The sequence below is a fragment of the Zoogloea dura genome, from assembly GCF_012927165.1.
In the GTDB taxonomy this organism is placed as follows: Bacteria; Pseudomonadota; Gammaproteobacteria; order Burkholderiales; family Rhodocyclaceae; genus Zoogloea; species Zoogloea dura.
On sequence record NZ_JABBGA010000012.1, the window covers coordinates 1 to 57,671 of the forward strand.

Below are 57,671 nucleotides of genomic sequence, written 5' to 3' on the forward strand. Positions count from 1 at the left end.
TTTTTAAAGAACTGCTGCATCAGCAGCGAAGAGGTGCGCATTATACAGAGCTTTTTGTCTCCGTCAAGAACTTTGTTTTTCCAGGCATTTCGCCGAACAACAAAGCCTTGATCCGCAGGACCCGGAAACTTCTTCCAGAACCCCTCTCCACCACTCCAGCGCTACGTTTCCGTTTGCACTGCAGCGAAGAGGTGCGCATTCTACAGAGCTTTAAAACCCTGTCAAGCATTTGTTTCCAGCAGAAAACCGCTCAAAAACAAAACCGCTCAACGCAGATTCCAGATCACATCCGGAACCCCCTCACCGCCTCAGCACTACGTTGCCGTTTGTGCTGCAGCGAAGAGGGCGAATTATACAGATCTATCGACCCCCTGCAACAGGGGCGATCATTTTATTCATTTGAAAAAAGTGATGAGCCCATAAAGAAAGAGATTGGCCCCGGCAAGTCGTCACATCTCCACGCGCCCTCCCCACCGATCCGCACCGGTTTGCGTCACAGAACAGCCTGCACGCTTCGCAGCGGCGTCTACATGCTTCGCAGAACCGTCAACATGCTTCACAGCGCAGTCAACATGCTTCACAGCGACGTCAACATTCTTCGCAGAGCAGTCAACATGCTTCACAGCGCGGTCAACATGCCTCACAGCGCAGTCAACATTCTTCACAGAACCGTCAACATGCTTCGCAGCGCTACCTGATTGCTTCATTGAGGGATCGATGTGTGATGCAGACGCACCCAGACTCAACGGAGACGGGGCAGCATGGGGGATACGGACGCATGACAATCCAAGGCGACGCCCCGCCCCTCACGGCAAGAGCCACGCCAAACGCACAAAACAAAAGGCCCAGTCCGAAGACTGGGCCTTTTGTTTGTTTCTTTGGTCGGGGCGGCGGGATTCGAACTCGCGACCCCTTGCACCCCATGCAAGTGCGCTACCAGGCTGCGCTACGCCCCGACAAGCTGCGCATTATAGACATGTCTTTTTGCTTTGCCAAGTCTTTTTTGCGCCTTCCTTTAATTTGCTTCAGGCAGAAGCAGGAATCAGGAAATCGTCGGAGATTCTGCAGCCCAGATCGAAGATACGATCACGGAAATCTTCCAGGTATTTCCGGAAGCCGCCTTCGAAGATCCGCTCGATCCGGCCAAAGCGCAGATGGGATTCCAATTCACCCGCCAGGCGTTCGGTTTCAGCCGAGCGCGCATTGGAGACACGGGTCAGGTTGGAATAGACCTCCTTCATGCTGCGGGCCAGGGAGCGCGGCATGTCGGCCCGCAGCACGAGCAGCTCGGCCACGCGCAGAGGGGTAATCTGGTCGCGGTAAACCTTGCGATACACCTCGAAGGCGGACACGGACTGCAGCAGCGCGCTCCACTGATAGTAATCGGCAGCATGCGCCGAGTCTTCGTCTGCGCCGGGCAGCAGGTTGAGGTATTTCACCTCGAGGATGCGTGCGGTGTTGTCGGCCCGCTCCAGGAAGGTGCCGAGACGGATGAAACGCAGCGCTTCGTCCTGCAGCATCGTCCCGATGGTGACGCCGCGTGACAGATGGGAGCGGTACTTGACCCATTCGAAGAATGCTCCCGGCCCGCTCTCCAGCAGCTTGCTGACAGAGAAGTCGCGCATCTTGAGCCAGGTTTCGTTGGAGGTTTCCCAGAGCTCCGAGGTGAGGGTTCCGCGTACTGCATGGGCGTTCTCACGGGTGGCGCGCAGGCAGCGGTAGATGCTGCCGGGGTTGTCCCGGTCGAAGATCATGAATTCAAGCACCGACTCGGTGGTGTAGGCCGGATGCTTGGCCAGGAAGGTGTCCTGCAGCTCCATGATCTTGAGCATGCCGGCCCACATGGCCTCTACCTCCTCGCCGTTCTGCGGCAGCAGGGAAAGCCGGTAGGTGACGTCGAGGATGCGCGCGGTGTTTTCGGCCCGTTCCATGTAACGGGCCATCCAGAAGAGGTGGTCAGCGGTTCTGCTCAGCATTTTTCAGGCCTCCAATACCCAGGTGTCCTTGGTGCCACCGCCCTGGGACGAGTTCACCACCAGCGATCCTTCGCGCAGGGCGACGCGGGTCAGCCCGCCCGGCACCATCTGCACCTCGGTGCCGGAGAGCACGAAGGGCCGCAGGTCCAGGTGGCGCGGCGCAACGCCGTTTTCCACGAAGGTCGGACAATTAGAAAGCGCCAGCGTCGGCTGGGCGATGTACTTCTCGGGATTGGCGATCAGGTACTTGCGGAAAGTCTCGATCTGCTCCTTGGTCGAGGCAGGCCCCACCAGCATGCCGTAGCCACCCGCGCCATGTACCTCCTTGACCACCAGTTCGGGCAGGTGGGCCAGGGTGTAGGCCAGGTCTTCGGGCTTGCGGCACATGAAGGTCGGCACGTTGTTGAGGGTCGGCTCTTCACCAAGATAGAAGCGGATCATCTCCGGCACATAGGGGTAGATGGACTTATCGTCCGCCACGCCGGTGCCGATGGCATTCGAAACGGTGACCCGGCCGGCACGGTATGCGTCGAGCAGGCCCGGGACGCCGAGCATCGAGTCCTTGCGGAAATACTTGGGGTCGAGGAAGTCGTCGTCCACCCGGCGGTAGATCACGTCCACCCGGCGCGGCCCCTGGGTGGTGCGCATATAGACCTGGTCTTCGCGCACGAAGAGGTCCTGCCCTTCCACCAGTTCAACGCCCATCTGCTGCGCCAGGAAGGCATGCTCGAAGTAGGCGCTGTTGTGGGCGCCCGGCGTGAGCACCACCACGGTCGGGTCGGTCACGCCCTGGGGGGCCAGGCTGCGCAGGGTGTGCAGCAGCATGTCCGGGTAGTGCTCGACCGGCGCCACCCTGTGGCGGGCGAACAGTTCGGGGAAGAGACGCATCATCATGCGGCGGTCTTCGAGCATGTAAGACACCCCGGACGGCACCCGCAAGTTGTCTTCCAACACGTAGAACTCGCCCTCCCCGGCACGCACCACGTCCACCCCGGCGATGGCGGCGTAGATGTCGCAGGGCACGTTCACGCCCTGCATCTCCGGCCGGTACTGGGCGTTGTTCAGGACCTGCTCGGCGGGGATGTGGCCGGCCTTGAGGATTTCCTGGTCGTGGTAGATGTCGTGGATGAAGCAGTTGAGGGCCTTGACCCGCTGGCGCAGGCCGGCTTCCAGACTCTTCCACTCCTTGGCAGGAATGATGCGGGGAATGATGTCGAAGGGAATGAGCCTCTCGGTGCCCGACTCCTCGCCATACACGGCAAACGTGATGCCATAGCGATGGAACAGGGCGTCGGCTTCGGCCCGTTTGCGCTCGATGCGGTCTGCGGGCGTTTCACGCAACCACGCGGCGTAGCCCGCGTAATGGGCACGGACACTCCCATCGTCCGCGGTCATTTCGTTGAAGAATTTTGTGATGGCCATTAGCGCTCGCCTGTTATGTTGTAAAGCGGAGATACCACCTTTGATATAGCTAAAAGCATGCCAATCAAAAAACCTTAGTAAACAAATGACTTTAGGCTCAGGCACCCCATGCGCGCACCATATCAGTGCGAACGCACCGAACCCGGGAAAGCTGTCTGCCTTAAGTCGGTGCATTCAACCCCGGCAGCGGCAACACAGCGTCGATCGGGCGAGCCTTGAAGGACTGCTTACCATGCTGACATGAAGCTTGATCGAAGCCCAGGATGCGAATTGAGGCAAAGGTAAAATCTCCAGTCACGCTGATGCACGCACCCGATTGCCCACAGCTTGTCCACAGGGTTGCCCACCGGTTCTGTGGACAAGATCCGGCCGTGCAACAATCCCGCTCCGTTTGCCTGCTGCCGCCATGACATTGCCCCTGCCCGCCTCTCCGCCGCCTCCCCTGCGCTACTCACCCCCCGCAGGCCCGCCGGTGATCATCTACGAGGACGACAGTCTGCTGGTGTTCGACAAGCCGACGGGCTTGCTGTCGGTGCCGGGACGCGGGCCGGAGCATGCGGACAGCCTCGCAAGCCGCGTGCAGGCTTGCTTCCCCGATGCCCTGATCGTCCATCGGCTGGACATGGCCACCTCCGGGCTGATCGTGATGGCCCGCGGCAAGGAGATGGAACGGCGCCTGAGCATCGCCTTCCAGCAGCGCCAGGTCGTCAAGCGCTATGTCGCCGTGGTGGCGGGCCGCCCCCGGCCGGAGCGGGGCGAGATTGCCCTGCCCTTGATCACCGACTGGCCGAACCGGCCGCGCCAGAAGGTCGATCACGAAGCAGGGAAGCCATCGCTGACGCACTATGAAGTTGTATGGACCCTACCCGAAGGCGACACCAGCCGTGTCTGGCTGTACCCCCATACGGGGCGCTCACACCAGCTGCGTGTACATATGCAGGCCATCGGCCATCCGATCGTGGGCGATGAGCTGTATGCGCCGAGCCCCTGGCGGGAAGCCTCGCCCCGCCTGCTGCTGCATGCGGAGAGCCTCTCCCTGCCCCACCCGGCCAGCGGCGCACGGCTCGAACTGCACAGCCCCGCGCCATTCTGAACCGGCGGATCAGCCCGTGTGGCGGAAGGCGATGACGTGATCGGCTTCGAGCCGCACGCCGATCTGTTCGCCCAGCGCATGATTGTGATGCGAGGGAACCAGGGAGAGCACCTCCACCCCGCTGTCCAGGCGCAGGGTGTAGAGGATGTCCGCACCACGGAAGGCCTTGTAGCGCACCTCGGCCCGGGTCGGGCTGGTGTCGTCGTGCACCACGTCGTCGGGGCGCAGCAGGACCTCCACGGCACAGCCCCGGCCGCAGGCCTGGCAGCCGCGGCTGCACTCCATCGGCACGCCTGAACTGAGCACGCCCAGTTCGATGCGCACCTGCCGCTCATCGAGCACCTCGCCCGGCACGAACACGCCCTTGCCAACGAAGTCGGCAACGAAGCGGTTCACCGGGCGGTGGTACAGGTTGTACGGGCTGTCCCACTGCTGGATCCGCCCATCGGACATGACACCGATCTCGTCGGCCATCGCGAAGGCTTCGTGCTGGTCATGGGTCACCAGCACCGCGGTCATCCCTTCCTTCTTGAGGATCTCGCGCACCTCCACCGACAGGCGCTCGCGCAGATCCACATCGAGGTTCGAGAAGGGTTCGTCCAGCAATACCAGTTCGGGCCGCGGGGCGAGCGCGCGTGCAAGTGCGACACGCTGCTGCTGGCCGCCGGAAAGCTCGTGGGGGAACTTGTGCCCCTGCCCGCCCAGCCCCACCGTCACCAGCAGGTCGTCGACCCGCCGATCCCGCTCGGCCGCACCCAGCCCGCCCAGGCCGAAACCGACATTGCGGGCCACTGTCAGGTGCGGAAACAAAGCGTAGTCCTGGAACACCATGCCGACCTGGCGCTTCTCGGGAGGAACCCGCCGCCCCGGCGAACTCACCGGTGCACCGTTGATGAGGATCTCTCCTCCCGCCACATCCTCAAACCCGGCAATGCAACGCAGCAAGGTAGTCTTGCCACAGCCGGACGGCCCGAGCAGACAGGCGATGCTGCCCTGCTCCAACCGGAAGTCGACGCCATTGACGATGGTGTGGCTGCCGTAGCGCTGGACGACAGACTTGAGTTCTAGTTTGGACATGGCATCGATTATAACGATTACAATTCGCAATAAGCTAAAGCCTACCATGACCACCAGCCCCTTTCGCCTCCACACCGGATCGCTCTCCCCCCTCGTCCTGACCGCCTTCCTGATCGCCCTGCTGGCCGGTCTGCCGGTGGCCAGCGTGGGCTTCAACCTTTTCCAGGGCGGCACCAACCAGACCTGGGCGCACCTCACCGCCACCGTTCTGCCCGAATACATCGGCAACTCCCTCACCCTGTGCCTGGGCGTTGGTTTCGGCGTGGCGCTCATCGGCGTCACCACCGCCTGGCTGACCGCCATGCACGACTTCCCCGGCCGCAAGGTCTTTGAATGGGCACTGGTGCTACCCCTCGCCATGCCGGCCTACGTCATGGCCTATGTGTATACCGACTTCCTGCAGTTTGTCGGCCCGGTACAGACCAGCCTGCGTGAGTTCTTTGAATGGAGGCGGGGCGACTACTACTTTCCGGACATCCGCACGCTGCCGGGCGCCATGCTGATGTTCGTCTTCGTGCTCTATCCCTATGTTTACCTGCTGGCCCGCACCGCCTTCCTCGAGCGGGCCGGCGGCGTGCTGGAGGCTGCCCGCACCCTGGGCATCGGCCCATGGCGGGCCTTCTTCACCATCTCCCTGCCGCTGGCCCGGCCGGCCGTTGCCGCAGGCGTCGCCCTGGCCCTGATGGAAACCCTGGCCGACTACGGCACCGTCGCCTACTTCGCCGTCAATACCTTCACCACCGGCATCTACCGGGCCTGGTTCTCCCTCGGCGACCGGATCGCGTCGGCACAGCTGGCAGCCATACTGCTCGGCTTTGTACTGCTGCTGGTGGTGGTCGAGCGCCTCACCCGTGGCCGGGCCCGCTACCACAACACCTCCCAGCGGCACCGCCCGCCGGCCGCGCGCCTGCAGCGCGGTGCCGGGCTGCTGGCCATGCTGGCCTGCGCGCTGCCGCTTGCCCTCGGCTTCCTGCTGCCTGCCACCCTGCTCCTGCGCATGGCCTTTGGTGAGGGAGACAGCCAGTTCGGCGAGCGCTTCATCACCCTGGCCCGCAACAGCCTCACCCTCGCCGGCCTCACCGCGCTGGTCGCGGTAGTGCTGGCCGTCTTGCTGGCCTACAGTGCCCGCCTCACCAGGACCATGCTGTCACGCGGCCTCAACCGCCTGGTCGGGCTGGGTTACGCCGTGCCCGGCACCGTCATCGCCGTAGGAGTGCTGATCCCGGTGACCCGCCTCGACAACTGGCTGGTGGCCCAATGGCAGGCCTGGTTTGGTGTCAATCCGGGCCTGCTCCTCACCGGCGGCATCGCGGCGCTGATCTACGCCTACCTGGTGCGCTTCCTGGCCGTCGCCCTGCAGACCGTCGAAGCCAGCCTGTCCAAGATCACCCCGAGCATGGACGACGCGGCCCGCAGCCTGGGCCTGGGCCAGGGCAGCACCCTGCGCCGGGTGCACGTGCCGATCCTGCGGGGCAGCCTGTTCACAGCCGGCCTGCTGGTCTTTGTGGATGTGATGAAGGAACTGCCCGCCACCCTGGTGATGCGCCCCTTTAACTTCGACACGCTGGCCACCCAGACCTATGTGCTAGCCTCCGACGAGCGCCTCACCGAGGCCTCCACGGCGGCGCTGGCCATCGTGGCGGTCGGCCTGCTGCCCTTGATCGCGCTATCCCGGCAAATCTCCCGCCACGGCAAATAGCCCGTACGGCACGTGCCGGCATGCCCTTGCCGGCTACAGCAGTTGCCCCTGGATGTAGCGGAACTCCTGGCTCAGCCCGCCATAGCCCCAGGCATCGGCGGCAGGCTCATGCAGCGCCACATAGCTTGCCGGCACCAGGCCGGGAAGGCGCGTCGCCAGCGCATCGAAGACAGCCCGGATGAAGGCAGCCTTCTCCGCCTTGGTATTGGTTCCGGCGGTGATGCGGATCTCGAGCAGTGCGCCGGACTGGCCCTCCCCCAGCACGGCACCCCCCAGGAACCAGTCGGCCAGCGCTACCCGCTGCAGTGTCACCACGGTCAATTCACGCTTCTTGCCGAGCAGCCTGACGGTCAGGTCGGTGAGCACGGCCGCCAGCTCTGCAGCTGCTGGGGCCTCCGCAGAGGCATAGGACAGATTCAGGTAAGGCATCACGAACTCCTTCGATTGAAAAACTCCGATTGAAAAACTGTCCCTCTCGTGGGCTCTTCAGACCAGGCCCTCGCGCCGCCGCGACACCTCAAGCAGAACGGCGCTGAGCAGCAAGGCAGCCGCCGCGGCCAGCACCGGCAAGCGAAGGCCGCCGTCCCGGCCCCACCACGCCACCACCAGCGGCCCGGCGATCTGCCCGACTCCGTAGCAGGCGGTGATCAGGCCGATCCGGCGCGCTGTCGCATGGGGGTCGGGCACCCTGGCCAGCCACTGGGCCAAGCCAGCAATACCCATGAAGGTCCCGCCGAGCAGCGCGGCCCCGACGAGGGCCGCCCCGTGCCCCTCCGCCAGCACCGGCAAGGCCACACCCACAGCCTGCACCAGGGTCGCAGTGATCAGGGCCGGGTACACGCCCCAGCGGAAGGACAGCCGCACCCACAGCAGCGTCGCCGGCAAGGCCGCCAGGCCCACCAGCAGCCAGCCCTGCAGGCCGGCCTGTGACGTGCCCGACTGGCTGCGCAGGATCACCGGCAGAAAGGTGGCATTGACGATGTAGCCAAAGCCCGCCAGCCCATAGGCCGCCGCCAGCCAGCCCAAGGGCGGCGCCACAGGTACCGGCGCGCGACCCGAAGCCGAAACGGGCGGATGCGGTATCTCCAGGCGCAGCAGGCCCGCAGCGGCGAAGAGGGCCGCAAGCGTGGCCAGCGCACCGAGAATCCACCACCCCTGCAACGCACTCCCGTGCTCCTGGACGCCCATGGCCACCACCGCCGACAGGGCGATCCCCGTCCCCACGCCCATGTAATGCAGTGCCGTCCAGCCTGCCGCATCGCACGCTGCAAGGCGGCGCAGCACCAGGCCGGTTGCGTACACATAGACCGCCGCGCTCGCCCAGCCCGCCACGAAGCGCACGCCACACCAGGCGCCGAGGCCGAGATCCAGCCCCATTGCAAAGGTGCTGGCGACGCTGGTCAGCAGCCCCCAGGCCAGGCGCCTGCGCCCGTCAGCCGCGCGGCTGAAGGCAGCCCATAAGGCCCCCACCAGGTAACCCAGGTAATTGGCCGCCGCCAGCACACCACCACCACTCAGATCGACCCAGCCTTCATCCCGCATCTGCGGCAGCAGCGCCGTGTAGCCGAAACGCCCCACCCCCATGGCGAGGGCCAAGGCCAGCAGGCCGCACAACGCAACACCCGCCGCCGCCGGCACGGGGCCGGCCTGCAGACGTACTGCAATTCTGGATAAGGGCACGATGCGATCTCCCGTTGAACACGGGAGTCACACTATCAAGCGCAAACCAACAAGAAAAATGATTTAATTTGATCTATGTCATCACCAATAGAGATGAAAATGGAACTGACCGACCTGCGCATGTTCCGCGCCATCGTCGAGGAAGGCAGCGTCACCCGGGCGGCCGAGCGGCTGCACACGGTGCAGTCCAACGTCACCACGCGCCTGAGGCTACTGGAAGAAAACCTGGGCACCCCCCTCTTCGACCGCATCAACCGGCGCCTGGTGATCACCCCTGCCGGCCATCTGCTGGCGGGCTACGCCGAACGCCTGCTGGCCCTCGCCCAAGAAGCCCGGGAGGCTGTGCGCCTGGGCGAATCGCCCCAGGGCCGGCTCCGTCTCGGCTCCATGGAGACTACCGCGGCTTCCCGACTGCCCAAGGTCATCGCCGATTTCCGGCGCCTGTACCCGTCCGTCGAGCTGCGCCTGCGCACCGCCAACGCGGCAGTGCTAACCGAGGAGATCCTCAGCCACCAGCTTGATGCGGCCCTGCTGACCGGGCCGATCAGCCATCCCGACCTGGACAGCACGCCCGTGGTGATCGAGGAACTGGTGCTGATCAGCGCTGCCGACTGGGCGCCCATCAAGAGTGCAGCCGACCTGGCCCGTCGCGGGCCGGTGGAGGTGTACACCTTCAAGGAAGGCTGCAGTTACCGCCAGCGCCTGCTTGACTGGCTGCGCCGCGACGGCGTGCCGGTGACCCGCAGCAGCGAGTTCGGCACCTTCGAAGCCATCCTCGGTTGCGTCGCCGCCGGCATGGGCGTCAGCCTGGTGCCGCGGGTCATCATCGGCGAGCATCTCACCGGTCCGGACCCAGCGCATGCCACCCTGCGCCTTCATCCCGTACCCGACGACATCGCCCAGGTCCCGACCATCATGGTGTGGCACCGGGCCCGCAGCCGCCAGCCGGCGCGGGAAGCCCTGGCCCGCTGCCTCGCCGAACGACTTGGCCCTGTCGACAACACCACCGCGACCATCACCCCATGAACATCTTCGACAAGCCCTATTCCCCCGCCTGCGACCGCAACAAGGCGCCCATCCTGGCGGTTCTGGCGGCGCATCTCCAGGAGGCAGGCCTGGTGCTGGAGATCGGCTCGGGCAGCGGACAGCACGCCGTGCATTTCGCCGGGGCCCTGCCGCACCTGAACTGGCAATGCAGCGACCGTCCCGAATACCTGCCCGGAATCCGCCTGTGGCTTGCCGATGCAGCCCTGCCCAACACCCCGCCGCCCCTCACCCTGGACGTGGCGGGCAACTGGCCGGACGGCCGCTTCGATGCGGTGTTCACCGCCAACACCCTGCACATCATGGGCTGGCCACAGGTCGGGCAGCTGTTTGCCCATCTGCCGCAGATCCTGGCGCCGGCCGGGTTGCTCGTGGTGTACGGTCCCTTCAACTACGGCGGACACTTCACCAGCGCCAGCAATGCCGAATTCGATGCAGCCCTGCGCCGCGACGACCCGGCCCGGGGCATCCGCGACTTCGAAGCCGTGGATGCCCTGGCCAGGCAGGCCGGGCTGCACTTGCTGGAGGACCGCAGCCTGCCCGCCAACAACCGCTGCATTGTCTGGCGTCGTGCAGCGGCGGCTCCGCTCAGCCCTGCTTGATCGCCTTCTGCAAGGCCTTGAGGGCAACGGCCAGTTCGTGGCCCTTGCCCTTGGTGGGGAGCTGGCGCTGCAGCCACGCCAACTGGCTGAGCGTCGAGTCATGCTCCTGAGCTGAGCCGAGGCGGAGGAACAGGCTGCGGTAGCGCTCAACCACGGCCTCCAGCACCTTGGTCAACGTCAGCGCGCTTTCCGGCATGTCGGCCAGCAGCGCAACCATCGCCTCGATCCGCGCCGCCTCGATCTCAGCCAGCGCATGGAAATAGCCAGGCTCCAGCTGGAAGCGGCGCGCCCCGTTGGCGGCGGACTCGCGGCACCACGCCAGGCAGCGCGTCCGCCAGGCATCGGTAATATCGAGCCGGCCGCGGGCGGCCAGCAACACCTCGCCGTCCAGCGCGTTGAGGGTCGGGTAGTAGTCCCGCTCCCCGCTCAGGGTGACCGACAGCTCACTGGCCGCTGCATATCCTTCGCTCACCCGCTGCAGCTCGGTGTCGAGCGCCTTGCCACTCAAGCGCAGCGCCAGGGCCCGCCGCTTGACGCTCGACGCCACCAGGCACTCGCGCTCCACCGTTCGGCCCAGGGCCAGCAAACCGGCGAGGCGCTCGCAGCCCACCGCCATCATGGCTTCGCCCTCGGCCTGGCGCGCCTTCGCATCGGCTTCGCCCGCGCCGGGCGCCCTGGCTGCAGAGCACAGGGCTTCGCCGTGCCTCACCTCCAGGTTGCCCAGTTGCTCGAGCATGCCCAGGCTGACACTGCCTTCGCCACCCAGGGCGGTCCGGTAGCTGGCAATCGCCTTGCCTTTTTCGCCGAGGGCCGCCCATACCTTGCCGAGCCACCCGGCGATTTCGGCTGAGCGGGGGAAGCGGCCCACGGCCTGGTCCTCGATCTGCTGCACGCGTGCCCGATAGATTGCGCGCTCCTCTTCGCTGGCCGAGCCCGCCCGGGCGAACAGGCGCTCCAGTTCGCCTGCCACCTGGCCCGGATGGATGTAGTCCGGCACCTTCCAGTCATCGTCCATCGCACCGACCAGGCGATAGCGCTCATCGCCATACGCCTGGTAAGCCCCCCAGGTGTTGGTGGCCGGGTGGCGCCGGTAGGCGTCCAGACGGGCCTGCCTGACCGCGTCGCCAAAGCGCCGGCCGGCCAGCATCTCCCGGTAGAAGGTGGCCGAGAACACCTCCGCCGCCGCATCGTCCACCGCCCAGCCAGCGGCGATCACCGCCCGGCAGCCCATCTCGATGAACTCGGTGGCCAGGTTGGCGGCCAACCTTCCCCAGCGCGGCCGTGCGTCCGCCTGCATGTTGCCCAGGTGGCAGCAGTTGATGAAGACCAGTTCGGGCACCCAGCGCAGCTTGCTGATCTGCGCGGTGGTCAGGTAGGTGTCCGGGCCCAGCACCATGCCGGTCTGGCCGTCTGTGCCGCTGACATTGCCGTGAGCCGCCAGATGGATCACCCTGTAATGCTCGTCAAAGAGATTGACCATCACGGTCTGGCCATCGGGCCGCTCAAGGAACTTCACCCGGTAGCCGTTGTTGCGCAGCGCGGAAGCCACGGCCATTCCCTCCCGCTGGGCACCCGGCAAGGCGGCAAACCCCGAATCCGTGTCGCCTACCACCAGGGCTGACAGGTCCCGCACCGTGGGCACGCGCGGCCGGCCGTGGGTCGAGGCCAGTTGCCTGACCAGCCCGATGCGGGTCACCAGCGGCGTCTCGAAGCGGTCGGCCTCGTCCCGCATCAGCTCCCAGGGATACACCGCCGCCACCGGATCCACCCCCAGGATCAGGCCGCGCAGATCCGGCAGGGCCTCCTTGAAGCCATTTGGCACCAACAGCTCGAACAGGGCCCGCGACAGCCCTGGCTGGTCGGTGGTATCGCCGATGGCGGTGCGGATCAGGCCATCCACCGCCTGGCGCTGGTCGGGCTCGTCGTTCACCTCGTTGCGTGCCCGCTCCGTCACCAGGGTGAAGCGCAGCCCGCCCTGGGGAACCTCGACCACGTGCACCCGCTGCCAGCCGTCTCCCGACTGCTCCTCCAGGCGGCCCCGGTAACGGCCCTGGCCGGAACGGATCTGCCCGTCGAAGCGGATCGCCCCCAGGAACTTGCCGTCGCCAGCCAGCTCCCGCAGGGCCAGCCCGGCCGAGATGGCGCGGGACTCCTCCTCCTCGAACAACTGAAGAGACTGGATCCGCACCGGAACCTGGGCCTGACGCAGCGCCTCACCGGCCCGTACCAGGGCCTCGGCCAGGCAACGCACGCCGACCTCCACCGGAACGCCGCCATAGCCCGTCCCCACCAGCAGGGCCGACAGATCCACACCGCCGATCGCGCCATCCCCGATCGGCAGGCGGGCGTTGCTCCAGACCCGCGCATATTCCAACAGACCCTGGGTCAGCGCACGGGTCAGGACACCTGGCTGCAGACCGCCTATCGGGCCAAGGCCGACAACCACGGCCCCGGTCGGCCGTGTCGACGGCGACGGGGCCAGGAACAACATGGCCTCACCCGCCCGCCCCGGGTAGCGCCCGAGACGCTGCGCCCGCCCAAGACTGCCGCCCAGCAGGCGATCCAGGAAGCTGGCACTCCCCTTCACTGGGTCGTTGTCGTAGGCACCAATGATCAGCGGCGCGACGGCGCCCGCCAGGCTGCCATGGGTCAGCTGGATCAGGGTGGCCGTCTTCCCCTGCCCGCCAAGCTTTCTGCCCCTGCCCGGGCGGCTGCAGAGCGCAGCCGCCAGCACTTCTTCGGCCGTCGGATAGAGGGTATGGACCTCCAGCGGCGCCGGCACGAAGCTCACGTCCTCTGCCCCCCGTGATGACGGTGGAGAGATGGGCAGACTGGAAGCTCCCGCCTGGATGATCGACAGATACTCGTCAAAAGCAGCCTCATGGTTGAGCAGATCGCCGTGGGCCGCATCCACATACCACACGGGGACCCGCGGCGGAATGCCGGTGGCCCAGGCCACGCGGCCATCTCCGCTGTTGGTCCAGCCGATCTCCACCTGCCCGGCCTCGCTGACACGCAGGGCCACCGGGGTGCGCTCCCGGCCAGCCACGTACAGGCAGCAGGCAGGGTCCAGCTCCACCGCCTGTATCTCCAGGATGGTCTGACGGGCCTGCTCAAGCGCTTCACGGGTCGGCACCGGCCAGCCATCGCCGGCCCCCTTGGCACGCTCGAAGCGCATGTCCGCATCACGGCTGCGCTGGTTTTCCGCATCCCGGGCGGCCCAGTCCTGCCAGACCTGCTGATCGAAGTAATCGATGCCGTCGCCGGCCTTGCCGTCTTTCACCGGCCAAGGCAGCAATTCGAGCACGCCAGGAAAGACGCAGACGATCTCCAGAAACTCCCGCATGTCGTGGTGCCAGTCGAAATAGCGCTCGATCTTCTGCACAAAGGCATCGCGCCCGGTCAGCACCGCGGCGATGCTGTGGGAGCCATTGTTCGGCGTGCCGAACTGGATCAGGCGGCTGCCCGGAATCGCCTTGAGCGCTGCCCAGCGCTCCTTCATGGCGAGGCGCGCCACCAACCCGCCCATGGAGTGGGCAACGATGTGCACGGGCTTGCCCCGCTGGCGGGCATCCTCCATGGCCTTGTCCAGCTCGACACCAAAACGTGCCGCGGCGACGGAGAGGGACAGGCGCCAGTCATAGGCGAAGGGCCGCACCTCATGGGTGAAGGACAGATGCCGGGCAAAAGCCTCGTAGGACATGTCCTGCCAGCCGTCAGGCGCCACCCCCTGGGCATCCACCTTCAGCAAGGACATCTCGCCGGCGATCATGCTGAGGGGATCGAACCAGATCCGGTCGCTGCCGATGGCCAGATGGCTGCCCATCACGCCGGGCAGCATCAGCGCGATGGGCGCATCCGGCCGCAGCATCGGCTTGCGCCCGCCCCGTGCAATCTCCGTCCGCGACGGCCCGTCCTGGCGCTCGAAGCGACCGTTCTTTCCTTCCAGTGCCTCGATCAGGGCACCCGCGCTTTCTTCGCGGTTGAAATAACTCAGATGGTTCACATCCGGCCCGCTCAGGCTCTGCAGCCAGATACCCGGGGTGCGCGGCGCGCCGCCCGACATCGACGGCGTGTTCACCACCAGGTCGGTCTCGCCACCGTAGAAGGCCTCCGACAGGCAGTCCCCCAGCCAGGCCAGCAGGCCCTTGCCCTCGTGATCACCGGCGATCACGTGGAGCGGCGAATCGACCTCGACGTCGGGTGCGTTGAGCAGCGCCACCAGCGGCGAGTCGGGCATCATGGCCTCCAGGCCGGGCAGGATGCGCGCATCGCTGCGCATCTTCACCACCGCCCGCAGGAAGGACTGCAGCAGTTCATACCCCGCCGCCACGCCCTGCAGTCCGGGAATCGCGCCAATGCCCCGGCCGAACAGGTTGAGCATGACGCTGGCCCAGCGGTCCAGCCGCCCGGAAGCCAGGGTGGTGCCACGGGCGGTCGCCCCTACCCGCACGAAACGCTCAATCCGCAAGCTCTTGGCCTTGAGCAGACGCCCCAGTTCCGCCAGGTCCGCCGCGTCCTGCTCATAGCCCTGCCGCCCGGTTCGCCGGCCGTGGTCCGCAAAACGCTGGATGTCGTTGGCAGTGAACGGCTCCGCACCACGCCGCTGCCCCCGCACCAGCAGTTCGCCGATCATGCCGCCGCGGGAATGGCTCACCAGGTGCAGGCGTGCCCCGTCCGGCAAGGCCTTGACGAGTGCCAGCGTATTGGCCACCGGACTATCGGTGAGCGAGCGGTGTTCGAAGCCATAGACCCGGGCACCGTACCGTGCGGCCAGCCGGGCACGGAGGTCGACCTCCGACTTGTTGCCGCCCCACAGGGCACGGAAACTGCCGTCGGTGCTGGATGCCGTGCCGTGCAGGAACAGCAGGGACGGCTCCGGTGAGCCTTCGAGCCGATCCACCGCGGCAAGCGACCAGCTTTCGGTGCTCACACGGTACAAGCCACGCCGGTTGCCCAGCTGGTAGTCCTGGAAGGCGCCGGCCGCAGCCAGCGCCGTCACTCCCGCCGGCCCCTGGCGATGCACCTTCAGGGCCCGCAACAGCCAGCTCCCCAGCCCGTCCCGGCTGGCCGCCGCCGGCAGTTGAGGCCCCGACGGGCGCAACAGGCCGGCCACATGCAGCACCGGGCCGGCATCCACCCCCCGCCCCTGGGTCATCCCCAGGTAGCGCCCGGCATCCTCCGCCGCCACCAGCAGGGATTCGCCGTTGTCCAGCACCAGTTCGATCACGTCATCCGGCTGCAACGCCAGCTGCCGGGATTCACCCGGCCCACCTCGGGCCGTGCTGGCCAGGACAAAGGTCTCGGTCTCCCAGCCGGGCTGGCTCTCGGTGCGGCGGGATACCAGTTCCAGACTGATTACGACGGGCTGTGCCATGGTGCTCCTCCCTGGATTCGTCTTGTTCGTGGCGGAACCAGCCGGTCAAGGCCGTGTCCTGCATGAGTTATAGCCCACGAATGCCAAAGCCATGCGGGCGCCGGGCCGGGAATGCACACGGGGCCGGCACACCATGACGGTGTGCCGGCCCCGCGCGGGAAGACCGGACGAATCGGAGAGGGACGCTCAGTTGCGGTTGAGCCCCAGCAGCCCCATCGGCCCGTTGGAGGTGTTCAGCACCACGGAGGCAATGCCACCGCCCTGTTGCTGCTGCACGCCATAGATGGACAGGTTGCCCGTATCGAAGGAAAACACGTCGCCACTGATCTTGACCAGCAGCTTGCCGGAGGCTGGGAACCAGGCATAGGCCATGTCGTTCTGGCTACCCGAACTGGCCGGGGAGCCCAGCTCCGCGGGCCACCAGTTGGACCACTGGGCAAAGCCCCAGTTGTTGCCCTGGGGTGCCATCGCCGGCTGCGGCTCGCGGTGCTGCGACAGCTCGGTGAGCAGCGCACCGACGCGCCACTTGAGGCCGTCGTTGAACATGTCGCCGATCATCATCATGCCGCCGCTCATCCACTGCCCCATCCCGCCGAACTCCGGATGGTTGAACTGGGCCTGGCTGAAGCCACCCGACTGCAGGGCCGCATAGGCTGCCCGGCCTGCATCGCCACTGAAGCCGTGGCGGGCAGCGATCTCGTCAATGGTGCTCATGGAAATCTCCTTGTGATATTGAATGGTCAGCCTTGGCGAGGGCTCAAGCCAGAGGGGCGAGCCGGGTTCCGATCAGGACCGCCGAGCCGTCGTCGGTGGACAAGGCCTCCGGGCGGTGGCGCGGCAGTTCGAACCCCGCGGCCTTGTCCTCCACCGCCTCGATGATGATTTTGGGCGGCTGGGCCGTGACCGGGCCGAAGATGGTCGCAAAAGACACGTCGGCCGCATCGCGGCCGGTGCCGAAGCGCATCAGCCCCATCGGGATGGCGGTGCCGGATGGATCGAACAGATACCAGCGATCCCCCAGAAAGACCTCCACGTAGGCGTGAAAATCGCTCGGCCCCAGCGCCGGGTCGGCACCGTAGTCGATACCGGCCACAAAGCGGGCGGGTACGTTGAGGGCACGGCACAGGGCGATCATCAGGTGGGCAAAATCGCGACACACCCCCACCCGCTCCTGCAGCGTATCCATGGCCGAGGTGCTGGCATTGGTAGTGTTGGAGCGAAAGGCCACGTGCTGCTTGACCCACTCGCAGACGCGCCGGATGCGCCCGTAGCCCTGCGGCAGGGCGCCGAACTCACGCATGGCCAGCTCGTAGAGCCGATCGGACTGGCAGTAGCGGCTTGGGTACAGGTAGGTCAGCACATCGGCCGGCAGCCGCCCGATGGGCACTTCGGCTATCGACTCAGGCGCCGCGACGTGATGCTTCAGGTCCACCGTGGCGCTGTAGCGCAGGCGCAGCAGGCCGGCCTGGGCCTTGAGGCGCATGTAGCGGTTTCCGGTGGTCATGTCGGTATGGACCTGGGGCAACAAAAACTGCCCGAGCTCCATCATCTCGGTAAGCACCAGCTGATGGCGGGTGTGCGCCGCATGAATGTTGAAAATGAAGTCGCAGCCGGGCTGCGAAAGTTCGTAATTCAACTCAACCGAAAACTTCAATCTGACCATGAGCGTCCCTGGAAATGCAGCCTTGACGCGGAAATGCGGGTCATGCGGCGTATAAATGACCATCGCGGGCAACGGACCGGTAAGGATCCGAGCCCGCGACAAGGCTCCATCCTACTCTGCGGCGACGCAACATGCCCGACTTTCTGGCTGCCGCGGTGGCCCCGCAGCACTCAGGAACGGTAGAGATTCACCTCGTCCCGGGTGGCCAGCGCGACCTGCCGGGCCTGGTCTGCAAAGTCCTCGCCCTTGCCGGCATACAGGATGGCCCGCGACGAGGAAATCATCAGCCCTGCCCCGGCCGCGCTACGCCCGGCCTTCACGGTCGCCTCCACGTCACCGCCCTGGGCGCCGATGCCGGGGACCAGCAGGGGCAGGTCACCGACGATGGCGCGCACCTCGGCCAGCTCCTGCGGAAAGGTCGCTCCCACCACCAGCGCATTCTGCCCATGCAGGTTCCACCGCCCGGCCACCAATGCGGCCACATGCTGGTAGAGCTTGCGCCCGCCTTCGATGTTGAGGTTCTGCAGATCGGAGCCACCCGGATTGGAGGTGCGGCACAGCACGATCAGGCCCTTGTCGGGATACGCCAGGTAGGGCTCGACTGAGTCGAAACCCATGTAGGGATTCACCGTGAGGGCATCGGCCTTGAAGCGCTCGAAGGCCTCCCGGGCGTATTGCTGGGCGGTGGCGCCGATATCGCCACGCTTGGCATCCAGCACCACCGGCACCGCCGGGTGGCGCTCGTGGATATAGGCGATCAGATCCTGCAGCTGATCTTCAGCGCCGGCCGCCGCGAAGTAGGCGATCTGCGGCTTGAAGGCGCAGGCCAGGTCGGCGGTGGCATCGACGATGCCCTTGCAGAAGGCCAGCACGGCGTCGGGCCTGTCCTTCAGATGAGCAGGAATACGGGCAATGTCCGGATCGAGGCCGACACAGAGAAGGGAATCATGGCGCTGCCACACGGCAGCGAGCTTGGAGCGGAAGTCCATGGCAGGAACGGGCGGCCAGCCCGGCGAGTGAAAGTCTGGGGGCGGATTTTAACAGCCCCGGCCAGCGTGCCGGCACACCGGCAGAAATGCTCATGCTGCGCTCCAGCATGCTCCATCTCCTGTCACGGATTGCATCAGCCCACCCTGCGCAGGCGCGGGCAGTTGCTCATTTCTTGAACAGCGCAACGCCGGCCCCAAAAAACACGGGCAATCCGGATAGAAAATTTTTCTCCATTAAAAACCGTAGCTTATTGTTAAAAACAGGCAAATTGCACGGACTTTCCGGGCATCTGGCACAGCGCTCGCTGAAGTGACTGCGCTCCGTAACGGCGTGTTTCACAGGAAATGCGACCAAGGGAGGAACGAGGTAGCGGAGCACCATAGCCCGCGCCTCGCTGGTGACATCAACGACAAAATTCCGGAGACAATCGTTATGAAGAAGAACCTTCTCGCCCATTCCGTCGCCCTCGCCTGCCTCGCCGCTGCGGCCGGCAGCGCCCAGGCCGTCAGCTTCACCAAGGATGACGTGACCCTCGACATCAATGGCACGATCAACGGCTTCTACGTAAATCGCGAATCCAAGACCACCGTGGCCGGCGGCCCGCAAACCAAGACCCAGAACAGCGCCCTGACCAACGGCCTGCTGCCGGGCTGGATCAACTTCGTCATGACGAGCAAGGTCGGCGACCAGGACGTCAAGGCCCACTTCAGCTTCGCCCCCGGCATCAACGACTCCTCCTCCGTGGTCGGTCTGCCCACCGATCCGGGCGCTGGCGCCACCGGTGGCAAGAACAGCCCCTTCAGCCAGGTGGACGTCCGCAACGTGTACTTCCAGTTCGGCAACAACGACTGGGGCACCATGAAGTTCGGCCGCGACATCGGTCTCTTCGGCCAGAACATCATCCTGTCCGACATGACCCTGCTGGGCGTCGGCGGCACCTCCAACGCCGGCATCCCGTTCAACACCACCTTCGGCATGATCGGCCACGGTTACATGTACACCGGCTTCCAGGCCCAGATCACCTACACCACCCCGAACTTCAACGGCCTGCAGGCTGCTGGCGGCATCTTCCAGCCCAGCTCCTTCGCCGGCGACCAGACCAAGACCCCCGGCTTCCAGGCCAAGGTTGATTACGATTGGAAGGGCGACATGCCCGGCAAGGTGTGGGGCGGCCTCGTGACCCAGAGCACCAGCTGCTCCAAGGGCTCCAACTGCAACGGCGTCGGCGCCAACCCGGACAAGAGCTTCACCGCCACTGGCTACGAATTGGGTGCCAAGGCCAGCGCCGGCAACTTCGGTGCCGTTGCCTACGCCTTCTCCGGCAAGGGCCTGGGCCTCTCCACCGTTGGCGCCCAATTCTTCGGCGGCAGCGACGGCCTCGGCAACAAGACCGACTCCAAGGGTTACTTCCTGCAAGGCACCTACCAGCTCAACAAGACCAAGTTCGGCATCAACTTCGGCCAGAACAAGGACAACGACGGCGTGCTGGGCCAAGGCAACGAGCGCAAGAACAAGGCCTACACCCTGGGCGTCTATCACAGCCTGAACAAGTTCGTGACCCTGGTCGGCGAACTGAACCAGGAAAAGATCACCAGCACCGTGGATGACAGCGAGACCAAGAACCGCACCCTGTCCGCTGGCGCCATCCTGTTCTTCTAGTATTGGCAATGCCCTCCGGGGCGAGGCAGTTTCCGCGGACGTCCGGTACGTCCGCGAAGCGCAACCTGTTGTGTTTCTCCCTCCTTCTGGCGCCCTTCGGGGCGCCATTTTTTTAGGTGAAAGGCCTGTCCGCTGCAGCAAGCGCCCCCGGACGGCTTATCCTCCCTCCGCTCTCTCACCCAGACCGGCCCCGAGCCGGCCAGGACAGCCCCCACGGCACCCCAAACCAGGAGATCACGATGCAGCGCTACGAAGTGCAGTTCGCCGACAGCCAACCCGCTTTCCAGCTGAGGGACTTTCAGCCCGCCCCCCTGGGCCCGCGCCAGGTGGCGGTCGCCATCAAGGCCGTATCCCTCAACTACCGGGACCTGCTGGTGTCCCGCAACACTTACTTCTGCCCCATCGAGAACGGCCTGGTGCCCTGCTCGGACGGAGCCGGCGAGGTAATCGCCGTCGGCGATGAAGTCACCGAACTGCGTATCGGCGATAGGGTGGCAAGCCTGTTCTTCCCCCACTGGCAGGCGGGCGAAGCCGATGGCCGAGCCATTTCCGGCGCCCTGGGCGCGGAAGGCCCGGGCGTGCTCACGCCCCATTTCGTGACCGACGCCACGGGCCTGATCCCCATTCCCGACAGCCTGAGCTTCGAGGAGGCCGCCACCCTGCCCTGCGCAGCGCTGACCGCCTGGCATGCCCTCTTCGAGGCCGGCCAGCTCAAGCCCGGCCACACCGTGCTGCTGCAAGGCACCGGCGGGGTCTCGATCTTCGCCCTGCAATTTGCCAAGGCGGCCGGTGCAAAGGTCATCATCACCTCCAGCAGCGACGACAAGCTCGCCCACGCCCGGCAACTGGGGGCCGACCACGGCATCAACTACCGCAACACACCCGAATGGCAGGAGGAGGCGCTGCGCCTCACCGGCGGCCGCGGTGTGGACGTGGTGGTGGAAGTGGGCGGCCCGGGCACCCTGGAGCGTTCCCTCATGAGCGTGCGCACAGGCGGCCGCATCGCCTACATCGGGGTGCTCACCGGGCTCGCCGGCGCCGCCAATCCGATGATGCTGATCCCCCGCCTGGCCGCCATCAATGGCATCTTCGTCGGCAGCCGGCAGATGTTCGCCGACATGCTCCAGGCCATGGTCGCGCACCGCATCCACCCGGTGATCGACAAGCGCTTCAGCTTTGCCGACGCCCCGGCAGCCCTGGCGCACATGGAGCAGGGGGCTCATTTCGGCAAGATCGTGATCCAGGTAGGCTGACCCCGGCTGGGGGAGTATCGTGGCGCCTGTTCAGCGGTACGCTCCACCGGCACTCCCCCCCAGCTCCCCCAAGCGCTCCCAGGACCCACTCCATGAAACGGCTGCCAGCCCTTTTCTTTGCGCTCCTGGCGCCCCTGCTACTGGCCCTCGGCCCTCCGGTGCGCGCGGAAGGCCTCCACCACCTGCAGATCCAGCCCGCCCGGTATGACGACGCCCGGGAGGCCCTGGTGGACGCGATCGAGACCGAAGGCCTGGTGCCCGCGCCGCCCAGCCAGTTCGGCGACATGCTGGCCCGCACCGGAGCGGCCCTGGAGCAGCGCGAGCCCGTCTATGGGCAGGCCGAAGTCCTGCACTTCTGCAGCGCCCGCATCGCCTGGCAGCTGGCCCTCGAGAACCCTGCCAACATCGCCCAGTGCCCCCTGTCCATGGCCATCTACACCCTGGCAGGCCGCAGCGGCACGGTCCACCTGGCCTGGCGCCAGGCCGCCGGCGACTCTCCCGGCGCCCTGGCCGCCAACGCCCTGCTCGAGCGGATTGCCCGCCAGACCAGTGAAAACGCGGGTCGCAGCGCGCTCGGCCGCTGAAAGCCCCTCGCCCGCCGCCCCGCTGGCGCGGTATAGTCCGCAGCGCTTCAAAACCCCCGCCGGAAAAACACCCCAGCATGACCCAGAAAACCTATAACGCCGACTCCATCACCGTCCTCAAGGGCCTCGAGCCGGTCAAGCAACGCCCGGGCATGTACACCCGGACAGAGAACCCCCTCCACGTCATCCAGGAAGTCATCGACAACGCCGCCGACGAGGCGATGGCCGGCTTCTGCCGCAAGATCGGCGTGACCCTGCACCTGGACGGCTCGGTCAGCGTATCCGACGACGGACGCGGCATCCCTGTGGAGATCCACCCGGTGGAAGGCGTGTCCACCGTGGAAGTGGTATTCACCCGCCTGCACGCCGGCGGCAAGTTCAACAAGACCGATGACGACTCCGCCTACCGCTTCTCTGGCGGCCTGCACGGCGTCGGCGTGTCGGTCACCAACGCCCTGTCGCACCGCCTCGAGGTGGAAGTGGTGCGCGACGGCGGCCGTCACCGCCTGGTCTTCGCCGCCGGCGATGTGATCGAGCCCCTGGAGCGCGTCGGCGACGCCCCCAGGAAAGCCAGCAGCACCACCGTGCGCGCTTGGCCCGACGCCAAGTATTTCGACTCCGCCGACCTGCCCCGCGGTGAACTGGAGCGCCTGCTGCGCTCCAAGGCCGTGCTGATGCCCGGCCTCGAGGTCAGCCTCAGCATTGAGGGCGGCGACACCCGCACCTGGCTGTTCGAGCACGGCATGCGCGGCTACCTGTCCGAAGCCCTCAGTGACGAACCCCTGATCCCCCTGTTCAGTGGCGAGAAGTACGCCGCCAAGGGCGACGACACCTTCGCTGCAGGTGAAGGCGCCTCCTGGGCCGTGGCGTGGACCGCCGAAGGCGCGCCGGTGCGCGAGTCCTACGTCAACCTGATCCCCACCCCCGCCGGCGGCACCCACGAGGCTGGCCTGCGGGACGGCGTGTTCACCGCCATCAAGAACTTCATCGACCACCACGCCCTGCTGCCCAAGGGCGTCAAGCTGACCGCCGACGACGCCTTCGGCCGCGCCTCCTTCCTGCTCTCGGCACGGGTCCTCGACCCCAGCTTCCAGGGCCAGACCAAGGAGCGCCTTAACAGCCGCGACGCCGTGCAGCTCGTCTCGCGCATGGTGCGCGACCCCTTCGAGCTGTGGCTCAACGAGCACGTGGACTACGGCAAGAAGCTCGCCGAGCTGGCCATCAAAGCCGCCCAGGCCCGCGCCCGCGCCGCCCAGAAGGTCGAGAAGCGCAAGTCCTCCGGGGTGGCCGTGCTGCCGGGCAAGCTGTCCGACTGCGAATCCGAGGACATCGAGCGCAACGAGCTCTTCCTGGTCGAGGGCGACTCGGCCGGCGGCAGCGCCAAGATGGCCCGTGACAAGGACACCCAGGCCATCCTGCCCCTGCGCGGCAAGGTCCAGAACGCCTGGGAAGTGGACAAGGACCGCCTCTTCGCCAACGCCGAGATCCACGACATCGCGGTGGCCCTCGGGGTGGAGCCCCACACCCAGGACTCTGATCCGGACCTCTCCGAGCTGCGCTACGGCAAGCTCATCATCATGTCCGACGCGGACGTGGACGGCTCCCACATCCAGACCCTGCTGCTGACCCTGTTCTTCCGCCACTTCCCTAAGCTCATCGAACGCGGCCACATCTACGTGGCCCAGCCGCCGCTGTACCGCCTGGACGTGCCGGCCCAGGGCAAGAAGCGTCCGCCGCGCCGGCTCTACGCCCTCGACGACCAGGAGCTCGGCACCCTGCGCGACCGGCTGGTCCACGAAGGCGTCAAGCCCGAGCACATCGAAGTCGGCCGCTTCAAGGGCCTCGGCGAGATGAACCCCGACCAGCTCCGCGAAACCACCATGGACCCGGCCACCCGCCGCGTCCTGCCGGTGCATGTGCGCAGTGACGCCTTCGAGGAGACCCGGCGCATGTTCACCATGCTGATGGGCAAAGGCGAAGCCTCCGGCCGCCGCGCCTGGATGGAAGAAAAGGGCGACTCGGTGGAAGCCGATGTCTGAACGATGAGCCAGCCCGACATCAACCCCCTCGCGCTTTCACGGCCGCCGATCCGCGCGACCATCCTCACCGGCTTTCTCGGTGCCGGCAAGACGACCCTGCTCAACCGCTACCTGGCCACCCGGCCCGAGCGCAAGGTGGCCGTGCTCGAGAACGAGTTCGGCAGCGTCGGCATCGACGGTGGCCTCATCGCCGGATCGCCCGCCGTCGAAATCGTCGAGCTCACCGACGGCTGCATCTGCTGCAGCGTGCGCGGCGAGCTGTCCAATGCCCTCGCCGACCTGGCCAGGCGCCGGGACACGGGCGAACTGGATTTCGACCACCTGGTCGTGGAGACCACCGGCCTGGCCGATCCAGCCCCGGTGGCCCAGTCCTTCTTCGTAGACGAAGGCCTAGCCGGGCGCTATGAGCTGGACGGCATCATCACGGTGGTGGACGCCGTCCATGCCCAGGCCCAGCTCGACGAACACCGCGTCGCGGCAGCCCAGGTGGGCTTTGCCGACCGGATCCTGCTGAGCAAGGCCGAGAGCCTCGACGACGACGCTCTGGATGCGCTCCGGCAGCGCCTGCAACGCATCAACATCCGCGTGCCGGCCGTGCCGGTGCCCACCGATGCGGCGCCGGTCACCGCCCTGTTCCACCTGGACGCCTTCCGCCTCGACGAGGTGCTCGAGCAACTGCCCTCCTTCCTGGCCACCGACACCCCTGCCGGGCTGCGCCGCGGCGGCGGCAGCGCGCGGGGCTTTTATCGTCACGACGACGACATCGCCTCCTTCGTGCTGCAACATCCCGGCGACGTGGACTCGGCCCTGATGGCGGGTTTCGTCGAAGAGCTCCTGCTGCGCCAGGGCCCGGCCCTGCTGCGCTACAAGGGCGTGCTGGCGCTTCGTGGCGATGCCCGCAAGGTGATCCTGCAGGGCGTCCACCGCCTCAGCGGCTCCGACTACGGCGCCCCCTGGCAGGACGGCGAAAGCCGCCACACCACCCTGGTCCTCATTGGCCGCCGCCTTGATGAAGAAGGTATCCGCAATGCCTTCCGCCTGGCCTGCCGCTAGTCATTCCGGCGCACCGGTACGGCCTGCACCCCGACCTGCCCGCGCCACTTTTCCTGCGAACGTCTCACCATGAACGACACTCCGGACCTCTTCGATTCCCCGGCGCCCGACGCCGCCGAACCGCCACCTCCACCACCCGCCACCCTGCTGCTGGGCAGCGACGACGCCTTGCCCCTCGACCTCTACGCCGAGCGCGCCTACCTCGCCTACGCCATGAGCGTGGTCAAGGCCCGCGCCCTGCCCCAGGTGGAGGACGGCCTCAAGCCGGTGCAGCGCCGCATCCTGTTCGCGATGAACGAGATGCGCCTGTCGCCGGGCTCCAAGCACGTCAAGTCGGCCCGGGTGGTCGGCGACGTGATCGGTAAATACCACCCCCACGGCGACTCCAGCGTCTATGACGCGATGGTGCGGGTGGCCCAGGACTTCTCCCTGCGCTATCCGCTGGTGGACGGCCAGGGCAACTTCGGCTCCCGCGACGGCGACTCCGCGGCGGCCATGCGCTACACCGAATGCCGCCTCACCCCGATCGCCGAGCTGCTGCTGTCGGAGATCGACCGGGGCACGGTGGACTTCCGCCCCAACTACGACGGCGCCTTCGAAGAGCCCCAGCTGCTGCCCGCCCGCCTGCCCTTCGTGCTGCTCAACGGCGCCTCCGGCATCGCCGTGGGCATGGCCACCGAGATCCCGTCCCACAACCTGCGGGAAGTGGCCGCGGCGGCCATCCACGCCATCGAGAACCCCGAAGCCAGCGTCGCCGACCTGATGACCCACATCGCCGGCCCGGACTTCCCGGGCGGCGGGCAGATCATCTCGCCGGCAGCCGACATCCGCCAGGCCTACGAAACCGGCCGGGGCAGCCTCAAGCTGCGCGCCCGCTGGGTGATCGAAGACCTGGCCCGCGGCCAGTGGCAACTGGTCATCAACGAACTGCCGCCGGGCGTGTCGGCCCAGAAGGTGCTCTTCGAGATCGAGACCCTCACCAACCCGCAGCCCAAGACCGGCAAGAAGTCCATCGACGCCGACCAGGCCCAGCTCAAGGCGGTGATGCTCGCCGCGCTGGACCGGGTGCGCGACGAATCGGGCAAGGACGCGCCGGTGCGCCTGGTCTTCGAGCCGAAGAGCCGCAACCAGGATGTGACCGAGTTCGCCAACCTGCTGCTCGCCCACACCAGCCTGGAGAGCTCCTCGTCGATCAACCTGGTGATGATCGGGCTGGACGGCCGGCCCGGGCAGAAGAACCTGGCCGACATCCTCCACGAGTGGGGCCGCTTCCGGGTCACCACGGTGCGCCGTCGTACGAGCCACCGCCTGGGCCAGGTGAACGACCGCATCCACATCCTGGAAGGCCGTCACATCGTCTTCCTGAACATCGACGAGGTGATCCGCATCATCCGCGAGTCGGACGAGCCCAAGCCGGCCCTGATCGCCCGCTTCGACCTGTCCGACCGCCAGGCCGAGGACATCCTGGAGATCCGCCTGCGCCAGCTGGCCCGCCTCGAAGGCATCAAGATCGAGCGGGAGCTGGCCGAGCTGCGTGGCGAGAAGGACGAGCTGGAAGCCCTGCTGGCCAACGAGGGCAAGCTGCGCCGCCTGGTCATCAAGGAGATCAAGGCCGACGCCGACAAGTACGGCGATGCCCGCCGCACCCTGGTGGAAGAAGCCGCCCGTGCCGGCGTCAGCCAGACCGTGGTGGACGAACCGGTCACCGTGATCGTCTCGGAGAAGGGCTGGGTCCGCTGCCGCAGCGGCCACGGCGTGGATCTCGAGAACGTCAGCTTCAAGGATGGCGACCGCCTCGGCAGCGCCTTCGAATGCCGCAGTGTGGACGCCCTGATCGTGCTGAGCGACGGCGGGCGGGCCCTCACCGTCGCCGTCTCGGCCCTGCCCGACGGCCGCGGCAACGGCGTGCCGCTGGCCTCGCTGGTCGAGCTGCCCAGCGGCAGCAAGGTCGCCCACGTGCTGGCCGGACCGGCCGACAAGCGGGTGCTGCTGGCCAGCGCCGACGGTTACGGCTTCCTGTGCCGCCTGGGCGACATGAGCGCCACCAAGCGGGCCGGCAAGCAGTTCGTCACTGTCGACGCCGGCGGCCGGCAACTCCCGCCCGTGCTCTTCGACGGCGGCGAGGGGCTGCACCTGGCCGCCCTGTCCACCAGCGGGCGCCTGCTGGTCTTCCCGCTGGACCAGATGAAGGAGCTCTCCGGCGGCGGCCGCGGCGTGATCATCATGGGGCTGGACGAGGGCGAACACCTGGGCACCGTCTGTGTGGCCCGCACAAGCCTGACCCTGCTGGCTGCCACCCGCGTCGGCAAGCCGGTGGAGGTGGCGATCCCGGCGAAGGACTGGGAGCCCTGGCTGGGCAAGCGCGCCCGCAAGGGCAAGCCGGCCCCCGGGCGGTCCCAGGCGAACGGGCTGAAGGGCGCCTGAGCCCGGACAGGTCTGCCGGCTTAGACCGGCAGACCTACCGACTGCAGCAAGCCCTGGCGGTTGATGGGTTTGACCAGGATCTCGTCAAAGCCGGCAGCAAGGATCTGCTCACGCTCGCCCGGCATGGCGTGGGCAGTGTAGGCAACGATGCGCAGGCCCGCCATCTCGGGGCGGGCCCGCAAGCGCCGGCATACTTCCGAACCGCTGATGCCGGGCATGCTGACGTCCAGCAGCAGCACATCCACGCTGGCGCCCTCGAAGAAGGCCATGGCCGCCTCGCCGGAGTCTGCCTCGTGGACTTCGCAGCCGGCCTGGGTCAGGAGCACCGCAGGCAGGGTCCGGTTGATTTTATGGTCGTCGACGATCAGAACTTTCATGGCGCTCATGTGCGATGCTCCTGGAATTCCAGGGGGAGGTTGACGACGAATTCGCTGCCCTTGCCGGGCTCCGAGTGCAAGACCACATTTCCGCCCATCAGGGCCGTCAGTTCCTTGACCAGGGCCAGACCCAGGCCGGTTCCGGCATGCCGGCGGGTGAGGAAGCTCTCCACCTGGCGGAAGCGCTCGAAGACGTGGTCCTGCATGTCCCCGGCTATCCCGCAGCCCGTATCGGCAACCTTGAGCTGAAGCCAGGCGCCCTGCCTCGACACCGTGATGTCCACACGGCCCTCGTCGGTGAACTTGATGGCGTTGTCGACGAGATTGATCAGCACCTGGGACAAGCGGGTCGAATCGCAGCGCAGGGTCTCCGGCACATCGCCGGCCACCTCGAAGGCCAGCACCAGCCCCTTGTCCAGGGCCGGCGGGCGATGGCTCTGGATGATCCGCTCGAGCAGCGGCCTGAGCGGCACGTCGCGGAGCTCCAGCACCATCTGGCCGGCCTCGACCTTGGCCAGGTCGAGGATGGAGTTGACCAGCTCCAGCAGGTGCTGGCTGCTGTCCAGGATGATCCCCGCAAACTCGCGCGGCGTATCGGTGCTGCTGTCCCGCAGGAACTCCGCGTAGCCCATGATGCCGTTGAGGGGGGTGCGCAGCTCATGGGACATGGAGGCCAGGAACTCGGACTTCATGCGGTTGGCCTCCTCCGCCCGCACCTGGCTCTCACGCAAGGCAAGCGAGATGCGGTACTGGCGGTCGAGCATGCGGATCGCCAGCGCCCCGAACACCACCACCATCAGGCTCATCACCCCCGCATAAGCCATGTAGCCCAGGCGACGCTGGTGGAACTCCTGGAGCGCCTCGTCCTCGCCGACCCCCACGGCCACCAGCAGCGGATATTCCTGGAACACCCGGTAACTGTAGAAGCGGCGGACCCCGTCGGCCTTGCTGGCGTAGTTGTAATGCCCCGAGGCAGCCTGCTCGCCCAGCCTCATCAGCGGCGTGCCCGTCAGGTCCTGGCCGACCTCATCGTTGTCGCCGGCCCGGCGCGCCCGCACGATGCCGTCACGCCCCACCAGGCTGACCACCCCGCTGTGCCCCAGGTCAACGCCCCGGTAGAACTCGGAGAAATAGTGGGGGTCCATCGACACCACCACGACCCCGCCAAAGCTGCCGTCGGGCTTGTTGATCCGCCGCGTCAGCTGGATCGACCACTTTCCCGACACACGCCCCAGCACCGGCTTGCTGATGTACAGCGCGTCCGTGTCCTGCGCCCGGTGGACCCTGAAATGCTCCCGGTCCGACAAGTCCTGCAGCGTGTGGCCGGGCAGATTGCTGAGGATGTAGATGCCGTTCTCGTCGATGACTCCGATCTGGTTGAAGAAGCTGTTGATGATCGCCCCCTGCCGCACGTAGTCGGAGATGTTCATCCGGGGGCCGAGCTTCTCGTACTGATACTTCAGGAACAGCACCGCCTGATCAGCGCTCTTGATGGTGCGGACGGTGTGTTCCTCGAAGGCCCGGGCAAGATTCAGGTTGGCGGTGTTGATTGCGCGGACGACCATCTCCTCGTCCACCCGGGCCTTGTAAACAACGGCTCCCCAGACCAGGACGATCAAGGCCACACCGACGGCGACGATGGGCGCAAACAGGCGCTGGCGCTCATCGGCGGGAATCTGGAAAGAATCGGCAGGCATGGACTGATCCGGGGATGAAAGGGCCGGCGGGCCCCGCTCGGGAAATCGGCAGTGGGCAATTGTAACGCCAGGGATGGCAGTGGCTTGAGTCCGTGCCTTCTTTGCAACCCCGTAATGCAGCCTCCCCGGGAGGCGCCGCCGCGGGGGATTTCACAACTTGAGAGTGATCTACGCCACAGTTCGTGACGAATTACGTCTTTAGTGCTAGAAAGGCCCGCCGTAACAAAAGAATCGCATGCGCCCCCTGGAGGCCCCAGCCTCCCGCGCCAGAAGCCTGATGAAACTTGCCATCACCGATCAAAGCCTGCCCCGCTACCACCTGCTGGGGACCCTGATCGTCGTCCTTACCCTCGCCCTCACCCTGGGCGGCAGCTTCATGTGGATGGCCCAGGGGGAGCACCTGCAAGTCATCCAGCGCCTGGAGAAGAGCTTCGAGGTGAAGAAGCAGGAAAGGCTTCGCACCGAGATGGCAGCCGCCATCGGCTACCTGGACTTCGTGCACTCGCGCACCGAGGCCGTCCTGAAGAATGCCCTGCAGGATAAGGTCAGCATGGCCATCCAGACGGCCCAGGGCATCTATGCCCGGGAGCACGGCCGCCGCCCGGAAGGCGAGGTCAAGCGGCTGATCATCGAAGCCCTGCGTCACCAGCGCTTCTTTGACGGACGCGGCTACTTCTTTGTGGACGACCAGCAGGGCACCTGCATCCTGCTCCCCATTGCCCCCGCTCTGGAGGGCAGCTCCCTGTGGGACAACCGCGACGACCGGGGCCACTACATCATGCGCGGCCTTGTCGACGCCGCCCGCAGCGACCCCGCGGGCGGGCTCTCGCGCTACCGCTGGTACTCCCCTGACGACCCCCGCAAGATGTCCGACAAGCTGGCCTTCGTGCGCCTCTTCGAGCCCTATGGCTGGGTCATCGGCACCGGCGACTATCTCTACAAATGGGAGGAGATGCGCCTGCGGGAAGGCCTCGACCGGCTGCGGGCCTGGTCCTTCGGCGACACCGGGCGCTTCATGGTGATGGATGACGAAGGCCGCATGCTGACCCCGCTGCACGGCGCAGACGCCGAGCGGCCGCCCCTCGAGTCGGCCGTCACCCCTCAGGAAAAAGCCACCCGGCAACGCTTGCTCTCCCTCGGCCGGGCGGGTGGCGGGATGGCCGAGTTTCCGTGGCCCGGCCGCGCCAGCGACAGCCAGGAGACCCGCAGCGCCCTGGTGGAAGTCTACGCGCCCTGGAAGATCATCGTGGTGGCCAGCCTGGTCAACGACGAGATGCAGGCCGCCCTGGCCTCGGAGAAGGACTCGGCCGCCGCCGCGCTGCGCGCCCGCATGCCGCAGTTCATCGGCATGACGGTCGTGGCTGCAGCCCTCGCGCTGGGGGCCTCCCTGCTCTTTTCGCGCTGGATGTCCTCGCTGTTCCGGGCCTATCACGCCAGGATCGATGCCCACACCCGCACTCTGGAGAAGCAGGCTGGCGAGCTGCGTCTGGCCGGCCACGTGTTCGAGAGCAGCCGCGAGGGCATCATCATCACCGACCCGGAGACGCGCATCCTCGCCGTCAATCCGGCCTTCACCGCCATCACCGGCTTCAGTTCCGACGACGTGCTGGGCCGCAGTCCCGGCGTGCTGCGCTCCGGCTACCACGCGCCGGACTTCTACGAGTCCATGTGGTCCTCGATCCGTGACACCGGCTCGTGGTCGGGCGAGATCTACAACCGCCGCAAGGACGGCCACGTCTATCCGGAGCAGATCAGCATCAGCACCGTCCATGGCCCCGACGGCGAAGTCCGCCACTACGTCGGGACCTTCCTGGACATCAGCGAGCGCAAGGAGGCGGAGATCCGCATCCGCCACCTGGCCGAATTCGACACCCTGACCCAGCTGCCCAACCGTGCCCTGCTGACCGACCGGCTGTCCCAGGCCATCGCCCTGGCCCGCCGCAGCGGCGACAAGCTGGCCGTCCTGTTCATCGACCTCGACCGCTTCAAGAACATCAACGACTCCCTCGGCCACGCCATGGGCGACCGCATCCTGCAGGAGGTCGCCGCGCGCCTGTGCCTGATCGTGCGCGAGAGCGATACCGTCAGCCGCCTCGGTGGTGACGAGTTCGTCGTGCTGGTGACCGGCCTGGAACATGCCGGCAACGCCATGCCCACCGCGCAGAAGATCCTCGCTTCCCTGGGTCGCCCCTACCAGTTGGACGACCATGAGCTGCAGCTGACGCCGAGCATCGGCATCGCCATCTACCCGGACAACGGGAGTGACAATGAATCCCTGCTCAAGAACGCCGACGCGGCCATGTACCACGCCAAGAGCTCCGGGCGGAACAACTTCCAGTTCTTCACTCCGGAACTCAACCAGTGGGTCACCGACCGCCTGCGCATCGAGAACGGCCTGCGCCATGCCCTGGAGCGCGAGGAGATGCAGATCCACTACCAGCCGCAGGTCGACCTGGGCAGCGGCCGCATCGTCGGCTGCGAGGCCTTGCTGCGCTGGTACCCGGCCGAGGGCGGGCCCATCCCGCCGGACCGCTTCATCCCCGTCGCCGAGGAAACCGGGCTGATCCACCCGATCGGGCTGTGGGTCCTGGACGAAGCCTGCCGCCAGCTCGCCCAGTGGGATGCGGAAGGCGCCGCCGAGATCCGCATGGCCGTCAATGTGGCGGTTCCGCAGCTTCGCCGCCACACCTTCGTGGAACAGGTCGCAGCCATCCTGGCCCGTCATCGGCTGGCCAGCGGCCGGCTCGAGATCGAAGTCACCGAGAGCGTCTTCCTCGACCCCGACGCGCAGATCCGCGAGACCCTGCACAACCTGACCGACATGGGCGTCAAGCTGTCGCTGGACGACTTCGGCACCGGCTACTCGAGCCTCTCCTACCTCAAGAACTTCCGCTTCGACGTGCTCAAGATCGACCGCTCCTTTGTGTCGGAGCTGGCCCGCAGCCATGACGACATGACCCTGGTGCGGGCCATTTCGAGCATCGCCCGGGACATGTCGCTGATCACCGTGGCCGAAGGCATCGAGTCCGAGGAGCAGCAGCGCATCCTCAACGAGCTGGGCTGCAACCTGGGCCAGGGCTACCTGTTCTCGCGCCCCATCCCGGCCTCCGAATTCCGCCGCCTGGTGATGCCCGCAAGCTGATATACAGGCGTTCCGCACTCACCCCGAGGCACACGATGATCATCAAGACCCTTCTGACCGGCCACAGCCGTGGCCTCGGCGACGCCCTCGCCCGTGACCTGCTGGGCCGTGGCCACCACCTGCTGGGCCTGGGCCGCAGCGGCAATGCAGCCCTCGCCCACGACTTCCCGCAACACTTCAGCGAACAAGCGCTCGACCTCTCCGACCTCGCGGCCCTCACCCGCTGGCTGGCCGGAGTGCAGCTGCGCGACTTCCTGGCCGATGCCGATCAGGCCGTGCTGATCAACAACGCCGGCATGCTGCAGCCGGTGGGGCCGCTGGGCAGCCAGGGAGACGCCGACATCGCCCGGGCGCTGGCCCTCAACCTGGGGGCGCCGCTGATCCTCGCCGACGCCTTCGTGGCCGCCACCGGCCACTGCACCGATCGCCGCATCGTGCACATCTCCAGCGGCGCTGCCCGCAACGCCTATGCCGGCTGGAGCGTCTATGGCGCCACCAAGGCCGGCCTCGACCAACATGCCCGGGCCGTTGCCCTGGAGCAGCTCCCCGGCCTGCGCATCGCCAGCCTGGCCCCCGGCGTGGTCGATACCGACATGCAGGCGGAAGTGCGGGCCAGCGATGCCGCTGACTTCCCCCAACACGCCCGCTTCGCGGCCCTCAAGGCCGACGGGCAGCTGAGCACCCCGGCCAGCGCCGCCCGCCGGCTGGCCGATCACCTGCTCGGCGAGCGCTTCGGGCAGTCCGTGGACGGCGACCTGCGTAGCCTGTAGGCGCGGCTTCGGCTGGCTTGTGGAGCCTTTGCCTGTTCGTGCCTTTGCTGGGCGGTTTTCCTTTTTTCCGCCTTGAATTGGCCGGGATTTCGCCCCGGCGGGCGACCCCTTTCTTTGCGTCGCCAAAGAAAGGGGGAAAGAAAGGCGACCCGGCTTCCCCGGTCGTCCGCGTAGCGGACGACTCCCCTGCGCTGCTCGCATCGGGCGGCCGGCGCGGAACTCGTCGGCTACGCCTCCTCAGACAGCCGCGCCGGACTTCCCCGCCCGCTGCTGCGCTGCTCGGCGGGTCAGAACGGGCTTTCAGCAAACACCGAGCCTCTACGGAAAAACCGGTGGAGGCGAGACGCTGGGGTTTTGCGTGTGCGTTGATCATCGCGCCCTGCTTCAGCAAACGCGCGGTGTTTGCGAAAAGCCCGTTCCGACCCGCCGAGCAGCGGAACGGCAGGCGGGGTAGTCCGGCGCGGCTGTTTGAGCCCGCAGGGCGAGTTCCGCGCCGGCCGCCTGCCGTGAGCAGCGCAGGGCAGTCATTCGCGCAGCGAATGACCGGCGAGGCGGGTCGCCTTTCTTGCTTACTTCTTTGGCGAAGCAAAGAAGTGAGTCGCCCGCCGGGGCGAAATCCCGGCCAATTCAAGGTGGAAAAAAGGAAAGCCACCCAGAACAACGGAAAGCCGCCCAACAAAGCCCCCGCCGCAGCGGAAGGCCGTACCCGCCCCCCGCAACCGAGTTAGCCAAGCCCAGATGTCAGATAACCCCCCCCATGATCGACATCCGAGGGTGCCGAATTGACATCCAGCACCACGGATTTGAGATCCCGCCCTCCGGAACTCAAATCCCGACACCCGGATTTGAGTTCCTGACCCACGGTATTGAGTTCACGCATTCCAGATATGAAATCCGGACCCACGGATTTGAGTTCACGCGCTGCGGATTCGACATCCGGCCTCACTGATTTGAGATCCGGACCCGCGGATTTGAATTCACGCCCCCCGGATGTCAGATCCGGCGGCGATTTACTCAAATCAGCGGGCCCGGATGTGACATCCCGCCCCCCTTGATCGTGTTCAACGAGGGCGTGACTCACAAAAGAAACCCCCGCGGGCCTGGGCCGGCGGGGGTTTGTTTGTCTGGATGACGGGAGCAGGACGGCGGCGTGCGCGACACCCCATCAAGCCGCCCGGTATCGCGCCGCGCTACATCAGGCGGTCACCACGCGGTAGCAGGGGTTGTAGGTCTTGCCCGGCAGCTTCATGCGCCCCTGGGCCACGAAGGAGGCCATCAGCTCGTCCATCGGCCCCATGATCTCGGGCTCGCCCTGGATCTCGAAGGGGCCGTATTTTTCGATCTCGCGGATCCCTTCGTCCTTCACGTTGCCGGCCACCACGCCCGAGAAGGCCCGCCGCAGGTTGGCGGCCAGCAGGTGGGTGGGCTGGCGGCGATGCAAGGTCAGGTTGCGCATCCGTTCGTGGGTCGGACGGAAAGGCTGCTGGAACTCGTGCTCGATCTTGAGCAGCCAGTTGAAGTAGTAGGCGTCGCGCATGTCCTTGCGGAAGTCGCGCACCTCGGCGATGCCCTCGTTGATGGCCCGCGCCACCGCCTCCGGGTCACCGATGATGATGCGGTAGCGCTTGCGCGCCTCTTCGCCAAGGGTCTGGGCGATGAAGCGGTCGATGCGCAGAAAGTACTGCTCGGCGCTCTTCGGCCCGGTGAACACCAGCGGAAAGGGCAGCTTGGCATTGTCCGGGTGGAGCAGGATGCCGAGGATGTAGAGGATCTCCTCCGCCGTGCCGACCCCGCCTGGAAAGACGACGATGCCATGGCCGGTGCGCACGAAGGCCTCGAGGCGCTTCTCCACGTCGGGCAGGATGACCAGTTCATTCACCACCGGGTTGGGTGCCTCCGCCGCGATGATGCCCGGCTCGGTGAAGCCCATGTAGCGCCCGTTGCTGATGCGCTGGCTGGCATGCGCCAGGGCGGCGCCCTTCATGGGGCCCTTCATGGCGCCGGGGCCGCAGCCCGTACACACGTTGAGGGCGCGCAGGCCCAGCTGGTAGCCCACCAGCTTGGTGTATTCGTACTCTTCCTGGTTGATCGAGTGGCCGCCCCAGCACACCACCACGTTGGGCTGGGTGATGGGCTGCAGGACGTTGGCGTTGCGCAGGATGTGGAAGACCGCGTCGGTCACCCCCTCGGAGGTGGCGAAATCGAAACGCGGGTTGCCGCTGATCTCGTTGCTCACATACACCACGTCGCGGAGCACCGCCATCAGGTGCTCCTGGATGCCGCGGGTCATCTCGCCATCCACGAAGGCGCTGGCCGGTGCGCCGGTGATGTCCAGCTTGATGCCGCGGGCGCGCTGCTGGATGCGGATGTCGAAACGGTGGTAGCGCTCCAGCAATTCCTTGCCGTCATCCAGCTCGTTGCCGCAATTGAGCACGGCCAAGGAGCAGTTGCGGTACAGGGTGTGGAGCCCGCCGCCGCCCTGATCGGACAACTGGGCGGCTTCCGTTCTGGACAAGACCTCCAGGCGGCCGGTGGGAGACACTTGTGCGTCGACGACTTCGTAGTCCATGGCTGCAACCCTCTTCTCAAGCTGTCTGGCAAGGACGCCCGGTGCAGCGCTGGGACGTCACCCGTGGCGCGTCGCGGAGACGCTCGCCGATTGCAGCATAACGCTCCGGCGCCGCCCTGCAACAGGATTGTTGCACCGCAACGCAAATTGTTGCACACATGTCACAGCGAGCGGCCGGCGCAAGGCCCTCCCGTGGCCCGGGAGCACGGCTGGCGCTATCATTCTGCCCTCTCCTCCCACCCGCCCTCGCCCCATGACCCTGCCGGCCGCCTCCACGCCCGAACTCGTCGCCGCCATCATCTTTGCGGTGGCCGTGCTGCACACCTTTTCGACCAAGTTCTTCGCCCACCTCGCCCATCTGCAGCCGCGCCACGCCGGCCTGTGGCATCTGCTCGCCGAGGTGGAGGTTGTCTTCGGCTTCTGGGCCTTCGTGCTGGTCGTCTCGCTGCTCTGGATGTCGGGCCAGGAGGCGGCGGTGAGCTACCTGGAGGCCCGCAACTTCGGCGAACCGATGTTCGTCTTCGTGGTGATGGTGATCGCCGCCAGCCGCCCCATTGTCAGTACGGTCATCGGCGCCGTCCGGCTGATCGCCACCATGATTCCGGTGTCGCGGGAGGTCTCGGTGTTCTTCCTGTGCCTGTCGGTGGTGCCCCTGCTCGGCTCATTCATCACCGAACCGGCCGCCATGACCCTGGCTGCGCTACTCCTGCGCGACGGCTACTTCCGGCACGGGCTCAGCCACCGGCTCAAGTACGCAGCGCTGGGGATGCTCTTCGTCAACGTGTCGATCGGTGGCGTGATGACCAACTTTGCAGCCCCGCCGGTGCTGATGGTGGCCGGCAAATGGCAGTGGGATTCCCTCTACATGTTCTCCCACTTCGGCTGGAAGGCGGCCTCGGCGGTGCTCTTCAATGCCCTGGTGCTGACCTGGTTCTTCCGCCACGAGCTGGCCGAAAAGGGACGCCCCCAAGGCGACGGAGAGACGCTGCGGATGCCCGTCACGGTGGCATCGATCCACATTCTGTTCCTGGTCGGCGTGGTGCTGTTCGCCCATCACCCGGTGGTCTTCATGGGCCTCTTCCTGTTCTTCCTGGGCTATACCGAGGCCTACAAGCAGCACCAGGACCGCCTGATCCTGCGCGAAGGCCTGCTGGTGGCCTTCTTCCTGTCGGGCCTGGTGGTGCTGGGCGGGCTGCAGCAATGGTGGCTGCAGGCGGCGCTGACCGACGTGGAGCCGACGGTGCTGTACTTCCTGGCCACGGCCCTGACGGCGATCACCGACAACGCCGCGCTGACCTACCTGGCCTCCCTGGTGGAAGGCGTCTCGCCGGCCTTCAAGCATGCGGTGGTGGCCGGCGCGGTGACCGGTGGCGGCCTCACCATCATCGCCAATGCCCCCAACCCGGCCGGCGCGGCCATCCTGAAGGGCAGCTTCGACGACGAATCGATCAGCCCCCTGGGCCTCTTCCTGGCGGCCCTGCCACCCACCTGCGTCGCCATCTTCGCCTTCCAGGCGCTGGGCTGACACGTCCCCGGAACAGCCCCTGCCGGCAGCCACAAGGCCGCCGGCAGGCGCTTCATGCAGTCACCTTGCGGCAGGCCGCGGCGAGGGCGGCGTAGGCGTCCTTGAGTGCCTTGAAGCTTGGCCGCACATCGGCGATGCCGGTCGTCCGCACCCACAGCAGATCACCGGCCTGGGCCTTCTGCAGCATCCGGCCACGCACCTGGCGATAGCTCCCCAGGGCGTCCTTGAACAGCTGCAGCGCGCGCACCGCGCTTTCGTCCGGCGCGCTCCGCGCGATCTCCGGCAGTTGGGCGTCGAGCACCCGGTCGAGCGCCGCGATCCGCTCCACGTGGGGCAGCACCTGCTCCCGGTTGCGGGAATTGACCACCAGGATGCTGTTGGTGCGGATCTCCTCGATGGCGTCGAGGAGCACACGCAACGCATCGCGCCGCACGTCGATCTCCACGCTGAGGGCATTCAGCTCCACCAGCCCGGTCATCAGCTGGCGCAGGCCGCTATCGCAACCATTGACGCGTTGATCCAGGGTGCGGGCCAGGCCCGCGACGCCGCCCATCTCCTCCACCAGTCGCCCGCCGGACGAGGCTTCGTTGTTGGCACGGCCGACGATATCCTGCACCGCGGCCATGGTGTGGCGGGCGCCTTCGGCGATGGCCACCAGGGTCCCGGCTGCCTCGCCGCTGCTTTCGGCGCTGGCGCCGGCCTTGGCCTGCACGCCGGCGAGCAGGACGTTGAGCCCCTCGCTGCCGCTCTCGATGGCCGAGATGATCTCGCCGACGCTCACCGTCGCCTCGCTGGTCCGCTCGGCCAGCTTGCGCACTTCGTCGGCCACCACGGCGAAACCTCTGCCCTGCTCGCCGGCCCGGGCGGCCTCGATGGCCGCATTGAGGGCCAGCAGATTGGTCTGGCTGGCGATCGCCTGGATGATCTGGACGATCTTGCCGATCTGCTCGATATGCGCGTGGACCGCCGAGAACTCCCGTCCGACTGTCTCCATCACACCGGCCAGATCACGCACCCCGTCCGACATCAGGGCCACCCGCCCGCCTCCGCTGGAGGCCCGCTCATGGGCCTCGGCGGCGATGGCCAGCAGGCGGGTCGCCTCGGCCGAGACGGCGCTGATACCACCGGCCATGCCCTCCACCGTCGTCGACGCCGCGATGGCCAGCTCCGACTGCTGGTCGGCGGCCTGCACCACGTCGGTGAATGAGGACACCAACGTTCCGGAGGACACCATCAGGTCGCGCGTCAGCTCGCCGATGCGCCCGGCGGCGGCCACCTTCTGCTGGAGCAGGCCTTCGAGCTTGCGCACGGAGTCGGCCGCATCCGCCGCGGGGCTGGGATCGTCGAGCAGGCAACGGATGGCGTCCAGCTGGGGCTGGACCGACTGCGTCCGGCCCAGGAGGAGCAAGGGCGCAGCCCCGAGCAGCAGGGCCGCAAGCGCCAGCCCGATCTGCAGGCCGCCGCTTGTCGCGCCGGCGGCGAACGCGGTACCCAGGGCGAGTACCAGCAACAGGAAGATCCGGAAGATTCCAAAAATGCGCATATCTGTCTTCATCACAATGCGTGTCCGGGTGAAAGCCCGGGTGAAAAAAAGGCCAGCCGGCGGACACTCCGCCAGCTGGCCCCACAGGCCGGGACTGGAGGATCAGTCGCCGCCGCGCATGTATTGAACCTGGAACATGGAGGGCGGGTTCAGCTTGGGATCGACCTGGCCCTTGAACTGGCCGGTGGTGCAGTGCTTGCTCTGCACATCCACCATAGAGAAGGCGTCATCGATGCCGATGCCGGAACCCTTGTTGATCGGCAGGTGGCTGTCCGGGTGGGACTTGCCGACCATGAAGACCTTCCACAGCTCACCCTTGCGGTCGTAGATCTCGTTGGCGCCGTTCAGGTTGCCGAGCTGGGCGTCCATGTAGAACACGCGCTTGCTGACCGGATGGTTGGCATTGACCGGCGCGGCTTCCAGCACATAGACCTTGCGCAGCTGCCAGGTGGCGTTGTGGAAGCAGCCGCCCTGGCCGCCGAAGTCCACGTACTTGTAGCCATCGGCCTCGGCCGGCATGTCGGTGGCCAGCTTCAGCTCGTTGTGGTTCCACATGGGCAGGATCACGTTCTTGGTGCCCTTGTAGGTCCACTTCATGTCGGAGATGCGGCCGTTGTAACCCTCGAAGTCCTCGATCATCAGGTCGGAGCCGAGGAAGGCGTCGGTGGTCTGACCGGTGGCCAGGCGGCGCACGCGGCGCTGGAAGCCCAGATAGAGGTAGGCGTCGTCGAGCTTCTGGTCATCCTCGTAGCGCTGGATGAGGAGCTGGGTGTTCTTCAGATCCTGAGGATCGAGGGCCTTCACGTAGATGGCGCGGAACAGCTCGGAGGGGTTCGGCGTCACTTCGGGCACCGGCGCATCCTTCACCCGGTGCTTGAAGTTCAGGAAGTGGAAGTTGAACTTGATGGTCTTTTCCACCTGGCCGCTCTGCATGTTGCGGTACTTCCAGTAGAACGGGGAGATGGCCGCGCCGTCACCCCAGTTCACGCCGTACTTGTAGTTCCAGGCGAGCTTTTCGCCAGCACGCGGGTCCTTGGCATCCGGCTCTTCGGGGAAGGGACGGCCGGCCACGTAGCCTTCCAGGTCGCCGTTCTTGGCGCCCAGCTTGGCCTTGCCCAGGTTCTTGCGGGTGGCGTCGATGTAGGCCTTGGAGAGTTCGAACTGGGTGGTCGGGCCCACCTTGATCTCGAACATGCCGTCCTTCAAGAGCTTGAACACACCGGCGGGGATGGCATCCTTGAACTGATCGGCGTTGGCCTTGTTGATCACGGTGCCGGGGTTGAGGCCGTTCACCTTCGGGAAGCCGCCCTTGTAGGGGTTGAAGGTGTTTTCGACATCCGCCTCGGTGCTGGCTTGGGCAAAACCGGTGGCCAGCAGGGCCACGGTGGCTGCAATCAGGGTTTTCTTCATTGTGTGTCTCCTCGATCAGAACTTGTAGCGCATGGTCAGGAAGATTTCGTCTTCCCGGATGGCGGAGCCGATGGGGCCGGCGCGGAAGCGGCCCAGGGGTTCCATGCCGGACAGGCCGCGGGAATAGGCCGTCATCGGGTCACCCGGATAGGTGCCGGCGGTGTAAGGCGCGAACGGGTTGCAGGAACGGCAGTCGTCGAAGGAATTGCCACCGTTGGAGCCGCCCTTGAAGTTGGCGCCGAAGGTGAACTTGAGCTTGTCGGTGGTGCTCCACTCCAGCGCCGGGGCGATGGCATGGGTGCGGGAACGGAAGTCGCGGGCAATGATCAGCTGCGGGCTGATCCGGTCGCCGGCCAGGAAGCCCTTCATCAGCAGGGTGCCGATGAAGTTGTCCTTGAAGTCGGGAATGCCGCGATCGCCGACACCGCCATCGACACGCTCGTGATCGAAGATGTGCTGCCAGAACAGTTGGGCGGAGAACAAGGTGGTGCGGTGCGGGTTGATCCACGACACGAAGGTCGGCCGGTCCACCCCGATCACGCTGCGCCACACACGGTTCTTGGAGTACAGCTCGGGACGGTTGGTGTTGGCGAACTCCTCACCCCAGGTCATCGCACCTTCGAAACGGAAGGCCGCACCCAGCGCCTCGGACTGGAAGTCCATCGAGCCGCCCAGCAGGTTGACCCGCGGGAAGTGCATGTCGAAGGAGATCAGGTAGGGCCAGGCGTCCTGGTATTGGCCGGTGAAGGAGTTGATGGCCCGCTTGCCGCCATGCAGGGACGGCAGCTGGGAGCGGTAATGCAGGGCATTCACGGAGAAGTTCAGGCCGCCCATGGTCACGCCCTCGAACTTGCCGCCGATCTGGGTGTTGGCCAGGCTCCACTTGGGCAGGTTCACATTGGCCAGACCGATCTGCCCCGGGCCGAAGTTGGTGGCCAGGTAGGTGTCGGGGCCGACGTTGGCAAAGTTGGAGACGGTGCCGCCGTAGTCCCACAGGGTCCGCATGCCGCGGAAGAAGCAGCCCGCGTCCAGCGCCACGTTGGCGGTGCCGCACTGGCCCAGGTTGTTGGCGCGGAACTGGTCGAAGTTCCAGATCAGTTGCAGGTTGCGGTCCTGCATGGACTCGGAGGCACCCATGCGCCATTCGGCCTGGGCGATCCACATCGGGATGCGGATGTCCTGCAGCTCGTCGTAGATGTTGTTGCGCGAATAGTCGACCGGGTTGATCACGTCGAGCACGCGGAACAGGTCGGTACGGCCCCACACCACCTGCTGCTTGCCGAGCTTCAGGAAGAGCTCCTGGCCACCGCCGATGTCCAGGCTGTTCTTGACGTAGGCCTCGCGGATGAAGTCCAGGCGGCTGTTGAACTCGGGGAATTCCAGCTCGCTGGTGTTCTTGTCGCCATAGCCGCCAAAGTCGGTACAGCCGCGGCGGTCCACGTTGCACGGGCGCACCGGGGTGGCGAAGGCAACGCCGCCATTCACGTTGTGCCAGCGGTCGCCGAGCACGCGCAGCCCTTCATTGGGGTTGTTCGGGTAGGCATCCATGAACTTGTTGTTGGCCGAGCCCGGGTAGCCCAGGCCCGCCACTGCCGAATAGCCCAACGGGCCGGCCGGCGAGGTGCTGCCCCAGGGCACGTCCGCCAGGCTGCCGCCCAGGGTGCTCTGGGCGCCGATGGAGCCGCCGGCATCTTCGCCGTACTGGCCTTTGTTCATGCGATAGACGCCGTCCCAGCTGCCGCGCAGGACGCTGTGGAAGACCCAGCCGCCGGACAGCTTCTTGTCTGCCTCGACCTGCAGGGTGTTGCGGAACTTGGACAGGCCGACGACCTTGCCCGTGTTGTCGCGGCCACGGAATGCGGTGTGGTTCTCGTAGTAGGTATCCACCTGCCAGGGCTCGCTGGAGCTGCCCATGTCGGGCAGGTTGTCCTGGGCGAAGGCCGGCATTGCGGCAGCCACCGCCAGGGCGGTGAGGCTGAGGACCGGTACTTTCCGGTTTGATCTGTTTCTCATGGTGTCTCCTCCTTGGTTTTACCGATTGCGGCCCTGCTGCGGGCCGCCCTCCCTAAATCGGCGCGGCCGGGGACGGGGATGTGTGCAAGACCCCTCCCCCGGGCCCCGGCCGTCAGTCGTTTTCCAGCACCCCGTCTGCGTCGTAATGGGCTGCGGTCACGAACTTCGGTTTGAACACCACGCACCAGGACGGCACGATCAGCACCGCGGCGATGGCGTTCACAATCAGCATGAAGGACAGCAGCACTGCCGCATCCGACTGGAAGCGCAGGTCCGACATGAAAATCCACATGACAACCCCGGCGATCAGGGTCACCGCGGTGAAGGACACGGCGTAGCCGGTGGTGGCCACCGCGCGGATCACCGCCTGCTTGATGTCCTGCAGTGAGGCGTATTCCTCGCGGATGCGGTCCATGAAATACACCGCATAGTCGATGCCGACCCCCACGCCGACGGCGATCACCGGCACCGTATTGACGCTGATGCCGATGTTGGCGGCGCCCATGTAGGCGTAGGTCATCAGGGTGGCGAAGAGCATCGGCAGGACCATCAACCAGCCGGCGTGGACCGAGCTGTAATAGATCATGACGATCACGAAGGCGATCAGCATGACGGTCGGGATGATGATCATGTGGTCGGTGTGCAGGGCCTGGTTGCCTGCCGCAGTCACGCCGACGATGCCGCCGCCCAGCTCGATGTGGATGCCCTTGACCTCGGCTTCGAGCTTCTTCTTGCCCTCCTCGGCCAGGGCCACCACCCGCTGGATGGTGTCGGCCTGGTGGTCCTTGTAATAGAAGACCATGTTCGCCTCGTTCTCGTCGGCGTTCACGAACTCCTTGAGGGCGCCGGGGATCGGGCTGGCCGCCATGTAGGCGAACATCAGGCCACCCACTTCATCGGCGGTGTCCGGCACCTGCATCCAGCGCGGATCGTCGTTGTGGGTCAGCTTGTTCACCACCCGCAGCACACCGGGAATCGCCTTGGCGCCGCCCAGGGTCGGGTCGGACATCATGTGCGCCTGGAAGCGCTCGATCGCCGCCATCACCTCGGGCCGCTTGATGCCGCCCTTCTCGTCGGTGCGCATCAGCACGTGGAGCTCTTCGGAGCCCGGGAAGCGCGTGTTGATGGCCTTGGTGGACACGTTGTAGTCGTGGTCGAGGTGGAGCAGCGGAGAGCCCGGCTCGGACTCGCCCAGCTGCACCTTGCCGACGAAGTAGAGGCCACCGATCGCACCGATCAGGGTCAGCAGCAGGATGCTGCGGGCACCGCCGTCAGTCCCGCCGGTGCGGGCCATGGCCGCGCCGAGGAAGTTGCGCACGCCTTCGTTGGCATTGACGGTGTTCTTCGGCGCCGGCAGCACGGTGAGGGCCAGGGGTACCATGAAGTGCACCGTGAAGATCACCGAGAAGCCCCAGAAGCCGGCAGCCACACCGAGCTTGTGGTTGAAGGGCGCGGCTCCCAGCACCAGCACGGCGATGCCCACCGCATCCACGATGATCGCCAGCGAGCCCGGCCGGAACAGGGCGTCAAGCGCATTGCGGGCCGCCTTCTGGCCATTCTTGACGATGGCCAGTTCCTCGTAATAGCGCACCACCAGCTGCACCCCGTGGGAGGTGGCGCGGGCGGCGATCAGGAAGGGGATAGGCAGCGACAGGGGTTCCAGATTGATCCCCATGATCGCCATGAAGCCGAGGCCCCAGATCGACGACAGGGCAATGCCCAGCAGCGGCAGCGCAATGCCGTAGAAGCGGCGGAAATACACGATCAGCAGGAAGGTGATCAGCGCCAGGGTCCAGGCCAGGATCTCGACGATCTGGGCCAGGTAGGTGTACACCCAGCCGGTCAGCACCGGATTGCCGGTGACGTAGATCTTGTGGCCTGGGATGGACAGGGACTCGCGCACCTTCTGCAGGGCTTCGAAGGTCTTCGGGTAGTCGATGTCCGCTTCGTTGAGCTGCGCCTTGATCAGGGCCGCCTTCAGATCGGGGGACACCAGCAGGCCGTAGATCGTCGGGTTGGCGATCACGTCCTTCTTGAGTTGCTCCAGCTCAGCCACCGTGCGGGTGGTCTTCATCGGATCGTAGTAGGACTCCGAGGCAAAGCCCCCCTGCTCGTCCAGGAAGATCTTGCGGGCGGTACGGTGGCTCAGGCTGGACACCAGGTTGTGGTTGACCCCGGGCAGATCGTCCACACCCTGGGTGGCCTTGTGGATCAAGGCCAGGGTTTCGTCGTTGAAGATGGTCCCCTTCTCCACTTCCACCGCCATGACGATCATGTTGGCGCCGCCGAAATTCTCCTTCAGGCGGTTATAGGTCTGGATGTAGGGGTGGTTCTGGGGCAGCAGGTCGGCGAAGTCTGAATAGATCCGCAGCTTGGGCAGGGCAGCTCCAAAAAGGGCGGTGACGATCAGGACCAGGGCAAGGACGATCTTCGGATTGGCGAAGATCCATTCCTCGGCCCGGTGCAGGGCGTGGGTAAGACGATGGCGTGATTGGCTGACCATGATGGGTCTCAACGAGCGGAAGCGGAGGCCTTGTCGGCCTGGGTACCAATCACGCGCAGCAGCCCACCGGGGCCCCCTGCGATGATGGCGTGCTGTTCGGGCAGGGACGCGGCAGCGCCCAGGAAGACCGGTACCGCGTCCGGGTAGGGCACGCTGCGCCAGGTGTCACCTTCCAGCCGGGCCACGACGCCACCGGCGCCGACGCCGTGGGGCGTGCCTTCGTGCATGAACAGCCGGTACAGGGCCGCGCGGGTCGTGTTGGCCTGCTTGTTCCAGGTCTTGCCACCATCTGCCGTATGCAGGATCTGGCCGGCGATGCCGCTTGCCCAGCCTTCGCCGGGGCTCGTAAACAAGGTCGCGTAGGGGTAGAACTCGTCCGGCATCTTGCTGCCGCGGCTCCAGGTGGTGCCGCCGTCGCTGGTGGTGGCGACCAGGCCGAATTCACCGGTGGCGAAACCGTGGGTCTCATCCACCATCTGGATGCCGGTGAGCTGGGCGTCTTCGGCCAGATCGGTCACCGTCCAGGTGGCGCCCGCGTCGGCACTCACCGCCAGGGTGGCGCCGGTACCGGCGATCCACCACCGGCCCTTGCTGTCGCAGCTGATCGCCAAGGGGATGCGGGGCTTGTCGAAGGGGGAGGATTTCCAGCCGGCGCCGGCGGCATCCGCCGACCAGACCCGACGATAGAAATCGATGGCCACGAAGCTGCCATCAGGGCAGTGGGTGATGCCGATCAGCGAAGCGCCGCCGAGCATCTCGCGCCTCCAGCTGCGGCCCTGGTCGGCGGAGACGAGAACCGCTCCGCTCTGGGTGCCGGCCACCACGACCTTGCCATTGCTGGCCAGGGCCTGGGTGATGTCGTAGCGCTGCACGGGCTTGGCAGCTTCCACGGCAACGGCGGAAAGATCGGTCTGACTGGTGCATCCGGCAAGCCAGGACGCGCCTAGGGCAATGCCTGCCATGCGAAGTGCACGGCATATTCTTGTGGTGTTCACTGGGTCTCCTCCAGCTTTATTCTATTTTTTGGGCGCAACAAGGCCCGACCCCGTTTATCGGGGTTCCCTGTGTGGCGGGTGCCGGGAGCCCTCAGGCCCCCCGCTACCCGTCCGGTGCTACGGCAAGCCTGGAACTAGCGGCCGAGGTCCTTCGCGCTGACACCGGCGATGCCCCAGTTCTCCTTGGGCACATCGTGGATCCAGACGCGAACGTTTTCCTTCGGCGCACCGACCGCTTCGTGCAGTGCCTGGGTGACCTTCTCGATCACCGCACGCTTCTGCTCTTCGGTACGGCCTTCAATCATGTAGATTTGCGCGAACGGCATGCTTCTTCTCCCTGAGGTTTTATTTGAAGCGGATGGACACCGAACCCATGCCCTGGACCCGCAGCGTGACGCTGTCGCCAGCCTGCACGGCCACCGCCTCGGTGATGCCACCGGAGAGGATCAGGGCGCCGGCCGGAATCTCTTCACCCCGCGCGCCCAGGTGGTTGGCCAGCGCAGCGATGGCCGCCGCCGGGTGCCCCAGGACGGCAGCACCCGCGCCAAAGGCCACCGGCTCGCCGTTCTTTTCCATGACGATGCCCACGGTGCGCAGATCCACCTCGCTCACCGCCTGCGGCAGGCCACCGACCACGAAGCGCGCGGACGAGGTGTTGTCGGCGATCACGCTCTTCAGGTCGAACTTGAAGTCGCGATAGCGGCTATCGATGACCTCCATGCCCGGGATCACGAAGTCGGTGGCCGCCAGCACGGCGCCGATGTGGCAGCCGGGCCCCTTGAGGGCGCGCTTCATGACGAAGGCGATCTCCGGCTCGATCTTCGGGTGGATCAGCTCCGACACCTTCACTTCGCCGCCATCGGGAATAGAGCCGTAGTCGGTGATGAAACCGAAGACCGGCGTCTCGACCCCCATCTGCTTCATCTTGGCGAAGGACGTCAGGCCGGCCTTGAGGCCGACGATGCGGGTGCCACGGGCGATCTTGCGGGCCCGGATGCTGTCCTGGATCGCGTAGGCATCGTCCCAGTCCATGTCCGGGTACTCGTCGGTGATCTTGGGCGTATCACGGGCCTCGAGCTCACAGGTCTCGAGGTACTCGGCGAGCCGGGCAATGGTGGCCTGGTCGAGCTTCATACGCTCAGGCCCCGCGCCCGTGCCATGGTGATGGCCGTATCCTCGATCATGTCCTCCTGCCCACCCACCATGCCGCGGCGGCCGAGTTCGACCAGGATGTCGCGGGCCGGGATGCCGTACTTCACCGAGGCGCGCTTGGCAAAGAGCAGGAAGGAGCCATACACGCCGGCGTAGCCCAGCGTGAGGGCATCGCGGTCGATACGGATCGGGAAGTCCATGATCGGGATCACCAGGTCTTCGGCCACGTCGGTGATCTTGGCCACATCCACCCCGGTCTCGATGCCCATCAGGCTGCACACGGCGATCAGCACCTCCATCGGGGTGTTACCGGCCCCGGCGCCGAGGCCGGCGGCGGCCGCGTCGATGCGCGTGGCGCCCACTTCGATGGCGGCGATGCTGTTGGCCACGCCCATGGCCAGGTTGTGGTGGCCGTGGAAGCCCAGCTCGGTCTCCGGCTTGAGGGCCGCGCGCACGGCGCTCAGGCGCGCCTTCACGCCGTCGGGCAGCAGGTGGCCGGCCGAGTCGGTGACGTAGATGCAGTTGGCGCCGTAGCTTTCCATCAGCTTGGCCTGGGTGACCAGCCCTTCGGGGCTGTTCATGTGGCTCATCATCAAAAAGCCGACGGTGTCCATGTCGAGCTTCCTGGCCAGGGTGATGTGCTGTTCGGACACATCGGCCTCGGTGCAGTGGGTGGCCACGCGGATGGTGTTGACGCCCAGGTCCTTGGCCATGCGCAGGTGATCGACGGTGCCGATGCCCGGCAGGAGCAGGGCCGAGACCTTGGCCTGCTTCATCAGCGGGATGACGGTGGACAGGTATTCCTCGTCGGTGTGGGCCGGGAAACCGTAGTTCACCGAGCTGCCGCCCAGGCCGTCGCCGTGGGTCACCTCGATCAGCGGCACGCCGGCGGCGTCGAGGCCGGTGGCGATGCTCTTCATCTGTTCGAGGGACATCAGGTGACGCTTGGGGTGCATGCCGTCACGCAGGGTCATGTCATGAACGGTGACTTTCTTGCCTTTGAGTTCCATGGTCTGCTCCTTACGCGGCGACAACAGGTGCGAGCTTGAGATCACCGGCCAGGATGGCCTCGGCGAACATTTCGGCGGTGCGGGCGGCGGCGGCGGTCATGATGTCCAGGTTGCCGGCGTACTTGGGCAGGTAGTCGCCCAGGCCTTCCACTTCGAGGAAGACCGACACGCGGTTGCCGTCGAACACCGGGCCGTTCACCAGGCGGTAGCCGGGCACGTATTTCTGCACTTCTTTGATCATGGCGTGGATGGAGGCGGTGATCGCATCGCGCTGCGGTTCGCCCTCGACCAGGCAGTGCACCGTGTCGCGCATGATCAGCGGGGGTTCGGCCGGGTTGATGATGATGATGGCCTTGCCCTTCTTGGCGCCGCCGACCTTCTCGACCGCCCCGGCGGTGGTGCGGGTGAATTCGTCGATGTTCTTGCGCGTGCCCGGGCCGGCGCTCTTGCTCGACACGGTGGCGATGATCTCGCCGTATTCCACCGGCTGCACGCGGCTGATTGCGGCGACCATCGGGATCGTCGCCTGGCCACCACAGGTGACCATGTTCACGTTCATCTCCCGCTGGCCCACGTGCTCGACCAGGTTCACCGGCGGCACGCAGTAGGGGCCGATGGCGGCGGGGGTCAGGTCGATCATCAGCACGCCCAGTTCATTGAGCTTGCGGCTGTTCTCGGCATGCACGTAGGCGCTGGTGGCGTCGAAGGCGATCTGCACGCCGTCGGCCTTGATGTGCGGCAGCAGCCCGTCCACGCCTTCGGCGGTGGTCTTGAGGCCCATCTCGCGGGCCCGCTTGAGACCGTCCGATTCCGGGTCAATGCCCACCATCCACACCGGCTCCAGCACCGGGCTGCGCTGCAGTTTGGCCAGCAGGTCGGTACCGATGTTGCCGGGGCCGATCAGGGCGCATTTGATCTTGTTGCTCATCGCAAGATTTCCTTCTCTGTTAAACCATGCTGCGCACCACACCGCCTTCGACCCGCAGGGCCGCGCCGTGGGTGGCAGATGCAAGGGGACTGCATACGTAGGCGACGAGGTTCGCCACCTCCGCGGGTTCGATGAATCGCTTGATGATCGAGGTGGGTCGGGCATTGGCGAAGAAGTCCTTCTCTGCCTGCTCGAGGGACACGCCCTGCTCTTCCGCCAGACGGCCGAAGAAGGTGCCCACACCTTCGGTACGGGTCGGGCCGGGCAGCACGGAATTGACCGTGACGCCGGAGCCGACACAGGTCTCCGCGATGCCGCGCGCCACCGACAACTGGGCGGACTTACTCATGCCGTAATGCACCATCTCGGCCGGCGGGCACACGCCGGATTCGCTGGAGATGAAGACGATGCGCCCCCAGTCGCGGGACTTCATGGCCGGCAGATAGGCACGGGACAGGCGCACCCCGCTCATCACATTGGTTTCGAAGAAATTGAACCACTCGACATCCTGGATTTCCTCGAAGGGCCGCGGATCGAAGATGCCGAGGTTGTTGACGAGGATGTCCACCTCCGGACAGGCAGCCACCAAGGCCTCACAGCCCGTGGCACCGGAGAGGTCGGCAGCCACACCCGAGACGCGGGCACCGGGCACCGCTTCGATGAGCCGGGCCACCGCAGCCGATACACCGGAGCGGCTGCGGCCATTGATGACCACTTCGGCGCCTTCCGCTGCAAGCTGGCAGGCGATGGCAAAGCCGATGCCTGCGGTGGAGCCGGTGACGAGGGCACGCTTGCCCGTGAGTTGCAGATCCATGGAAACCTCAGTTGAAACGGACGGAACAACCACCGATGCCGCCGATGGTGACCCGCAGGTTGTCGCCGGCCTTGACCGGAATCAGCGCCGCCAAGGAGCCGGACAGGACGATGTCGCCCGCCTTGAGGCTGATGCCCAGGCGGCCCAGGGTGTTGGCCAGCCAGGCCATGGCGTTGCAGGGGTGGCCCAGGGCCGCGGCGCCGGAGCCGGTGCCGACGATCTCGCCGTTCTTTTCGAGGACCATGCCGCAGGTGGCCAGGTCGACCTTGCGCGGGTCGACCATGCGGTCGCCCAGCACCAGTACGCCACAGGACGCATTGTCCGCCACGGTGTCCTGGATGCGGATCTTCCAGTCCTGGATACGGCTGTCGACGATCTCGAAACAGGCCATCACGCCCTCGGTGGCGGCCAGCACGTCCGACGCGGTGACGCCGGGGCCGGTGAGATCCTTCTTGAGCAGGAAGGCGATCTCGCCTTCGGCGCGGGGCTGGATCAGGCTGTCGGCGGGGATGGACTGGCCCTCGTTGTAGACCATGCCGTCGAGCAGCCAGCCGAAGTCGGGCTGGCGCACGTCCAGCATGTCCATGACAACCTTGGAGGTGACACCGATCTTCTTGCCGACAACGCGCTCGCCGGCGGCGAGGCGCCGGGCGATCATCTGCTGCTGGATCTGGTAGGCATCCTCGATGGTGATCTCGGGATGGCGCTGGGTGAGCGGAACCAGGGTCTGGCGGGCGACGAGCGCATCGTAGAGTTCGTCGCCAAGCCGGGTGATCAGGGACTTGTCCATGGGAGGTCTCAGGAAAGCGGTTGGGGTTCGTCGTCCAGGGCTTCGCTCAGGAAGTCGGTGACGAGGCGGGCAAAGCGGCCGGCGTGTTCGATCTGGGTCCAGTGCCCGCACTGGCCGAACACATGCAACTGGGCGCGGGGGATCCAGCTCGACAGCGTCTGCGAGGTCTGCAGCGGGATCACCTTGTCTTCCCGGCCGTGGATCACCAGGGTCTGGTTCGGCAGCGCGCGGATATCCGCCTCGGCGCTGGCCATGGCATCCACCCAGCGCTGGCGCGGAGCCGGGAACATGGCGGAGAAGGACTCGTGGAAGCCGGGGCGGATGCTCGCCTCGTAGCGCAGGCGGGCCAGATCGTCATTGACCAGGCCGCGGTCGTAGGCGAACAGGTCGAGCAGGCCACGCATAGCCTCGAGCGATGGCTGGTAGCCCCATACCGCGTCGAGAGCCGGGGTGATCTCGAAATCGACGCCGACACTGCCCATCAACACCAGGCGGCGGACCCGCTCCGGGTGGCGGATGGCCATGGCCAGGGCAATGGCGCCGCCGAAGGAATTGCCCACCAGGTCGGTACGTTCTATGTCCAGGGCGTCGAGCACGCCGATGGCGTGGCTCACCCAGTTGTCCATGGAGTATTCGTCGTCCGGACGGCGCTCGGTGTAGCCGAAGCCGGCCATGTCCGGGGCGATGACCCGGCGCGCTTCGGCCAGGGCCGGCATCACCAGCCGCCAGTTGGCCCAGGCAGTGACACCGGGGCCGGAGCCGTGGATGAGCAGCACCGGCTCGCCGCCGCCCAGGTCGTGGACATTGGTCTGGCGTCCCGCCGCGAGGACGGAGCGGCCGATTTCCGGGGAAGAGGGAATGCTGCTCATCGAAGCGGGCTCCTGTGCGTCAGCCGTGTCATTCGGCGCCGATGGCAGTCAGTGCGGCGCGGGCGCATTCTTCATCCTGGGCCTCTGAGGCACCGGACACGCCGATGCCGCCGATCAGCTCGCCGTTCACGCGGATCGGCAGGCCACCGCCGAACACCACCAGGCGCGGCCGGGCCGAGAAACCGAACTTCATGCCCTCATCGTGACCGATCAGCTTCATCCAGTCTTTGGTGGAGAAGCCGAAGCCAGCTGCCGTATAGGCCTTGTCGATGGCGATATCGATGGACTGGATGAAGGCTCCGGGCATGCGCAGAAAGCCGGCGAGATTGCCGCCACTGTCGCTCACCGCCACATTGATGCGGACACCGATGCTCTCCGCGTGGGCAATGGCCGCCTTCAGGGCGACCGCCGCAGCTTCGGCGGAAATGACCGACTGGCCGACGGCCACAGTCAATTCGGAGAAATTGGTCTTTTCGTTCATATCTCCCATCCTTTATCGTTTTACTGCTAGAACGATATTTTGTTCCTATCTCGACGTCAATACCTTTTCTCGAGATTTTTGTCTATGATCGGAATAAGCCCCTTGGGCTAAAATAAAGACCATTCCCCGATCCAACGATCGGCATTGAATAGCGGAACACCACACCATGAACGAAATTGCCATTCCTCCCGAATCCATCACCGAGGACGAGCAACCCAAGACCCTCGCCGAAGCGGCCTATCGTCAATTGCGCCGCGACATCATCGAGGGCGTGCATCGCCCAGGTGACAAGCTGCGCGTGGAACACCTGAAGGACCAGTACGAGGTCGGCGCGGGCACCCTGCGCGAAGCCCTCCAGTTGCTGGCCACCGACGCCCTCGTGGTGGCTCAGGGGCAGCGCGGCTTCCGCGTCGCACCGATCTCTCTGGACGACTTCGAGGACATCACCCGTACCCGCGTGCTGCTCGAAACCTCGGCCTTGCAGCAATCCATCGAGCTGGGCGACGACGCCTGGGAGGCCAGCGTGGTCGCGTCCTTCCATCTCCTGTCCCGCGCCGAGGACAAGCTCGGCGATGGCGGCAAGTGCAGCCGTGAAGAGTGGGAGCAGCGCAACCGTGCCTTCCATGAGGTGCTCATCGCCGCCTGCCCTTCGCGCTGGATCCGTCATTTCCAGAACATCCTTTATCACCAGTCCGAGCGCTATCGGCGCCTGTCCCTGTTCCGTCAGCCCATCCCGCGGGATGTGCATGCCGAACACCAGGCCATCGTGGATGCCGCGCTGGCGCGCAATACCGCCGAGGCCACCCGCATCCTGACCGAGCACATCATGCGCACCCTGGAGGCCGTCAGGCGCCTCCCGGAGGATCTCATCAGCCGCTGATGAGCGGCCCTGCAGCCTGCCTCCGCACCCGGCCGGGGCGGAGGCAGAGCGCTCTCCCCAAGGTTCAGGAAACAACCGTCAGGAAGCGCTCGTTCAGCTTTCGATCGTGGTAGAAGACGCCGGTCCCCACCTCTTCCCAGGTCCAGGTGATGGGGGCGTAGTCCGGATAAGGTTGATAGCCGCCGCAGAAGGTCTCGAAGCGGTTGCCCGACGGGTCGAAGGCATAGATGGTGGTACCGCGGGTCACCCCGTGGCGGGTCGGCCCGATGTCGATCGACACCTTGTTCATCGACATGATGTCGGCGGCACGCAGCACCTTCTCCCAGCTCTCCAGCAGGAAGGACACGTGGTGCAGCTTGCCCGGCTCCGGGTGGCGCACCAGGGCGATGTCGTGGGCCTTGTGGGAGCACGACAGCCAGATCGCCAGGTCGGTCTTGCCGTCTTCCATCAGCACCCGCTCGACCAGGTAGAAGCCCAGCACGTCCACGAAGAGCTTCTGCACCTTCTCGATGTCCGGGCCGTACAGCAGCGCGTGGTCCAGACGCACCGGGGCGATGCCGCGCTCGGCGTCGGGCGTCCACGGGTCCGGGTTCACGTACTGCATGCCATTGCCCACGTCGGTCTTCTCGGCGTAAAGCTCGATGGCATGGCCGGAAGGAATCATGAAGCGCACGCGCTCGCCGGTCTCAAGCAGCTCGCCGGCGGGAATCCTCTCGGTGGCAACGCCATAGGCCTTCAGGTCGGCATCCAGCTTTTCAAGGGTGGCCTTGTCGGCGACCTTGAAGGCGAAGAAGTCCATGCCAGCCGAATCGGCCTGGCGCAAGATCAGGCTGTTGTGGTCCCGCTCGTCCCAGGCCTTGAAGTACACCCGGCCCTGGGCATCACGGCCGGTTTCCACCAGGCCCAGCACGTTCTTGTAATGGTTGATACCTTCTTCCAGGTCCAGCACGCGCAGTTGCATGTGGCCGGGGCGCAGCACGCCAGTCATTGCCATCGTCTCGTCTCCTCAAACTTCCTGATATGCGCCCACCGCCCGGCGCATTACTGCTCGGGCGGTGAGCGCACGACATCGATCTGGATCGCCGGTCCGGTCGGCCAGTGGCTGCCGGATCCTCTTGTTGTGTGAAGGCGATCTGTTCTCTGTCCCTGCCGGGGGCGTAGCCTTACACCCGCTTGAAAAGCGGGCTTCTTACCTGCTGCGCATCTGCCGCAGAGAAGAACTTCTCCGTGTAGATGTCGTTTTCGAACAGGCGCCCTTGCATCAGCGTCGAGATGCAGGCATCGATCATCATCGGCGGACCGCACAGGTAAGCCTTGTGGCCGCGGAAATCATTGTCGAAGTGCGCCTTGGCTGCCTCATGCACGTAGCCACGGAAACCCGCCCAGTCGGAGTCGGCCGCTTCGTCGGACAGGGCCGGCACATACTTGAAGTTGGCGTGCTTGTCGGCCAGGGCCTGGAACTCGTCGTGGTAGTACAACTCGGCCCGGCTGCGCTGGCCATACACCAGTGTGATCGGCAGGTCGCAGCCCTCGCCCAGCAGGTCGAGGATCATGCTGCGCGGACTCGACAAGCCGGAGCCACCGGCCATGAAGATCAATGGCGCATTGGCCGACTTGCGCACGAAGAAACGGCCGTAGGGGCCGGAGAACTTCACCCGGTCGCCCACCGCGAGGTTCTCGTGCAGATAGCCGGTGCCGGTGCCGCCTGGCACGATACGCACGTTAAGCTCCACTTCCTTGCTCCCGCCTGGCGCATTGGCCAGGGAGAAGGCGCGGCTGATGCCGAGGCCGGGAATGTCCAGGTTGATGTACTGGCCGGCCTGGAAATGGATGGCCTCGTCCAGCTCGATGAAGATGCCCTTGATGGTGGGCGTGAGCTTCTCTATGCGGCTCACCGTGCCGGGGAAGTCCTTCACCGGGATGGACTCGGCGTCGGGCTCCTCGTCGATCTCGGCCTCGATGGTCACGTCGGACTCCAGGCGCGCGCAGCAGGCCAGGGTCTTGCCCTCGGTCCGCTCGAAGTCCATCAGGGCGAAGCTGGAGGCCTCGCCATGATCGACCTCGCCATCGGTCACCTGCACCTTGCAGGTGGCACACAGGCCGTGACAACAGGCATGGGGCAGCCAGATACCGGCCCGCAGGGCAGCGTCGAGGATGCTCTGGCCGTCCTCGACCTCGATGGTCTGGCCCAGGGGCTCGATGGTCAGTTCGTAGGACATGTCAGCTCGCCGAACCCTTGATGCCCGTCAGGCCGGGCGTGCGGAAGCGCAGCACGTCCTTGTGCTTGAGCCCGAGCTCGGCCAGGGTCTTGTTGAAGTCGGCCTGCCAGGGCTGGCTGGACTTGAGCCATTCGACCTTGCTCCAGTCGATCTTGGCAAAGTCCGGGTGGTAGCCGAACACGCCGGGCAGCACCTTCTCGATGATGTCGCCAAAGCGCATGTTCGGCGGCATGGGCAGGCAGAACGGGGCACAGAACATCAGGTGCTGGTCCCAGCCGATGTACAGCAGCTGGTTGCCGTGAAAGTTCTCGAGCCGGTCGGCAGCTTCGAATTCATATTCCTTGATGGCGGCAACGCCCATTTTTGTCTCCTCTTATATCTTGATATCACTGCGCTACCGGGGAGCAGGCCGGGCCTACCCCCCTCGGGGCATCAGACGTTCTTGGTGGCCATGCCGCGCCATTCGTCGAAGTTCTTCTGGTCTTCCGAGCCTTCGAAGTCGAGGTTGTCGCGACCAAAGTTGAGGTGGTAGTAATCCAGCACCGCGGCCAGGGGGTCGAAGCCCTCGGCTGTCGGATCGACTCCCTCGTTGAAGCAGTTGCCCTGGTAGATCTGGTGCACCGGCAGCCAGGCCTGGATGTACTTCTCCGGCTCGTGCTCGAAGATCTCCTTACAGCCGTCGGAGCAGAAGTGGTACTTGTTGTCCTTGTAGTCGACCTCGCGGTAGCAGATCTGGGTGGGGTCGCCTGGCTCGGTGAAGATCATCGGGATCTGGCAGGTCTGGCAAAGCATGGGCAACGTCTTGTTGTAGAAGCGATTGCCCTTCTTGGCCTCTTCACGCCAGTGCTCAAGGCGCGGCCGGTAGTACTTGTCGAAGCTGTTGGGGTACTTCTGGGACAGCCAGTCCAGTTCGTCGTCGGTGGGAATCCAGGTGTGGAAGTTGCACGCCGCGGCGTAGTTGTAGAAGGTCGCCCAGGCCTGGTGGGAGATGTGGTCCTTGTCCTGCTCGATCTGGTCCAGCCACTTGGGCGGGCGGATGCCGTAGCGGGCCAGGTCCTTGAACAGGGCGCCACCGTTCTCCTCGAAGTAAACCTCCCAGGCCTCCTTCCAGCTCATGATCCGCTTGGGCAGCATGTAGTCCATCATCATGCCAACCAGGGTCAGCACGCGGTAGCCGCGCCAGGTCCACTTGTCGATCCATTGCTGGACGATGGGCAGGTTGTCAGGGTCCTGCTCGAGGATGAACTTGATGACCTCGAGGCCCAGGGTCATGTGCCGGGCTTCATCGGACTGGGCCGAGAAGCCGAAGGTCATGGTGCCCATGTCGCCGTTGTAGGCCGCGCCGGACACAAAGGGCACGAACAGCAGGTTGGTCAGCACGTATTCGAAGCTGAAACCGATCGCCACCATGAACTCGAAGGGGCCGGCGGTCACCGCGTCGTCGAAGAAGGAGCGCGGCACCGACAGGTACCACACGCGCTCGAGCATGTGGCGATACTCGTGGAAGCCGTTGTAGTACTTGTTGTAGTTGGAGATGGAGTGGATCTGGGTCTGGGCGTGACGGATCTCGTCCAGCGACTGCATCAGGCAGGCGACCCGCGGGCCGACACCGGGAAACTGGCGGCCGGTCATCGCAAAGCCGCGGTGGGCCATGTATTCCAGCGGGCTGATGCCGTTGAGGAAGAGCTTCACCGCATTGATGTAGCGGGCGTCCGTCACCGACAGGTGGCCATTGTTCTGGGCGTAGGCGTCGATGATCGCGTACAGCTTGCGCTCCTTCTCGGCCTGGTATTTCCAGTAGGCGTCCATGGTCAGGCGGAAGGGATCTTCCCACTTTTCCCAGTCATGGATCTTGATGCCTTCATACTTGACGAAGGGGAATACGTCGTCCATCGACTGGTAGGTGGTTTCCCAGCCCAGGCCGCGGGTCATGTGCTGGTACTTTTCCTTGAGGCCCAGCTTCTTCTTGCTGACTTTCATGTCCATCTGCGTATCTCCTCAAATGGTTCAGTTGTTCCAGCTCAGGGTCAGCTCGTCGTCGCTCTCGTCGACGTGGCCCGTGAGGGAAATCAGGTTGATGTGCAATTCCTGCAGGTCGAAATCGCGGCCGATGAGCTCTTCAATGGTCGAACGGCGGACGGTCAGCGAGCCTTCGGCATCGATCTTCACCATCGCCGGCTGCTCGTTGCAGATGGCGTGGGGGTTGTCGGCGAGGATGGCCTGGATGATCGAGCGGGTGTCGTCGTTGGTCTGCAGGGCGATGAATACCTTGGACATGAGGCTTCCTCTCAGAGGCTGACGCCGGCCTTGGCCAGGCGTGCGTTGAACTGACCAACCAGCTCGCTGGTG

The 57,671-nt window shown here is 65.8% G+C and carries 47 protein-coding genes and 1 tRNA gene (1 of these 48 running past the window's edge); 16 read left to right on the forward strand and 32 right to left on the reverse strand.

The window, feature by feature from the left end; genetic code table 11:
- The coding region (locus HHL15_RS14885) for a hypothetical protein (RefSeq protein ID WP_169146582.1) at positions 1-698 on the forward strand (698 nt) is incomplete at its 5' end.
- A gap of 181 nt (positions 699-879) precedes the next feature.
- Here HHL15_RS14885 and HHL15_RS14890 read toward each other — a convergent pair.
- The 3 genes from HHL15_RS14890 to HHL15_RS14900 all read right to left on the reverse strand — a co-directional run bounded on the left by HHL15_RS14890 (position 880) and on the right by HHL15_RS14900 (position 3,398).
- Positions 880-956 (reverse strand) — tRNA-Pro (locus HHL15_RS14890).
- A 69-nt stretch (positions 957-1,025) separates the two neighbouring features.
- Complete coding sequence (locus HHL15_RS14895; protein WP_169146583.1) at positions 1,026-1,976, reverse strand: alpha-E domain-containing protein; 951 nt, start codon at positions 1,974-1,976, stop codon at positions 1,026-1,028.
- Positions 1,977-1,979: 3 nt separating this feature from the next.
- A complete protein-coding gene (locus HHL15_RS14900) occupies positions 1,980-3,398 on the reverse strand; it encodes a circularly permuted type 2 ATP-grasp protein (RefSeq protein ID WP_169146584.1) in 1,419 nt (472 codons plus the stop codon).
- A gap of 406 nt (positions 3,399-3,804) precedes the next feature.
- Between HHL15_RS14900 and HHL15_RS14905 the strand changes: the two genes are divergently transcribed.
- Positions 3,805-4,491, forward strand: coding sequence for an RluA family pseudouridine synthase (locus HHL15_RS14905; protein WP_169146585.1), 687 nt, complete (start codon positions 3,805-3,807; stop codon positions 4,489-4,491).
- A 9-nt stretch (positions 4,492-4,500) separates the two neighbouring features.
- Here the strand turns inward: HHL15_RS14905 and HHL15_RS14910 are convergent, their stop codons facing one another.
- Positions 4,501-5,568 (reverse strand): ABC transporter ATP-binding protein, encoded by a 1,068-nt coding sequence (locus HHL15_RS14910; RefSeq protein WP_169146586.1) that lies wholly within the window; start codon positions 5,566-5,568, stop codon positions 4,501-4,503.
- Positions 5,569-5,614: 46 nt separating this feature from the next.
- Here HHL15_RS14910 and HHL15_RS14915 point away from each other — a divergent pair, with 46 nt between their 5' ends.
- Positions 5,615-7,267: an ABC transporter permease gene (locus HHL15_RS14915; protein ID WP_169146587.1), complete on the forward strand. Its 1,653-nt coding sequence runs from the start codon at positions 5,615-5,617 to the stop codon at positions 7,265-7,267.
- Between the two features lie 33 nt (positions 7,268-7,300).
- On the opposite strand, the gene HHL15_RS14920 is transcribed toward HHL15_RS14915, so the two are convergent.
- Both HHL15_RS14920 and HHL15_RS14925 read right to left on the reverse strand, forming a co-directional pair.
- Complete coding sequence (locus HHL15_RS14920) at positions 7,301-7,696, reverse strand: tautomerase family protein (protein ID WP_169146588.1); 396 nt, start codon at positions 7,694-7,696, stop codon at positions 7,301-7,303.
- Between the two features lie 57 nt (positions 7,697-7,753).
- On the reverse strand, positions 7,754-8,947 hold the full coding sequence (locus HHL15_RS14925) for a YbfB/YjiJ family MFS transporter (RefSeq protein ID WP_169146589.1): 1,194 nt from the start codon (positions 8,945-8,947) through the stop codon (positions 7,754-7,756).
- 99 nt (positions 8,948-9,046) lie between these two features.
- Between HHL15_RS14925 and HHL15_RS14930 the strand changes: the two genes are divergently transcribed.
- Entirely contained in the window at positions 9,047-9,973 is a 927-nt protein-coding gene (locus HHL15_RS14930) for a LysR substrate-binding domain-containing protein (protein WP_169146590.1), read from the forward strand.
- A complete protein-coding gene (locus HHL15_RS14935; RefSeq protein WP_206198782.1) occupies positions 9,970-10,593 on the forward strand; it encodes a DUF938 domain-containing protein in 624 nt (207 codons plus the stop codon). Before HHL15_RS14930 ends, HHL15_RS14935 begins: the two co-directional genes overlap by 4 nt.
- Here the strand turns inward: HHL15_RS14935 and HHL15_RS14940 are convergent.
- The 4 genes from HHL15_RS14940 to pyrF form a co-directional block, all read right to left on the reverse strand.
- The gene (locus HHL15_RS14940; protein WP_169146591.1) at positions 10,580-15,970 is read right to left on the reverse strand and encodes a DUF7379 domain-containing protein; all 5,391 of its coding nucleotides are present in this window, start codon (positions 15,968-15,970) and stop codon (positions 10,580-10,582) included. The two genes, HHL15_RS14935 and HHL15_RS14940, sit on opposite strands and share 14 nt — an antisense overlap.
- A 186-nt stretch (positions 15,971-16,156) precedes the next feature.
- On the reverse strand, positions 16,157-16,684 hold the full coding sequence (locus HHL15_RS14945; protein ID WP_169146592.1) for a hypothetical protein: 528 nt from the start codon (positions 16,682-16,684) through the stop codon (positions 16,157-16,159).
- Positions 16,685-16,727: 43 nt separating this feature from the next.
- Positions 16,728-17,633 (reverse strand): transglutaminase-like domain-containing protein, encoded by a 906-nt coding sequence (locus tag HHL15_RS14950; protein ID WP_169146593.1) that lies wholly within the window; start codon positions 17,631-17,633, stop codon positions 16,728-16,730.
- A gap of 170 nt (positions 17,634-17,803) precedes the next feature.
- Complete coding sequence (pyrF, locus tag HHL15_RS14955; RefSeq protein WP_169146594.1) at positions 17,804-18,622, reverse strand: orotidine-5'-phosphate decarboxylase; 819 nt, start codon at positions 18,620-18,622, stop codon at positions 17,804-17,806.
- 92 nt (positions 18,623-18,714) lie between these two features.
- Here pyrF and HHL15_RS14960 point away from each other — a divergent pair, with 92 nt between their 5' ends.
- The 7 genes from HHL15_RS14960 (at position 18,715) to parC (ending at position 27,635) form a co-directional block, all read left to right on the forward strand.
- Positions 18,715-18,936 carry a hypothetical protein gene (locus tag HHL15_RS14960; protein ID WP_169146595.1) on the forward strand — a complete coding sequence of 74 codons (222 nt, stop codon included), beginning with the start codon at positions 18,715-18,717 and terminating at the stop codon, positions 18,934-18,936.
- A 119-nt stretch (positions 18,937-19,055) separates the two neighbouring features.
- Positions 19,056-20,282, forward strand: a complete 1,227-nt coding sequence (locus HHL15_RS14965) for a porin (RefSeq protein ID WP_169146596.1) — start codon at positions 19,056-19,058, stop codon at positions 20,280-20,282.
- A 239-nt stretch (positions 20,283-20,521) separates the two neighbouring features.
- Complete coding sequence (locus HHL15_RS14970) at positions 20,522-21,535, forward strand: zinc-dependent alcohol dehydrogenase family protein (protein ID WP_169146597.1); 1,014 nt, start codon at positions 20,522-20,524, stop codon at positions 21,533-21,535.
- 92 nt (positions 21,536-21,627) lie between these two features.
- A complete protein-coding gene (locus tag HHL15_RS14975; RefSeq protein ID WP_169146598.1) occupies positions 21,628-22,119 on the forward strand; it encodes a DUF302 domain-containing protein in 492 nt (163 codons plus the stop codon).
- A 77-nt stretch (positions 22,120-22,196) separates the two neighbouring features.
- Positions 22,197-24,158, forward strand: coding sequence for a DNA topoisomerase IV subunit B (gene parE / locus HHL15_RS14980; RefSeq protein WP_169146599.1), 1,962 nt, complete (start codon positions 22,197-22,199; stop codon positions 24,156-24,158).
- A gap of 3 nt (positions 24,159-24,161) precedes the next feature.
- Positions 24,162-25,211, forward strand: coding sequence for a CobW family GTP-binding protein (locus HHL15_RS14985; protein ID WP_169146600.1), 1,050 nt, complete (start codon positions 24,162-24,164; stop codon positions 25,209-25,211).
- A 69-nt stretch (positions 25,212-25,280) separates the two neighbouring features.
- Entirely contained in the window at positions 25,281-27,635 is a 2,355-nt protein-coding gene (gene parC, locus HHL15_RS14990; RefSeq protein WP_169146601.1) for a DNA topoisomerase IV subunit A, read from the forward strand.
- Positions 27,636-27,655: 20 nt separating this feature from the next.
- Here the strand turns inward: parC and HHL15_RS14995 are convergent, their stop codons facing one another.
- A complete protein-coding gene (locus tag HHL15_RS14995) occupies positions 27,656-28,021 on the reverse strand; it encodes a response regulator (RefSeq protein ID WP_328825043.1) in 366 nt (121 codons plus the stop codon).
- Entirely contained in the window at positions 28,018-29,709 is a 1,692-nt protein-coding gene (locus HHL15_RS15000; RefSeq protein ID WP_169146602.1) for a sensor histidine kinase, read from the reverse strand. The genes HHL15_RS14995 and HHL15_RS15000 overlap by 4 nt, the downstream gene beginning before the upstream one ends.
- A 277-nt stretch (positions 29,710-29,986) precedes the next feature.
- Between HHL15_RS15000 and HHL15_RS15005 the strand changes: the two genes are divergently transcribed.
- Positions 29,987-32,851, forward strand: coding sequence for a bifunctional diguanylate cyclase/phosphodiesterase (locus HHL15_RS15005; protein WP_169146603.1), 2,865 nt, complete (start codon positions 29,987-29,989; stop codon positions 32,849-32,851).
- A 35-nt stretch (positions 32,852-32,886) separates the two neighbouring features.
- Positions 32,887-33,621 (forward strand): SDR family oxidoreductase, encoded by a 735-nt coding sequence (locus HHL15_RS15010; protein ID WP_206198783.1) that lies wholly within the window; start codon positions 32,887-32,889, stop codon positions 33,619-33,621.
- A gap of 1,195 nt (positions 33,622-34,816) precedes the next feature.
- On the opposite strand, the gene ppnN is transcribed toward HHL15_RS15010, so the two are convergent.
- Positions 34,817-36,190, reverse strand: coding sequence for a nucleotide 5'-monophosphate nucleosidase PpnN (ppnN, locus tag HHL15_RS15015; RefSeq protein ID WP_169146604.1), 1,374 nt, complete (start codon positions 36,188-36,190; stop codon positions 34,817-34,819).
- 253 nt (positions 36,191-36,443) lie between these two features.
- Between ppnN and HHL15_RS15020 the strand changes: the two genes are divergently transcribed.
- Positions 36,444-37,715 carry a putative Na+/H+ antiporter gene (locus HHL15_RS15020; protein WP_169146605.1) on the forward strand — a complete coding sequence of 424 codons (1,272 nt, stop codon included), beginning with the start codon at positions 36,444-36,446 and terminating at the stop codon, positions 37,713-37,715.
- A gap of 52 nt (positions 37,716-37,767) precedes the next feature.
- Here the strand turns inward: HHL15_RS15020 and HHL15_RS26550 are convergent, their stop codons facing one another.
- From HHL15_RS26550 to HHL15_RS15085, 13 genes are all read right to left on the reverse strand, one after another.
- On the reverse strand, positions 37,768-39,258 hold the full coding sequence (locus HHL15_RS26550; protein ID WP_328825044.1) for a methyl-accepting chemotaxis protein: 1,491 nt from the start codon (positions 39,256-39,258) through the stop codon (positions 37,768-37,770).
- A gap of 102 nt (positions 39,259-39,360) precedes the next feature.
- Complete coding sequence (locus tag HHL15_RS15030; RefSeq protein ID WP_169146606.1) at positions 39,361-40,668, reverse strand: DUF1329 domain-containing protein; 1,308 nt, start codon at positions 40,666-40,668, stop codon at positions 39,361-39,363.
- 15 nt (positions 40,669-40,683) lie between these two features.
- Positions 40,684-42,681 (reverse strand): DUF1302 family protein, encoded by a 1,998-nt coding sequence (locus HHL15_RS15035; RefSeq protein WP_169146607.1) that lies wholly within the window; start codon positions 42,679-42,681, stop codon positions 40,684-40,686.
- Positions 42,682-42,793: 112 nt separating this feature from the next.
- Positions 42,794-45,184, reverse strand: coding sequence for an efflux RND transporter permease subunit (locus HHL15_RS15040; RefSeq protein ID WP_169146608.1), 2,391 nt, complete (start codon positions 45,182-45,184; stop codon positions 42,794-42,796).
- 8 nt (positions 45,185-45,192) lie between these two features.
- Complete coding sequence (locus HHL15_RS15045; RefSeq protein WP_169146609.1) at positions 45,193-46,146, reverse strand: WD40/YVTN/BNR-like repeat-containing protein; 954 nt, start codon at positions 46,144-46,146, stop codon at positions 45,193-45,195.
- A 167-nt stretch (positions 46,147-46,313) separates the two neighbouring features.
- Positions 46,314-46,505, reverse strand: coding sequence for a 2-hydroxymuconate tautomerase (locus tag HHL15_RS15050; protein ID WP_169146610.1), 192 nt, complete (start codon positions 46,503-46,505; stop codon positions 46,314-46,316).
- 19 nt (positions 46,506-46,524) lie between these two features.
- The gene (dmpH, locus tag HHL15_RS15055) at positions 46,525-47,313 is read right to left on the reverse strand and encodes a 2-oxo-3-hexenedioate decarboxylase (protein ID WP_169146611.1); all 789 of its coding nucleotides are present in this window, start codon (positions 47,311-47,313) and stop codon (positions 46,525-46,527) included.
- Positions 47,310-48,341, reverse strand: coding sequence for a 4-hydroxy-2-oxovalerate aldolase (dmpG, locus tag HHL15_RS15060; RefSeq protein ID WP_169146612.1), 1,032 nt, complete (start codon positions 48,339-48,341; stop codon positions 47,310-47,312). Before dmpG ends, dmpH begins: the two co-directional genes overlap by 4 nt.
- A gap of 10 nt (positions 48,342-48,351) precedes the next feature.
- Complete coding sequence (locus HHL15_RS15065; protein WP_169146613.1) at positions 48,352-49,269, reverse strand: acetaldehyde dehydrogenase (acetylating); 918 nt, start codon at positions 49,267-49,269, stop codon at positions 48,352-48,354.
- A 19-nt stretch (positions 49,270-49,288) separates the two neighbouring features.
- Complete coding sequence (locus HHL15_RS15070) at positions 49,289-50,083, reverse strand: SDR family NAD(P)-dependent oxidoreductase (RefSeq protein ID WP_169146614.1); 795 nt, start codon at positions 50,081-50,083, stop codon at positions 49,289-49,291.
- A 7-nt stretch (positions 50,084-50,090) separates the two neighbouring features.
- Positions 50,091-50,873 carry a 2-oxopent-4-enoate hydratase gene (dmpE, locus tag HHL15_RS15075; RefSeq protein ID WP_169146615.1) on the reverse strand — a complete coding sequence of 261 codons (783 nt, stop codon included), beginning with the start codon at positions 50,871-50,873 and terminating at the stop codon, positions 50,091-50,093.
- Between the two features lie 8 nt (positions 50,874-50,881).
- On the reverse strand, positions 50,882-51,742 hold the full coding sequence (locus HHL15_RS15080; RefSeq protein WP_169146616.1) for an alpha/beta fold hydrolase: 861 nt from the start codon (positions 51,740-51,742) through the stop codon (positions 50,882-50,884).
- 28 nt (positions 51,743-51,770) lie between these two features.
- Positions 51,771-52,196, reverse strand: coding sequence for a GlcG/HbpS family heme-binding protein (locus tag HHL15_RS15085; protein WP_169146684.1), 426 nt, complete (start codon positions 52,194-52,196; stop codon positions 51,771-51,773).
- Positions 52,197-52,389: 193 nt separating this feature from the next.
- Here HHL15_RS15085 and HHL15_RS15090 point away from each other — a divergent pair, with 193 nt between their 5' ends.
- Positions 52,390-53,103, forward strand: coding sequence for an FCD domain-containing protein (locus HHL15_RS15090; RefSeq protein WP_169146617.1), 714 nt, complete (start codon positions 52,390-52,392; stop codon positions 53,101-53,103).
- A gap of 64 nt (positions 53,104-53,167) precedes the next feature.
- On the opposite strand, the gene HHL15_RS15095 is transcribed toward HHL15_RS15090, so the two are convergent.
- The 6 genes from HHL15_RS15095 to HHL15_RS15120 form a co-directional block, all read right to left on the reverse strand.
- On the reverse strand, positions 53,168-54,097 hold the full coding sequence (locus tag HHL15_RS15095) for a catechol 2,3-dioxygenase (protein ID WP_169146618.1): 930 nt from the start codon (positions 54,095-54,097) through the stop codon (positions 53,168-53,170).
- Between the two features lie 169 nt (positions 54,098-54,266).
- Entirely contained in the window at positions 54,267-55,322 is a 1,056-nt protein-coding gene (locus HHL15_RS15100) for an NADH:ubiquinone reductase (Na(+)-transporting) subunit F (protein ID WP_169146619.1), read from the reverse strand.
- Position 55,323: 1 nt separating this feature from the next.
- Entirely contained in the window at positions 55,324-55,683 is a 360-nt protein-coding gene (locus tag HHL15_RS15105) for a phenol hydroxylase subunit P4 (protein ID WP_169146620.1), read from the reverse strand.
- Positions 55,684-55,754: 71 nt separating this feature from the next.
- Complete coding sequence (locus HHL15_RS15110; protein WP_169146621.1) at positions 55,755-57,308, reverse strand: aromatic/alkene/methane monooxygenase hydroxylase/oxygenase subunit alpha; 1,554 nt, start codon at positions 57,306-57,308, stop codon at positions 55,755-55,757.
- 21 nt (positions 57,309-57,329) lie between these two features.
- Positions 57,330-57,599, reverse strand: a complete 270-nt coding sequence (locus HHL15_RS15115; RefSeq protein WP_169146622.1) for an MmoB/DmpM family protein — start codon at positions 57,597-57,599, stop codon at positions 57,330-57,332.
- Between the two features lie 11 nt (positions 57,600-57,610).
- A protein-coding gene (locus HHL15_RS15120) for an aromatic/alkene monooxygenase hydroxylase subunit beta (protein WP_169146623.1) crosses the window boundary here: on the reverse strand, positions 57,611-57,671 show its 3' portion. The gene runs 938 nt beyond the window's last position; only the last 61 of its 999 coding nucleotides appear in the window; the start codon falls outside the window, past its right edge — the gene reads right to left on this strand; it ends in the stop codon at positions 57,611-57,613.

Coding starts and splice junctions, on each gene's coding strand:
- HHL15_RS14895 (WP_169146583.1), bottom strand. CDS start 1,976: ATGCTGAGCAGAACCGCTGACCACCTCTTCTGGATGGCCCGTTACATG.
- HHL15_RS14900 (WP_169146584.1), bottom strand. CDS start 3,398: ATGGCCATCACAAAATTCTTCAACGAAATGACCGCGGACGATGGGAGT.
- HHL15_RS14905 (WP_169146585.1), top strand. CDS start 3,805: ATGACATTGCCCCTGCCCGCCTCTCCGCCGCCTCCCCTGCGCTACTCA.
- HHL15_RS14910 (WP_169146586.1), bottom strand. CDS start 5,568: ATGTCCAAACTAGAACTCAAGTCTGTCGTCCAGCGCTACGGCAGCCAC.
- HHL15_RS14915 (WP_169146587.1), top strand. CDS start 5,615: ATGACCACCAGCCCCTTTCGCCTCCACACCGGATCGCTCTCCCCCCTC.
- HHL15_RS14920 (WP_169146588.1), bottom strand. CDS start 7,696: ATGCCTTACCTGAATCTGTCCTATGCCTCTGCGGAGGCCCCAGCAGCT.
- HHL15_RS14930 (WP_169146590.1), top strand. CDS start 9,047: ATGGAACTGACCGACCTGCGCATGTTCCGCGCCATCGTCGAGGAAGGC.
- HHL15_RS14935 (WP_206198782.1), top strand. CDS start 9,970: ATGAACATCTTCGACAAGCCCTATTCCCCCGCCTGCGACCGCAACAAG.
- HHL15_RS14940 (WP_169146591.1), bottom strand. CDS start 15,970: ATGGCACAGCCCGTCGTAATCAGTCTGGAACTGGTATCCCGCCGCACC.
- HHL15_RS14945 (WP_169146592.1), bottom strand. CDS start 16,684: ATGAGCACCATTGACGAGATCGCTGCCCGCCACGGCTTCAGTGGCGAT.
- HHL15_RS14950 (WP_169146593.1), bottom strand. CDS start 17,633: ATGGTCAGATTGAAGTTTTCGGTTGAGTTGAATTACGAACTTTCGCAG.
- pyrF (WP_169146594.1), bottom strand. CDS start 18,622: ATGGACTTCCGCTCCAAGCTCGCTGCCGTGTGGCAGCGCCATGATTCC.
- HHL15_RS14960 (WP_169146595.1), top strand. CDS start 18,715: ATGCTGCGCTCCAGCATGCTCCATCTCCTGTCACGGATTGCATCAGCC.
- HHL15_RS14965 (WP_169146596.1), top strand. CDS start 19,056: ATGAAGAAGAACCTTCTCGCCCATTCCGTCGCCCTCGCCTGCCTCGCC.
- HHL15_RS14970 (WP_169146597.1), top strand. CDS start 20,522: ATGCAGCGCTACGAAGTGCAGTTCGCCGACAGCCAACCCGCTTTCCAG.
- HHL15_RS14975 (WP_169146598.1), top strand. CDS start 21,628: ATGAAACGGCTGCCAGCCCTTTTCTTTGCGCTCCTGGCGCCCCTGCTA.
- parE (WP_169146599.1), top strand. CDS start 22,197: ATGACCCAGAAAACCTATAACGCCGACTCCATCACCGTCCTCAAGGGC.
- HHL15_RS14985 (WP_169146600.1), top strand. CDS start 24,162: ATGAGCCAGCCCGACATCAACCCCCTCGCGCTTTCACGGCCGCCGATC.
- parC (WP_169146601.1), top strand. CDS start 25,281: ATGAACGACACTCCGGACCTCTTCGATTCCCCGGCGCCCGACGCCGCC.
- HHL15_RS14995 (WP_328825043.1), bottom strand. CDS start 28,021: ATGAGCGCCATGAAAGTTCTGATCGTCGACGACCATAAAATCAACCGG.
- HHL15_RS15000 (WP_169146602.1), bottom strand. CDS start 29,709: ATGCCTGCCGATTCTTTCCAGATTCCCGCCGATGAGCGCCAGCGCCTG.
- HHL15_RS15005 (WP_169146603.1), top strand. CDS start 29,987: ATGAAACTTGCCATCACCGATCAAAGCCTGCCCCGCTACCACCTGCTG.
- HHL15_RS15010 (WP_206198783.1), top strand. CDS start 32,887: ATGATCATCAAGACCCTTCTGACCGGCCACAGCCGTGGCCTCGGCGAC.
- ppnN (WP_169146604.1), bottom strand. CDS start 36,190: ATGGACTACGAAGTCGTCGACGCACAAGTGTCTCCCACCGGCCGCCTG.
- HHL15_RS15020 (WP_169146605.1), top strand. CDS start 36,444: ATGACCCTGCCGGCCGCCTCCACGCCCGAACTCGTCGCCGCCATCATC.
- HHL15_RS26550 (WP_328825044.1), bottom strand. CDS start 39,258: ATGCGCATTTTTGGAATCTTCCGGATCTTCCTGTTGCTGGTACTCGCC.
- HHL15_RS15030 (WP_169146606.1), bottom strand. CDS start 40,668: ATGAAGAAAACCCTGATTGCAGCCACCGTGGCCCTGCTGGCCACCGGT.
- HHL15_RS15035 (WP_169146607.1), bottom strand. CDS start 42,681: ATGAGAAACAGATCAAACCGGAAAGTACCGGTCCTCAGCCTCACCGCC.
- HHL15_RS15040 (WP_169146608.1), bottom strand. CDS start 45,184: ATGGTCAGCCAATCACGCCATCGTCTTACCCACGCCCTGCACCGGGCC.
- HHL15_RS15045 (WP_169146609.1), bottom strand. CDS start 46,146: ATGGCAGGCATTGCCCTAGGCGCGTCCTGGCTTGCCGGATGCACCAGT.
- HHL15_RS15050 (WP_169146610.1), bottom strand. CDS start 46,505: ATGCCGTTCGCGCAAATCTACATGATTGAAGGCCGTACCGAAGAGCAG.
- dmpH (WP_169146611.1), bottom strand. CDS start 47,313: ATGAAGCTCGACCAGGCCACCATTGCCCGGCTCGCCGAGTACCTCGAG.
- dmpG (WP_169146612.1), bottom strand. CDS start 48,341: ATGGAACTCAAAGGCAAGAAAGTCACCGTTCATGACATGACCCTGCGT.
- HHL15_RS15065 (WP_169146613.1), bottom strand. CDS start 49,269: ATGAGCAACAAGATCAAATGCGCCCTGATCGGCCCCGGCAACATCGGT.
- HHL15_RS15070 (WP_169146614.1), bottom strand. CDS start 50,083: ATGGATCTGCAACTCACGGGCAAGCGTGCCCTCGTCACCGGCTCCACC.
- dmpE (WP_169146615.1), bottom strand. CDS start 50,873: ATGGACAAGTCCCTGATCACCCGGCTTGGCGACGAACTCTACGATGCG.
- HHL15_RS15080 (WP_169146616.1), bottom strand. CDS start 51,742: ATGAGCAGCATTCCCTCTTCCCCGGAAATCGGCCGCTCCGTCCTCGCG.
- HHL15_RS15090 (WP_169146617.1), top strand. CDS start 52,390: ATGAACGAAATTGCCATTCCTCCCGAATCCATCACCGAGGACGAGCAA.
- HHL15_RS15095 (WP_169146618.1), bottom strand. CDS start 54,097: ATGGCAATGACTGGCGTGCTGCGCCCCGGCCACATGCAACTGCGCGTG.
- HHL15_RS15100 (WP_169146619.1), bottom strand. CDS start 55,322: ATGTCCTACGAACTGACCATCGAGCCCCTGGGCCAGACCATCGAGGTC.
- HHL15_RS15105 (WP_169146620.1), bottom strand. CDS start 55,683: ATGGGCGTTGCCGCCATCAAGGAATATGAATTCGAAGCTGCCGACCGG.
- HHL15_RS15110 (WP_169146621.1), bottom strand. CDS start 57,308: ATGGACATGAAAGTCAGCAAGAAGAAGCTGGGCCTCAAGGAAAAGTAC.
- HHL15_RS15115 (WP_169146622.1), bottom strand. CDS start 57,599: ATGTCCAAGGTATTCATCGCCCTGCAGACCAACGACGACACCCGCTCG.